Source organism: Microvirga yunnanensis, assembly GCF_025460875.1.
Genome location: NZ_JAMXFI010000046.1, coordinates 1 through 55,423 on the forward strand (window position 1 = coordinate 1; position 55,423 = coordinate 55,423).

52 protein-coding genes, 3 tRNA genes and 1 pseudogene (1 of these 56 cut by a window edge) are annotated in these 55,423 nt (G+C 64.4%); 33 read left to right on the plus strand and 23 right to left on the minus strand.

Features of this window, described 5'->3' with window-relative positions:
• The coding region (locus tag NF876_RS21595; protein ID WP_262270694.1) for an outer membrane protein at positions 1 to 244 on the plus strand (244 nt) is incomplete at its 5' end.
• A 191-nt stretch (positions 245 to 435) separates the two neighbouring features.
• Here the strand turns inward: NF876_RS21595 and NF876_RS21600 are convergent.
• Positions 436 to 771 carry a LysE family translocator gene (locus tag NF876_RS21600; RefSeq protein WP_315975062.1) on the minus strand — a complete coding sequence of 112 codons (336 nt, stop codon included), beginning with the start codon at positions 769 to 771 and terminating at the stop codon, positions 436 to 438.
• 5 nt (positions 772 to 776) lie between these two features.
• On the opposite strand from NF876_RS21600, the pseudogene NF876_RS21605 reads away from it, so the two are divergent.
• Positions 777 to 896 (plus strand): annotated as a pseudogene (locus tag NF876_RS21605) (WYL domain-containing protein); the annotation flags it as partial.
• A 372-nt stretch (positions 897 to 1,268) separates the two neighbouring features.
• Here NF876_RS21605 and glnA read toward each other — a convergent pair.
• Both glnA and NF876_RS21615 read right to left on the minus strand, forming a co-directional pair.
• Positions 1,269 to 2,678, minus strand: a complete 1,410-nt coding sequence (gene glnA, locus NF876_RS21610; protein WP_262270695.1) for a type I glutamate--ammonia ligase — start codon at positions 2,676 to 2,678, stop codon at positions 1,269 to 1,271.
• 69 nt (positions 2,679 to 2,747) lie between these two features.
• Positions 2,748 to 3,086, minus strand: coding sequence for a P-II family nitrogen regulator (locus NF876_RS21615; protein ID WP_036360409.1), 339 nt, complete (start codon positions 3,084 to 3,086; stop codon positions 2,748 to 2,750).
• Between the two features lie 179 nt (positions 3,087 to 3,265).
• Between NF876_RS21615 and NF876_RS21620 the strand changes: the two genes are divergently transcribed.
• Positions 3,266 to 4,753 carry an NAD(P)H-hydrate dehydratase gene (locus tag NF876_RS21620; protein ID WP_262270696.1) on the plus strand — a complete coding sequence of 496 codons (1,488 nt, stop codon included), beginning with the start codon at positions 3,266 to 3,268 and terminating at the stop codon, positions 4,751 to 4,753.
• Here the strand turns inward: NF876_RS21620 and NF876_RS21625 are convergent.
• Positions 4,746 to 6,086 (minus strand): multicopper oxidase family protein, encoded by a 1,341-nt coding sequence (locus NF876_RS21625; RefSeq protein ID WP_262270697.1) that lies wholly within the window; start codon positions 6,084 to 6,086, stop codon positions 4,746 to 4,748. The two genes, NF876_RS21620 and NF876_RS21625, sit on opposite strands and share 8 nt — an antisense overlap.
• Before the next feature lie 173 nt (positions 6,087 to 6,259).
• Here NF876_RS21625 and NF876_RS21630 point away from each other — a divergent pair.
• From NF876_RS21630 to NF876_RS21660, 7 genes are all read left to right on the plus strand, one after another.
• A tRNA-Leu gene (locus tag NF876_RS21630) sits at positions 6,260 to 6,344 on the plus strand.
• A 112-nt stretch (positions 6,345 to 6,456) separates the two neighbouring features.
• Positions 6,457 to 7,824 (plus strand): trigger factor, encoded by a 1,368-nt coding sequence (tig, locus tag NF876_RS21635; protein ID WP_262270698.1) that lies wholly within the window; start codon positions 6,457 to 6,459, stop codon positions 7,822 to 7,824.
• Between the two features lie 77 nt (positions 7,825 to 7,901).
• Positions 7,902 to 8,534, plus strand: a complete 633-nt coding sequence (locus tag NF876_RS21640; RefSeq protein ID WP_183450534.1) for an ATP-dependent Clp protease proteolytic subunit — start codon at positions 7,902 to 7,904, stop codon at positions 8,532 to 8,534.
• Between the two features lie 223 nt (positions 8,535 to 8,757).
• Positions 8,758 to 10,026 carry an ATP-dependent Clp protease ATP-binding subunit ClpX gene (gene clpX / locus NF876_RS21645; protein ID WP_262270699.1) on the plus strand — a complete coding sequence of 423 codons (1,269 nt, stop codon included), beginning with the start codon at positions 8,758 to 8,760 and terminating at the stop codon, positions 10,024 to 10,026.
• Positions 10,027 to 10,256: 230 nt separating this feature from the next.
• The gene (lon, locus tag NF876_RS21650) at positions 10,257 to 12,683 is read left to right on the plus strand and encodes an endopeptidase La (protein WP_262270700.1); all 2,427 of its coding nucleotides are present in this window, start codon (positions 10,257 to 10,259) and stop codon (positions 12,681 to 12,683) included.
• Positions 12,684 to 12,877: 194 nt separating this feature from the next.
• On the plus strand, positions 12,878 to 13,156 hold the full coding sequence (locus NF876_RS21655) for an HU family DNA-binding protein (protein WP_262270701.1): 279 nt from the start codon (positions 12,878 to 12,880) through the stop codon (positions 13,154 to 13,156).
• Between the two features lie 83 nt (positions 13,157 to 13,239).
• Positions 13,240 to 13,315 (plus strand) — tRNA-Val (locus NF876_RS21660).
• Positions 13,316 to 13,354: 39 nt separating this feature from the next.
• On the opposite strand, the gene NF876_RS21665 is transcribed toward NF876_RS21660, so the two are convergent.
• From NF876_RS21665 to NF876_RS21700, 8 genes are all read right to left on the minus strand, one after another.
• A complete protein-coding gene (locus tag NF876_RS21665) occupies positions 13,355 to 13,873 on the minus strand; it encodes a DUF1003 domain-containing protein (protein ID WP_262270741.1) in 519 nt (172 codons plus the stop codon).
• A gap of 316 nt (positions 13,874 to 14,189) precedes the next feature.
• Complete coding sequence (locus NF876_RS21670; protein WP_262270702.1) at positions 14,190 to 14,807, minus strand: DUF4142 domain-containing protein; 618 nt, start codon at positions 14,805 to 14,807, stop codon at positions 14,190 to 14,192.
• 336 nt (positions 14,808 to 15,143) lie between these two features.
• Positions 15,144 to 16,568: a phenylacetate--CoA ligase family protein gene (locus NF876_RS21675; RefSeq protein ID WP_262270703.1), complete on the minus strand. Its 1,425-nt coding sequence runs from the start codon at positions 16,566 to 16,568 to the stop codon at positions 15,144 to 15,146.
• Between the two features lie 1,871 nt (positions 16,569 to 18,439).
• A tRNA-Pro gene (locus tag NF876_RS21680) sits at positions 18,440 to 18,517 on the minus strand.
• A 143-nt stretch (positions 18,518 to 18,660) separates the two neighbouring features.
• On the minus strand, positions 18,661 to 18,873 hold the full coding sequence (locus NF876_RS21685) for a hypothetical protein (protein ID WP_262270704.1): 213 nt from the start codon (positions 18,871 to 18,873) through the stop codon (positions 18,661 to 18,663).
• Positions 18,874 to 19,277: 404 nt separating this feature from the next.
• Complete coding sequence (locus NF876_RS21690; protein WP_262270705.1) at positions 19,278 to 19,634, minus strand: lysozyme inhibitor LprI family protein; 357 nt, start codon at positions 19,632 to 19,634, stop codon at positions 19,278 to 19,280.
• A 114-nt stretch (positions 19,635 to 19,748) separates the two neighbouring features.
• Complete coding sequence (locus NF876_RS21695) at positions 19,749 to 20,405, minus strand: LysE family translocator (protein ID WP_262270706.1); 657 nt, start codon at positions 20,403 to 20,405, stop codon at positions 19,749 to 19,751.
• 255 nt (positions 20,406 to 20,660) lie between these two features.
• Positions 20,661 to 21,626, minus strand: coding sequence for a threonine ammonia-lyase (locus tag NF876_RS21700; protein ID WP_262270707.1), 966 nt, complete (start codon positions 21,624 to 21,626; stop codon positions 20,661 to 20,663).
• A gap of 186 nt (positions 21,627 to 21,812) precedes the next feature.
• On the opposite strand from NF876_RS21700, the gene argE reads away from it, so the two are divergent.
• The 9 genes from argE (at position 21,813) to NF876_RS21745 (ending at position 31,428) form a co-directional block, all read left to right on the plus strand.
• Positions 21,813 to 22,967, plus strand: a complete 1,155-nt coding sequence (argE, locus tag NF876_RS21705; protein ID WP_262270708.1) for an acetylornithine deacetylase — start codon at positions 21,813 to 21,815, stop codon at positions 22,965 to 22,967.
• Between the two features lie 153 nt (positions 22,968 to 23,120).
• Positions 23,121 to 24,719 (plus strand): ABC transporter substrate-binding protein, encoded by a 1,599-nt coding sequence (locus tag NF876_RS21710; protein WP_262270709.1) that lies wholly within the window; start codon positions 23,121 to 23,123, stop codon positions 24,717 to 24,719.
• A gap of 106 nt (positions 24,720 to 24,825) precedes the next feature.
• On the plus strand, positions 24,826 to 25,806 hold the full coding sequence (locus tag NF876_RS21715; protein ID WP_262270710.1) for an ABC transporter permease: 981 nt from the start codon (positions 24,826 to 24,828) through the stop codon (positions 25,804 to 25,806).
• A 10-nt stretch (positions 25,807 to 25,816) separates the two neighbouring features.
• The gene (locus NF876_RS21720) at positions 25,817 to 26,773 is read left to right on the plus strand and encodes an ABC transporter permease (protein WP_262270711.1); all 957 of its coding nucleotides are present in this window, start codon (positions 25,817 to 25,819) and stop codon (positions 26,771 to 26,773) included.
• A gap of 14 nt (positions 26,774 to 26,787) precedes the next feature.
• Complete coding sequence (locus NF876_RS21725) at positions 26,788 to 27,780, plus strand: ABC transporter ATP-binding protein (RefSeq protein WP_262270712.1); 993 nt, start codon at positions 26,788 to 26,790, stop codon at positions 27,778 to 27,780.
• Positions 27,777 to 28,781, plus strand: a complete 1,005-nt coding sequence (locus tag NF876_RS21730; RefSeq protein WP_262270713.1) for an ABC transporter ATP-binding protein — start codon at positions 27,777 to 27,779, stop codon at positions 28,779 to 28,781. The genes NF876_RS21725 and NF876_RS21730 overlap by 4 nt, the downstream gene beginning before the upstream one ends.
• Positions 28,782 to 28,859: 78 nt before the next feature.
• The gene (locus NF876_RS21735; RefSeq protein WP_262270714.1) at positions 28,860 to 29,798 is read left to right on the plus strand and encodes a bifunctional helix-turn-helix transcriptional regulator/GNAT family N-acetyltransferase; all 939 of its coding nucleotides are present in this window, start codon (positions 28,860 to 28,862) and stop codon (positions 29,796 to 29,798) included.
• On the plus strand, positions 29,795 to 30,688 hold the full coding sequence (locus NF876_RS21740) for a DMT family transporter (protein WP_262270715.1): 894 nt from the start codon (positions 29,795 to 29,797) through the stop codon (positions 30,686 to 30,688). The genes NF876_RS21735 and NF876_RS21740 overlap by 4 nt, the downstream gene beginning before the upstream one ends.
• Positions 30,689 to 30,987: 299 nt before the next feature.
• Positions 30,988 to 31,428 carry a hypothetical protein gene (locus tag NF876_RS21745; RefSeq protein WP_262270716.1) on the plus strand — a complete coding sequence of 147 codons (441 nt, stop codon included), beginning with the start codon at positions 30,988 to 30,990 and terminating at the stop codon, positions 31,426 to 31,428.
• 122 nt (positions 31,429 to 31,550) lie between these two features.
• On the opposite strand, the gene NF876_RS21750 is transcribed toward NF876_RS21745, so the two are convergent.
• On the minus strand, positions 31,551 to 33,827 hold the full coding sequence (locus NF876_RS21750) for a CDC48 family AAA ATPase (RefSeq protein ID WP_262270717.1): 2,277 nt from the start codon (positions 33,825 to 33,827) through the stop codon (positions 31,551 to 31,553).
• Between the two features lie 298 nt (positions 33,828 to 34,125).
• Entirely contained in the window at positions 34,126 to 34,635 is a 510-nt protein-coding gene (locus tag NF876_RS21755) for a hypothetical protein (protein ID WP_262270718.1), read from the minus strand.
• 262 nt (positions 34,636 to 34,897) lie between these two features.
• On the opposite strand from NF876_RS21755, the gene NF876_RS21760 reads away from it, so the two are divergent.
• A complete protein-coding gene (locus NF876_RS21760; protein ID WP_262270719.1) occupies positions 34,898 to 35,539 on the plus strand; it encodes an extensin-like domain-containing protein in 642 nt (213 codons plus the stop codon).
• A 64-nt stretch (positions 35,540 to 35,603) separates the two neighbouring features.
• Complete coding sequence (locus NF876_RS21765) at positions 35,604 to 36,590, plus strand: L,D-transpeptidase family protein (RefSeq protein WP_262270720.1); 987 nt, start codon at positions 35,604 to 35,606, stop codon at positions 36,588 to 36,590.
• Positions 36,591 to 36,889: 299 nt separating this feature from the next.
• Here NF876_RS21765 and NF876_RS21770 read toward each other — a convergent pair whose 3' ends face one another.
• Together NF876_RS21770 and NF876_RS21775 are read right to left on the minus strand one after the other, a co-directional pair.
• Positions 36,890 to 37,165: a hypothetical protein gene (locus NF876_RS21770; RefSeq protein WP_262270721.1), complete on the minus strand. Its 276-nt coding sequence runs from the start codon at positions 37,163 to 37,165 to the stop codon at positions 36,890 to 36,892.
• A 462-nt stretch (positions 37,166 to 37,627) separates the two neighbouring features.
• Positions 37,628 to 38,041, minus strand: a complete 414-nt coding sequence (locus NF876_RS21775) for a BA14K family protein (protein WP_262270722.1) — start codon at positions 38,039 to 38,041, stop codon at positions 37,628 to 37,630.
• 465 nt (positions 38,042 to 38,506) lie between these two features.
• Between NF876_RS21775 and NF876_RS21780 the strand changes: the two genes are divergently transcribed.
• From NF876_RS21780 to NF876_RS21800, 5 genes are all read left to right on the plus strand, one after another.
• Positions 38,507 to 38,803, plus strand: coding sequence for a hypothetical protein (locus tag NF876_RS21780; protein ID WP_262270723.1), 297 nt, complete (start codon positions 38,507 to 38,509; stop codon positions 38,801 to 38,803).
• Entirely contained in the window at positions 38,800 to 40,944 is a 2,145-nt protein-coding gene (locus tag NF876_RS21785; RefSeq protein ID WP_262270724.1) for a sensor histidine kinase, read from the plus strand. The genes NF876_RS21780 and NF876_RS21785 overlap by 4 nt, the downstream gene beginning before the upstream one ends.
• A 13-nt stretch (positions 40,945 to 40,957) precedes the next feature.
• Positions 40,958 to 42,001: a response regulator gene (locus NF876_RS21790; protein ID WP_262270725.1), complete on the plus strand. Its 1,044-nt coding sequence runs from the start codon at positions 40,958 to 40,960 to the stop codon at positions 41,999 to 42,001.
• Between the two features lie 182 nt (positions 42,002 to 42,183).
• The gene (locus NF876_RS21795) at positions 42,184 to 42,546 is read left to right on the plus strand and encodes a hypothetical protein (protein WP_262270726.1); all 363 of its coding nucleotides are present in this window, start codon (positions 42,184 to 42,186) and stop codon (positions 42,544 to 42,546) included.
• A 104-nt stretch (positions 42,547 to 42,650) separates the two neighbouring features.
• Positions 42,651 to 42,845 carry a hypothetical protein gene (locus NF876_RS21800; RefSeq protein WP_262270727.1) on the plus strand — a complete coding sequence of 65 codons (195 nt, stop codon included), beginning with the start codon at positions 42,651 to 42,653 and terminating at the stop codon, positions 42,843 to 42,845.
• Positions 42,846 to 42,890: 45 nt separating this feature from the next.
• Here NF876_RS21800 and NF876_RS21805 read toward each other — a convergent pair whose 3' ends face one another.
• The gene (locus NF876_RS21805) at positions 42,891 to 43,100 is read right to left on the minus strand and encodes a DUF2842 domain-containing protein (protein ID WP_262270728.1); all 210 of its coding nucleotides are present in this window, start codon (positions 43,098 to 43,100) and stop codon (positions 42,891 to 42,893) included.
• 130 nt (positions 43,101 to 43,230) lie between these two features.
• Between NF876_RS21805 and NF876_RS21810 the strand changes: the two genes are divergently transcribed.
• Complete coding sequence (locus tag NF876_RS21810) at positions 43,231 to 44,301, plus strand: COX15/CtaA family protein (RefSeq protein ID WP_373696701.1); 1,071 nt, start codon at positions 43,231 to 43,233, stop codon at positions 44,299 to 44,301.
• A 53-nt stretch (positions 44,302 to 44,354) separates the two neighbouring features.
• Here NF876_RS21810 and NF876_RS21815 read toward each other — a convergent pair whose 3' ends face one another.
• Positions 44,355 to 44,762, minus strand: coding sequence for a DUF1236 domain-containing protein (locus NF876_RS21815; protein ID WP_173946517.1), 408 nt, complete (start codon positions 44,760 to 44,762; stop codon positions 44,355 to 44,357).
• 454 nt (positions 44,763 to 45,216) lie between these two features.
• Between NF876_RS21815 and NF876_RS21820 the strand changes: the two genes are divergently transcribed.
• Entirely contained in the window at positions 45,217 to 45,891 is a 675-nt protein-coding gene (locus tag NF876_RS21820; RefSeq protein WP_262270729.1) for an AAA family ATPase, read from the plus strand.
• Between the two features lie 405 nt (positions 45,892 to 46,296).
• Here the strand turns inward: NF876_RS21820 and NF876_RS21825 are convergent, their stop codons facing one another.
• Both NF876_RS21825 and NF876_RS21830 read right to left on the minus strand, forming a co-directional pair.
• Positions 46,297 to 47,580: an O-acetylhomoserine aminocarboxypropyltransferase gene (locus tag NF876_RS21825; protein ID WP_262270730.1), complete on the minus strand. Its 1,284-nt coding sequence runs from the start codon at positions 47,578 to 47,580 to the stop codon at positions 46,297 to 46,299.
• 546 nt (positions 47,581 to 48,126) lie between these two features.
• A complete protein-coding gene (locus NF876_RS21830) occupies positions 48,127 to 48,651 on the minus strand; it encodes a CoA-binding protein (protein ID WP_262270731.1) in 525 nt (174 codons plus the stop codon).
• A 49-nt stretch (positions 48,652 to 48,700) separates the two neighbouring features.
• Between NF876_RS21830 and NF876_RS21835 the strand changes: the two genes are divergently transcribed.
• Positions 48,701 to 49,138 (plus strand): PaaI family thioesterase, encoded by a 438-nt coding sequence (locus NF876_RS21835; protein ID WP_262270732.1) that lies wholly within the window; start codon positions 48,701 to 48,703, stop codon positions 49,136 to 49,138.
• A gap of 10 nt (positions 49,139 to 49,148) precedes the next feature.
• Here the strand turns inward: NF876_RS21835 and NF876_RS21840 are convergent, their stop codons facing one another.
• On the minus strand, positions 49,149 to 49,769 hold the full coding sequence (locus tag NF876_RS21840) for a glutathione S-transferase family protein (RefSeq protein ID WP_262270733.1): 621 nt from the start codon (positions 49,767 to 49,769) through the stop codon (positions 49,149 to 49,151).
• Between the two features lie 286 nt (positions 49,770 to 50,055).
• Between NF876_RS21840 and rplM the strand changes: the two genes are divergently transcribed.
• The gene (gene rplM / locus NF876_RS21845) at positions 50,056 to 50,520 is read left to right on the plus strand and encodes a 50S ribosomal protein L13 (RefSeq protein ID WP_009492703.1); all 465 of its coding nucleotides are present in this window, start codon (positions 50,056 to 50,058) and stop codon (positions 50,518 to 50,520) included.
• 4 nt (positions 50,521 to 50,524) lie between these two features.
• Positions 50,525 to 51,001 carry a 30S ribosomal protein S9 gene (rpsI, locus tag NF876_RS21850; RefSeq protein ID WP_114946827.1) on the plus strand — a complete coding sequence of 159 codons (477 nt, stop codon included), beginning with the start codon at positions 50,525 to 50,527 and terminating at the stop codon, positions 50,999 to 51,001.
• Positions 51,002 to 51,109: 108 nt separating this feature from the next.
• Here the strand turns inward: rpsI and NF876_RS21855 are convergent, their stop codons facing one another.
• Complete coding sequence (locus NF876_RS21855) at positions 51,110 to 51,616, minus strand: hypothetical protein (RefSeq protein ID WP_262270734.1); 507 nt, start codon at positions 51,614 to 51,616, stop codon at positions 51,110 to 51,112.
• Positions 51,617 to 51,903: 287 nt separating this feature from the next.
• Between NF876_RS21855 and argC the strand changes: the two genes are divergently transcribed.
• Complete coding sequence (gene argC / locus NF876_RS21860; protein ID WP_262270735.1) at positions 51,904 to 52,872, plus strand: N-acetyl-gamma-glutamyl-phosphate reductase; 969 nt, start codon at positions 51,904 to 51,906, stop codon at positions 52,870 to 52,872.
• Between the two features lie 248 nt (positions 52,873 to 53,120).
• Here the strand turns inward: argC and NF876_RS21865 are convergent, their stop codons facing one another.
• A complete protein-coding gene (locus NF876_RS21865; RefSeq protein WP_262270736.1) occupies positions 53,121 to 54,005 on the minus strand; it encodes a fumarylacetoacetate hydrolase family protein in 885 nt (294 codons plus the stop codon).
• Positions 54,006 to 54,388: 383 nt separating this feature from the next.
• On the opposite strand from NF876_RS21865, the gene NF876_RS21870 reads away from it, so the two are divergent.
• Positions 54,389 to 55,423, plus strand: partial view of an OmpP1/FadL family transporter gene (locus tag NF876_RS21870; RefSeq protein WP_262270737.1) — the 5' portion only. Its footprint extends 297 nt past the window's final position; only the first 1,035 of its 1,332 coding nucleotides appear in the window; the start codon lies at positions 54,389 to 54,391; its stop codon lies off the right edge, out of view.

The window sequence follows — 55,423 nt, forward strand, 5'->3', positions numbered from 1 at the left end:
CGCCGGTGTGGCCTTCGACCGCGCCCTGATCTACGCCACCGGTGGTTTCGCCTTCGCGGACGACGCCACGGGCTGGACCGTCGGTGGTGGTCTCGAGTACGCCTTCACCAACAACCTGTCGGCCAAGATCGAAGGCCTGTACGTCAACCTCGACCAGGACGACAACAGCATCTTCGGCATCGACAACGACGCCGAGTTCGGTGTGGTCCGCGCCGGCCTGAACTTCCGCTTCGGCACCTACTAAGATCCGTCTCCACGGAGACAGACAAGGCCCGGGTCACCCCGGGCCTTGTTGTTTCGGAGTTCCATCAGGCCCGGGTCACCCCGGGCCTTCTTGTTTTGAAAATTCCATGAGGCCCGGGTCACACCCGGGCCTTGTTGCGTTGGGGATCCATGAGGAGGCCCGACCCGGGCTGCCCTCGCAACCTGGCGCTCTCACCTCACCATCGTCGCGGCGGCAAGGACGATGAACAGCGCTCCTGCGCCCCGACCGATCAGGCCGATGGCGCGCGGGTGGGCCACGAGAAGGTCGCGAGCCCGGCCCGCCGCGACAGCAAGTCCGTCGTAGACCATGAACTGCATCAGCACGATCATCGCTCCCATGATCAGAGCCTGGAGGGAGATCGGTCCGTAGGCCGGAAGCAGGAACTGGGGATAGGCGGCGAGGATGAACATGTAGGCCTTGGGATTGAGAAGGCAGGTCACGGCCCCCTGCCGGAACGCGACCCAGAGCGATGCGGCGCTCGCTCCGGTGACCGTCGCGATGGTGATGGAGCCGCCGGACGGAGCGAACCCTCTGCCCGATCGCGCTCATCGACTACGCGGAGACCGCCAATATCGTCGCCTGGTGCGAGCTGCGTCAGGTTTTGCGCCACTTCCGGGCGGATCGCGTGGAGAGCGCTTCTTAAGCATCGGACCCAAAAGTGGACTTGCACTTTTGGGATCCATCCGATGCTTTCTTCTTGAATGAGAGCATCGGTCAGAACGGACCCAGCGGGCCGCGCCAGCGAAAACCGGATCCACTATTCACGGGCGTGGCCCTTCGGGTCGCTGACGCGGCCCTCTGGGTCCGTCCGATGCTCTAAGACCGGTTCGTCCTTCAAGGGCAAAGGTGACGCGTGGAGGCGCCGATGGGTGTCCGGCTGGAGCGTCGACCAGGGTCTCTGACATCGACCGGGCCGAGACGACCGGCAAAAAAAAGCCGGAGCCCGCAGGCTCCGGCGAAGGAAGGCTGCCGTCAGAGCAGCCGGGAGGATCGTCTTGGTCCGTTAGACGGAGTAGTACATCTGGAACTCGACCGGGTGCGGGGTCATCTCGAAGCGAGCGACCTCCGTCATCTTCAGCTCGATATAGCTGTCGATGAAGTCGTCGTTGAAGACGCCGCCGGCCTTGAGGAACGCGCGGTCCTTGTCGAGGCTGGCGAGGGCTTCGCGGAGCGAGCCGCAGACGGTCGGGATCTTCTTCAGCTCGCGCGGCGGCAGGTCGTACAGGTCCTTGTCCATCGCCTGGCCCGGATCGATCTTGTTCAGGATGCCGTCGAGGCCGGCCATCAGCATCGCCGCGAAGGCGAGGTACGGGTTGGCGGTCGGATCGGGGAAGCGGACCTCCACGCGCTTGGCCTTGGGCGAGGTCGTCCACGGAATGCGGCAGGAGGCCGAGCGGTTACGGGCCGAGTAGGCCAGCAGCACCGGAGCCTCGTAGCCCGGGACGAGGCGCTTGTAGGAGTTCGTCGACGGATTGGTGAAGGCGTTCAAGGCCTTGGCGTGCTTGATGATGCCGCCGATGTACCAGAGGCATTCCTGGCTGAGGTCGGCATATTTGTTGCCCGCGAACAGGGGCTTGCCGCCCTTCCAGAGTGACTGGTGCACGTGCATGCCCGAGCCGTTGTCGCCATAGACCGGCTTCGGCATGAAGGTGGCCGTCTTGCCGTAGGACTGGGCGACGTTATGGATGCAGTACTTGTAGATCTGCATCTCGTCGGCGGTGCGGACGAGCGTGTTGAACTTCGTGCCGAGCTCGTGCTGGGCGGACGCCACCTCGTGGTGGTGCTTCTCGACCGTCACGCCCATGGCCTTCATGGCGGCCAGCATCTCGCCGCGCATGTCCTGAGCGGAATCCAGCGGGGGAACCGGGAAGTAGCCGCCCTTGGTCTGGATGCGGTGGCCGAGATTGCCGCCCTCGTAGGGGGTGTCGCCGTTGATCGGCAGCTCGGAGGAATCGAGCTTGAAGCCGGTGTTGTAGGGGTCGGCCATGAACTTCACGTCGTCGAACACGAAGAACTCGGCCTCGGGGCCGACATAGACCGTGTCGGCGATTCCGGTGGACTGCAGATAGGCCTCGGCCTTCTTGGCGATGCCGCGCGGATCGCGGTTATAGGGTTCGCCCGTCGCCGGCTCGAGAATGTCGCAGTTGATCGTCATGGTGGACGCCGAGAAGAACGGGTCCATCTGGGCGGTCGTCGGATCGGGCATGAGGGTCATGTCGGATTCGTTGATCGCCTTCCAGCCGGCGATGGACGAGCCGTCGAACATGATGCCGTCCGCGAACATGTCTTCGTCGACCATCGAGACGTCGAAGGTCACGTGCTGCCACTTGCCGCGCGGGTCCGTGAAACGGAAGTCGACGTATTGGACGTCGTTATCTTTGATCGCCTTGAGCACATCCTTGGCGGTCTGCATGATCGTCTGGTCCTCTTCTGCCCTTAGAGATTGTCCTCGGCCCAAAGGCCTCGGCTTGGGAAAGCGAGCTTAGATCGCGTCGGATCCGGTCTCGCCCGTGCGGATGCGAACGGCCTCTTCGACCGTCGAAACGAAAATCTTGCCGTCGCCGATGCGCCCGGTCTGGGCAGCCTTGCGGATGGCCTCGATGGCGCTTTCGGCCATCTCGTCGTTCAGGACGATTTCGAGCTTCACCTTCGGCAGGAAGTCCACGACGTATTCCGCGCCGCGATAAAGCTCCGTGTGGCCCTTCTGCCGGCCGAAACCTTTTGCCTCGATCACGGTAATGCCCTGGAGGCCTACTTCCTGGAGAGCTTCTTTGACTTCATCGAGCTTGAAGGGCTTGATGATGGCTTCGATCTTCTTCATCCCGGTCAACCGTTCTCGTTCGAGGTTGTGCCGCTTTTAGCACCAGCCAGAGGTGCCTTCCATGCGATCGTCGATTCAAAGTGGGCCATTTTGCCGAGTTGATGGGCATATTATGATCAAAGTTTGTGCAGTTGCGGAAAACCTCGCCAAAACCGCCAAAACGGGTCCTTTTTGCCGCCATGACAGCCCCTGAACTCATCCTGACCCCCTCCGAAATGAAGCAGGCCGACCTGGAAGCCATTGCAAGCGGCATTCCGGGCGTCGAGCTCATGCGGCGGGCCGGCCGGGCCGTGGCCGATTCTGCCGAAAAATTAGTCTCCCGCGAAGGCACGATCCTCGTCGCGGCCGGACCCGGCCAGAACGGGGGCGATGGTTTCGTGGCGGCAACCCTTCTGGCCGAGCGAGGGTACCGGGTGAGCCTCACCCTGCTGGGAGAACCGGGGCGCCTGACAGGGGATTCTGCCATCGTCGCGCGCGACTGGACGGGGGAGGTCCGGCCGATCGAGGATGCGGCGTTCCACGGGGCGGATCTGATCATCGATGCCCTGTTCGGCACCGGCCTCTCGCGTGACCTCGACGGTCCGGCCCGTCACGCCGTGGACCGGATGAACGGTTCAGGCAGGCCGATCCTGGCGGTCGATCTCCCGTCCGGAATCGACGGCGATACCGGCGAGGTCCGGGGGCTCGCTGTCAAGGCGGCCCGGACCGTCACCTTCGCGGCCCGCAAGCCGTGCCATCTCCTGATGCCCGGACGAGCGTTCGGCGGGCCTGTCGAGGTGGCCGATATCGGCATCGGGCGCGCGATCCTGGCGGCCAAGGGCGGCCGTCTGTTCGGCAACGATCCGGCGCTCTGGCGGCCGGTGCTGCCGAAACCGGGACTGGCCTCGCACAAATACGAGCGCGGGCACACGCTGGTGGCTTCCGGTGGGGCGACCCGCACGGGCGCCGCGCGGCTGGCGGCCCGGGCGGCTCTCAGGATCGGATCCGGCCTCGTCACGGTGGCGTCGCCCCCGGAGGCGATCGGGGTCAACGCCGCCCATCTGACCGCCATCATGCTGAAGGGCTGCGACGGTCCCGAGGGGCTGCATGCGATTCTTCAGGATCCGCGCTTCAACGCGCTCGTCCTCGGGCCCGCCCTCGGAGTGCACGCCAATACGCGCGCCATGGTGGCGGTCGCCGTCCACGCCAGGCGAAGCCTGGTGTTGGACGCCGATGCGCTCACGTCCTTCGAAGGCTTGGCGTCGGAGCTCCATGGCGCCTTCCGGCACGCCCCGACGGTCCTGACGCCGCACGACGGCGAGTTCAGCCGCATGTTCAAGGATCACCCGGATATCCTTGATCCTGCATCGAAAATCGAGCGGGCCCGGCGTGCCGCGGCTTACACCGGAGCGGTGGTGCTGCTGAAGGGCCCCGATACGGTCGTGGCGTCCCCCGACGGCCGGGCGGCGATCAACGAGAACGGCACGCCCTACCTGGCGACCGCCGGATCGGGCGATACCCTCTGCGGTCTCATCGCCGGGCTGATGGCGCAGACCATGCCGGCCTTCGAGGCCGCCTGCGCGGGAGCCTGGATCCATGCCGAGGCGGGAGCGCGCTTCGGTCCCGGGCTGATCTCGGAAGACCTGGCGGACCTGGTGCCCGGCGTGCTGCGCGACCTCCTCAGGTAACTTCGATCCAGGCCCACAGGCCTGCATCGAACCGTTCCAGGACCGTGGAGGCGAGGAGCCATTTGCCCGGATTGTCCGCCACGAAGGCGATCCGGACGGTCCTGTTCTCCGGCACCTGCGCGGTGTCGAGCCAATAGGGCTCCCAGCCGTCGTCGAGAGGATGCAGGAGCCGGAAGACATGTCCGTGCAGGTGCATGGGCTGGGCGTAGGCCGTCTGGTTGGTCAGGGCCAGAACCACCGGGGTGCCGCGCTTGACCTTGACCAGGGGCGGGCCGGACGCGCGTCCTTCCGACCCGTTGATCGTCCAGGGCGCGCCGGGAATCTTCGGGTCGCCCTTGATTACCACGTCCTTGCGGGTGGCGCTCTGAAGCCTGATCGCATCCGGGAGCTTCGGATTGGCGGGAAGCGGAGCGATCGCGGGAAGATCGGGCCGCCTGTCACCGCCGGTCACGATCTCGACGAGGGGCATGCCGTCACCGATCAGCGCCGTGACGGCTCCGGTCGCGCCGGCGTCCTGCGCAAGGTCGACCAGCAGGTCGTAGCGGGTGCCGGGAGCGAATGGCAGAGAGGCGTGCAGGGGCTCGAACGTGCTGGTCGGTTGCCCGTCGACGGCGATCACGTAGGCCTTCATCCCGTCGAAGCGCAGGCGCATGGCCCGGGCATTGCACGCATTGGCGAGCCGCAGGCGCAGACGGCCTCCGGAAGGCGCCTCGAGACGTCGCGGCGTCGCCGCGCCATTGACGCTGAGCCAACTGCCGAGCCGGCCGGCCGGGGCGGCCGACCCCGGCTTCTCGAAGGCCGCCAGCGAGCCGTCATCGTCGAGGCGCCAGTCGTCCACGAGAAGGGCGATATCCTGATCCACCTGGGGCGGACTGCGCTCCTCCACGACCAGCAGACCCGAGAGCCCGCGCTCCGTGGGCTCGGCGCTGCCGCCGAGAACGCAGGGGCGGATCAGGAAGGTGCCGGCGTCGGGCGGCACGAAGCGGTACTCATGGTTGCCGCCGGCCGCGACGGGGTCCTGGGTCAGACCGCCGACCCCGTCTGACGCGTTCGGCCCCCGGACACCGTGGAAATGGAGCGACAAGGGCAGGGACGTCCCGTTCTCGAGCCTCAGGCGGAGTTCCTCGCCCTGCTTGATCCGGACCACGGGGCTCAAGCTCCCGTTGAACGTGCAAAGGTCGGCCGTCGCTGCCGTGTCGGGACGTAGCCTCATGGGCGTCGATCGGGCCGCCAGAACCTGCTGGGGGTCGTCCGACCCCTGAGCCCGGCCCTGCCGCGAGACGGCGATCAGGGTCGTGGCGAGACCGGCGGTAACGGCGCGGCGTGTGATCATGAGGCTGTCTCATCGGGGCGAGGAGGGGCGGGAAACATCGGTACCGTTTTGAACGTGAACGGCCAAGTTTGGTTGCCAATAGGCCGCACACGAACTTTTTTGATGCACACTTCGTCAACCATGCTATAGAGCCGCGTCCCGGAAGAGGGGTGCGCCTCGCGCGCTGCTCCCGCGCGGGCGTGGCGGAATTGGTAGACGCACTGGATTTAGGTTCCAGCGACGAAAGTTGTGGGGGTTCGAGTCCCTCCGCCCGCACCAGTCCCGTCAGGATTGGGTTCCGGAGGCAGCGAGTGGCCTGGTTGACGGCATGACGCCGCATCGGCCGGAACCTGGATTTCAGATTTTCGAGTGGATGAAGGCGAATAGTACCATGCAGGTGACGGAAACACTGTCCCAAGGCTTGAAGCGAGAGTTCAAGGTCGTGCTCCCGGCCACCGAGTTGGAAGAGCGCCTGAACAGCGAATTGACGACCCTCAAGGATCGCGTGCGGATCAACGGATTCCGCCCCGGCAAGGTGCCGGTGGGACATCTGCGTCGGGTCTATGGCCGCTCCGTCATGGCGGACGTGCTTCAGAATGCCGTCAACGAGGCCAACCGCAAGATCGTCGAGGACAACGGCCTGAAGCTCGCCAACGAGCCGCAGATCCAGTTCCCCGACAGCCAGGAAGAGGTCGAGAAGGCCATGGAGGCCAAGGGTGACCTGGCCTTCACCGTCGCCCTCGAGGTCCTGCCCGTGTTCGAGCTGGCCGATCTCTCCGACGTGACGGTCAAGAAGCCGGTGGCCGAGGTCACCGACGCCGAGATCACCGAATCGCTCGAGCGCATGGCCAAGCAGAACCGCACCTTCGAGCCGAAGGACGGCGCGGCGGTCGACGGCGACCGGGTCGTGGTGGATTTCGTGGGCCGCATCGACGGCACCGAGTTCGAAGGCGGCAAGGGTGAGGACATCCGGGTCGAGCTCGGCTCGAACACCTTCATTCCCGGCTTCGAGGATCAGCTCCTCGGCCTGAAGGCAGGCGACACGAAGCTCGTGAAGGTCACCTTCCCGGTGAACTACATGGCGGCCCATCTGGCCGGCAAGGACGCCGAGTTCGACGTGACCGTGAAGGAAGTCGAGGCTCCGGGCGAGCTGACGATCGACGACGAGATGGCCAAGGGCTTCGGCATGGATTCCCTTGACAAGCTCAAGGACGCGATCCGCGACGCCATCAAGCGCGACTTCGACGTTCAGTCCCGCCGCAAGGTGAAGAAGGACCTGCTCGACTCGCTCGACGCCAAGTACAGCTTCGAGCTGCCCCCGACCCTGGTCGAGCAGGAATTCGCCGCCGTGTGGTCCCAGGTCGTCGGCGACATGAAGTCGAACAACCGCACCTTCGAGGACGAGGGCACCACCGAGGACGAGGCCAAGGCGGAGTACCGCAAGATCGCCGAGCGTCGTGTTCGTCTCGGCTTGGTCCTTGCACAGATCGGTGAGAAGTCCGATATCAAGATCTCCGACGACGAGGTGACCCAGGCCCTCATCGAGCGGGTCCGCCAGTACCCCGGCCAGGAGCGGCAGGTTTGGGAGTTCTACCAGAAGAACCCGCAGGCCCTCGCAGAAATCCGGGCTCCTCTGTTCGAGGAGAAGGTCGTCGACCAGATCCTGTCCCAGGTGAAGGTCGACGAAGAGACCGTCTCCAAGGACGTGCTGTTCAGCGACGAGGATGAGGACGGAGAGAAAGCCGGCAAGGGCGAGTAACGCTCCGTTAAGCGTCTCGTTGCTTGCATGAATTGCACGGCCGCGCATCCGCGCGGCCGAATTGGAGCAGTGAGACAATGAGAGATCCGGTAGCGCTCTTTAACAATACGCTCGTCCCGATGGTGGTTGAGCAGTCGAACCGCGGCGAGCGCGCGTTCGACATCTATTCGCGCCTCCTGCGCGAACGGATTATCTTCCTCACGGGTCCCGTCGAAGACTACTCGGCCTCGCTGATCGTGGCGCAGCTTCTGTTCCTCGAGGCCGAGAACCCCAAGAAGGAAATCTCCTTCTACATCAACTCCCCCGGCGGCGTCGTGACGTCGGGCCTGTCGATCTACGACACGATGCAGTTCATCCGCTGCCCGGTTTCGACCCTGTGCGTCGGCCAGGCGGCCTCCATGGGCTCCCTCCTGCTGACCGCCGGCGAGAAGGGCATGCGTTTCGCCCTCCCGAACGCCCGCATCATGGTCCACCAGCCGTCCGGCGGCTATCAGGGCCAGGTCACGGACATCATGATCCACGCCCGCGAGAGCGAGGCCCTGAAGCGCCGCCTGAACGAGATCTATGTGGGCCATACCGGCCGCAACTACGAAGAGATCGAGCGGGCTCTCGAGCGCGACAACTTCATGACCGCCGAGGCGGCCCGGGAGTTCGGCCTCATCGACCAGGTGATCGAGAAGCGTCCGGAGCCGGCCGCCACCCCGGCGTAACCCTTAAAACCTGGGGACAAAATTCCCCTGGGTGCGTCTTTTTGCCGAGTAATCCCGTTTCTATTGATCACGGGCTCTCCCCGTGATTGCATGTGGATTCGGGAAGGCTGGGCGATTTGAGCGTTCAATTCTTAGCGACGGAACATTTTGTTAGCTCCGTCGCTCATAAATTAAAGGTGCTGGGCCGGCAGGGGCTGTCCCGGTACGGATTGGAGATGTGATAATGACCAAGGCTGGCGGCAACGACTCCAAGAGTACGCTGTACTGCTCCTTCTGCGGCAAGAGCCAGCATGAGGTTCGCAAGCTGATCGCTGGCCCGACGGTTTTCATCTGCGATGAATGCGTCGAGCTGTGCATGGACATCATCCGCGAGGAGTCGAAATCGTCTCTCGTGAAGTCCCGCGACGGGGTCCCGACCCCGAAGGAGATCAGCCGCGTTCTGGATGACTACGTGATCGGCCAGGAGCACGCCAAGAAGGTGCTCTCGGTGGCGGTCCACAACCATTACAAGCGCCTCGCCCACGCGACCAAGCACAACGACGTCGAACTGGCCAAGTCGAACATCCTGCTGATCGGACCGACCGGCTCGGGCAAGACCCTGCTTGCCCAGACCCTGGCCCGAATCCTGGACGTGCCCTTCACGATGGCCGATGCGACGACCCTGACCGAGGCCGGCTATGTCGGCGAGGACGTGGAGAACATCATCCTCAAGCTGCTCCAGGCCTCCGACTACAATGTCGAGCGGGCGCAGCGGGGCATCGTCTATATCGACGAGATCGACAAGATTTCCCGCAAGTCCGACAACCCCTCCATCACCCGCGACGTGTCCGGCGAGGGCGTGCAGCAGGCCCTCCTCAAGATCATGGAAGGCACCGTCGCGTCCGTGCCTCCGCAGGGCGGCCGCAAGCACCCGCAGCAGGAATTCCTGCAGGTGGACACCACGAACATCCTGTTCATCTGCGGCGGCGCCTTCGCCGGCCTGGAACGGATCATCTCCGGCCGCGGCAAGGGCACGTCGATCGGCTTCGGCGCCTCGGTCAGCTCTCCGGACGACCGTCGCACGGGCGAGATCTTCCGTGAGGTCGAGCCCGAGGACCTGCTGAAGTTCGGCCTCATCCCCGAATTCGTCGGCCGCCTGCCGGTTCTGGCGACCCTCGAGGATCTCGACATCGACGCCCTGAAGACCATCCTCCAGGAGCCGAAGAACGCCCTGGTGAAGCAGTACCAGCGCCTCTTCGAGATGGAGAACGTGCAGCTTACCTTCCAGGACGAGGCCCTGACCCTGATCGCCAAGAAGGCGATCGAGCGGAAGACGGGCGCCCGCGGCCTGCGCTCCATCATGGAGGGCATTCTGCTGGAGACCATGTATGACCTGCCGGGCCTCGATTCCGTCGAGCAGGTGGTGATCGGTCCCGAGGTCGTGGAGGGCAAGGCCAAGCCGCTGTTCATTCATGGCGAGCGGAACGAGCAGGCCGCAAGCGCCAGCGCTTGAGGGCCACCGGGGGCCTTTCCCATGCACAGATGCATTGCGGGCAATCTTCTTGAAACAGGAGGCCCGCAACGCCACATTATCTCTTGCGCCGGTGCTGTCCGCTCATGTTGCGAGGGGGAGCCCGGCGTACCGGATGCAGCCCATAACAAAAGCCTGAGCATTCCGGTTATCCGTCCGACATCCAGCTCATCCGAGGGGATTCCCGGACGCAGTCAAAAGGATACCGTCTCATGACACAATCGAAGCCACGTCAGCCTGTCGTTCCAGGCTCGACCGGAACCTATGCGGTTCTGCCTCTGCGCGACATTGTTGTCTTTCCACACATGATCGTGCCGCTCTTCGTCGGCCGTGAAAAGTCGATCCGCGCGCTTGAGGAAGTGGTCAAGGGGGACCGTCACATTCTTCTGGCCACCCAGATCGATGCGACGGATGACGATCCGTCAACGGACGCGATCTACAAGGTCGGGACCCTGGCCAACGTCCTGCAACTGCTGAAGCTGCCCGACGGCACCGTGAAGGTGCTGGTCGAAGGCGCGAGCCGAGCCCAGGTGAAGGCCTATACCCGTACGGACGAGTTCTACGAGGCCGAAGCCGAGGCGCTTCCGGACTCCCTCGGCGACCAGGTCGAGGCCGAGGCGCTCGCCCGGTCGGTCGTGTCCGAGTTCGAGAACTACGTGAAGCTCAACAAGAAGGTGTCGCCGGAGGTCGTGACCGCCGTGACCCAGATCGACGAGCCCGCCAAGCTCGCCGACACGATCGCGTCTCACCTGGCCATCAAGATTGCCGACAAGCAGGCGATCCTCGAGACCGCCACCGTCGCTCAGCGCCTGGAGAAGGTGCTCGGCATGATGGAGAGCGAGATCTCCGTTCTCCAGGTCGAGAAGCGGATCCGGACCCGCGTGAAGCGTCAGATGGAGAAGACGCAGCGCGAGTACTACCTCAACGAGCAGATGAAGGCGATCCAGAAGGAGCTCGGCGACGACGAAGGTCGCGACGAGCTGGCCGAGCTCGAGGAGAAGATCGAGAAGACCAAGTTCACGAAGGAGGCCCGCGAGAAGGCGCTGGGCGAGCTGAAGAAGCTGCGCCAGATGTCGCCCATGTCGGCGGAAGCCACCGTGGTGCGCAACTATCTCGACTGGCTGCTCGGGATCCCGTGGAACCGCCGCTCGAAGATGAAGAAGGACCTCAAGGCGGCCCAGGATCTGCTCGATGCGGATCATTACGGCCTCGACAAGGTCAAGGAGCGCATCGTCGAGTACCTGGCCGTGCAGCAGCGCGCCAACAAGCTCACGGGCCCGATCCTCTGCCTGGTCGGCCCTCCCGGCGTGGGTAAGACCTCCCTCGGCAAGTCGATCGCCAAGGCCACGGGCCGCGAGTTCGTGCGCATGTCGCTCGGTGGCGTCCGCGACGAGTCGGAGATCCGCGGCCACAGGAGGACCTATATCGGCTCGATGCCGGGCAAGATCATCCAGTCGATGCGCAAGGCCAAGACGTCCAACCCGCTCATCCTGCTCGACGAGATCGACAAGATGGGCATGGACTTCCGCGGCGACCCGTCGGCGGCCCTGCTCGAGGTCCTCGATCCTGAGCAGAACTCGACCTTCAACGACCATTACCTGGAAGTCGATTACGACCTGTCCAACGTGATGTTCGTGACGACGGCCAACACGCTGAACATCCCGGCTCCGCTCCTCGACCGTATGGAGGTGATCCGCATCGCGGGTTACACCGAGGAGGAGAAGGCCGAGATCGCCCGCACCCACCTGATCCCTTCGGCCATGCAGAAGCACGGTCTGGCGGAGAAGGAGTGGAAGATCGGCGATGAGGCTCTCCTCATGCTGATCCGCCGCTACACCCGCGAGGCGGGCGTGCGTAACCTCGAGCGTGAGATTGCTAACCTGGTCCGCAAGGCCGTCAAGGAGATCCTGATCTCCAAGGTCAAGGCGGTCGAGGTCACGGTGGACAACCTGCCCGAGTTCCTCGGACCGCCGCGCTATCGCTACGGCGAGGCCGAGACGGAGGACATGGTCGGCGCCGTCACGGGTCTGGCCTGGACCGAGGTGGGCGGCGAGTTGCTCACCATCGAAGGCATCATGATGCCGGGCAAGGGCAAGATGACCGTCACGGGCAACCTCCGCGACGTCATGAAGGAATCGATCTCGGCTGCGGCGTCCTATGTCCGCTCCCGCGCTCTGGATTTCGGCGTCGAGCCGCCCCTGTTCGACCGCCGGGACATCCACGTGCACGTGCCGGAAGGCGCGACGCCGAAGGACGGCCCGTCGGCCGGTATCGCCATGGCGACCGCCATCGTGTCCGTGATCACCGGGATCCCGGTGCGCCGCGACATCGCCATGACCGGCGAAGTCACGCTGCGGGGCAGGGTGCTGCCCATCGGCGGCCTCAAGGAGAAGCTCCTGGCGGCTCTGCGCGGCGGCATCAAGAAGGTGCTGATCCCCGAGGAGAACGCCAAGGATCTCGCCGATATCCCGGCCAGCGTGAAGAACGGCCTGGAAATCGTGCCGGTCTCCATGATGGATCAGGTTCTCCAGCATGCCCTCGTGCGGGTGCCGGAGCGGATCGAATGGGATGAGGCGGCGGAACTCAAGGCTCACAAGCCGGGTGTCGAAGACGACTCGGCCGGGGTCATCGCTCACTAGATTCCGGCGATTGACGTAACGACAAAAGCCTCCGGACCCGGGTCCGGAGGCTTCTTTTTTGCAGGGAACTGCAAAAAATCGGCTGTTTTCAGCCACTTCGGGGCTTGCTTACGGACAAGCTTTGCGCCAAACGGGTGTCCCTGAAACGGTGGACCATTTCTTTTGCGACGCCGTGATCACTGGAGGATATGACTATGAATAAAGGCGAGCTCGTTGCGGCCGTTGCCGACAAGGTAGGCCTTTCGCGCGGCCAGGCTGGCGATGCGATCGACGCCGCCATCGAGGCGATCACCGGCGCTCTGAAGCAGGGCGATGAGGTCAAGATCGTCGGTTTCGGCACGTTCGTTGTGACCAACCGCGCCGCCGGCGAGGCGCGCAACCCGCGCACCGGCGAGAAGGTCAAGGTTCCCGCGTCCAAGACCCCGAAGTTCCGCGCCGGCGCGAGCCTGAAGGATGCCGTCAACGCGAAGTAATCGCTCTTTGAGCGGTGTTCGCTTGCGAAAGAAGGCCGACAATGCTTGCGTTGTCGGCCTTCTCTTTTTATGTCAGGCCGGACGGGCGGTTAGCTCAGTTGGTAGAGCTTCGGTTTTACACACCGCAGGTCGGGGGTTCGAGTCCCTCACCGCCCACCATCTCCCGTCCCATGGCTGCTCTTCCTTGAGCCTACGCCGTCAGGACGAGCGTCCTTCCTCGCCTTCCGTAAGCCTGTCGAGAACCTTCTCGGGAGCGACGTGCCGTTCCAGCTCGCGAAGGGTGGGGTCCCGCGCCTCGTTGATGCCGAGATGTTCGGCGATCGCCCGGGTCAGCGTCAGCAGCCGCGTGATCTCGTGCTCGGAGAGCAGATTCGTCTGGAGATCGAGCTGCGAGCGCCGATCCGCCTCGGCGGCGGCACGATTCTGGCTGATGAGCACGAAGGTGGAGAGGAAGATCGCCTCGACCGACGCGAACGTCGCGAGGATGACGAAGGTCGGATCGAAGGCGGGAACGCCCGGGATCAGGCCGAGATTGGCCGCAACCCAGCCGGCCACCAGAACCAGGTGCACATAGACGAACGCCATGCTGCCGGTAAAGCGGGTGATCGCTTCGGCGATGCGCTCCTGCAGACCAGCCTTGCGCTCCTCCTCGTGCCGCTTCTCACGAAGGGCATCGATGTTGCGTTCGAGGACAGAGGCCAGAACATTGGGCTCCACGGCGGGCGTGCTCGGGCTGTCCTGGCGTCGGGCTGTCCTGTCCTTCGATCTGATGTCCGTCACTTCGCCATCCTTCGTTCCCGCTCCCGTGGCTGGATAGGAACGGCCACCGGTCCGAAGAAGTTCGGGCTTCCTCGGAGCCTATGATCACGGAGCGGTGCGGGTGGGTTGGAACGCCGCACCCCGGCTCCTGCAACATTCGCGCTTGGTCATCGTTTGAAGGCATCCCTCCAAGGAAGGCTCCTGAGACTTGAACCCGCTCCGGCCGATGCTGGAGCGGGCTTTTTCTGGCAGGCACCCCGCCGCACGGTGACGCCTATCGGATCGTCTTCTGCATGTCTTCGAGCAGGGCGATGTGCTCGCGAATCTGCCCGCGGGCCAGCTTGGCGACATTCATGTGCTCGCGATTCTGCGGGTTCGACTGGAGGTAGCGCTCCTGAACCTGAAGCAGGTCGCGATGGCCCTCAAGCTGAGCCTGCAGGTACATCTTGTCGAATTCGGCCCCGGCCTGCTGATTCTGCATCTTCTGCATCATGTCACGGGCCGATGGGTCCATCTGCATGGGCGGCATGGCCGCGGTGGATGGGCCGCCTGCCGATCCCGTCGCCGCAGTGGCGGCCGGTTCCATCATCGAGCGCAGCACCTCCGAGAGCGTGGTCTGCTCCTGGATCTCGAAATTGGCGAAGCGCTTCAGATCTTCGTTGCGGACCTTGTTCATGGCGATTCGGCTCGATTCCAGAGCCACCATGCCGAGCTGCATGGTCTGCTGCATGTGCTGCATGTCGGCTTGGCTCATCTGGCCGCCAGGCTGGCTCATCGGCATGGCTCCGGAGGATCCCGACGGCATGGCCGGGGAGGAGCCGCCGGTCTGGGCCAGGGCTGGGGCGACAACAAGCGCAGCGGCGAGGCCGCCGAGGAGGGTGCGACGATCCATCTTGATCTCCAACTGAAAGTCCCGGCTCGGCCGCGACACGCTGGAGAAGCGCTCGACTCTGGGCCGCCGTTAGAGGCCGAACGCGGCCGATGCCGCTTTGTTTCAGCTGCGCTTTAAGGGAGCATGACCGAAAGCGCCCGCCGTGCTCCAGACAGCAGAAAGCCGGCCTCACGGCCGGCTCGATCGAGCTTAGAGGTTCGAGAAAGGAATGGCCGGAGCGAGCAACGTTCGATCCTCTTTCCGGGACGATGCCCCTTGGCTCGAGGAACGCGGCGTCCGACGCGAGAAACTGGATCCAGAACAGGCTTCATCAGGATCTCGGGTGGTCGCGCCGACTCATCCTTTGTGGCAGTTTTCAAGCGTGTTGCCTGTCTCAACTGGGTCCCCTGAAGCGCCCGACCCCGAATGCGGCAGGTGGGAGATCGTGTAGCGGTATTTTCCAGAAGGCGACGGCGGAATGTCGTCAACAAACGCGAACTCGATCCTGCAGTTTCGCCCCATCACGCGCTGCAAGGAGGTTCGGATCTCATCAAGAGCATGGTCCGGCGGCGGCGCTGTCGTGATCATCTTGATCCGGATCCTGTTGTAGTCCTCCTGGACAACCTGAGTCTTCTGGACCCAGCCGGAATTGTGAACCACGCTCAGAAAGTGCATAAAGAAAGTCGCCGGCACCGTCGATCCATCCTCCCGGATGAGAGCATCCAAGATGCGTCCGGTGACAGTCTGGAGCTGCTCGACCGAGTGGATCGGCGTGGCGGTCGCGGCCCCGACAATCGCCCGGTCGCCCAATCGGTACCGGATGAGCGGCATGGTGTAATTTGTCAGGCTCGTGACCAAGACGTCGCCTTCCTCACCGGGCATGCATGGATTGCCGTTCTCGTCCACGACCTCCACAAAATTGACGTAGGAAAACACCTCAAGCCCGGAGCCGGAAGTCTTCTCAGCCGCGATGTCGCCGACCTCCCGCGATCCGTAACGGTTCAACACAGGGCACTTGAATGCATCCTCCACCTCATGCCGGATGAAGGGATAGAGAGTGCCGGCACTGCTGATCACGCTTCGAACGCCGTTGATCCGCGCGCCCGTCTCGTTGATGTAACGGGCGAGTTCGTAGATGCTCTCGGCATAGGCTTCGATGACCACGGGCTTGACCCGGTGAAGGACCTCCAGAAAACGTTGCAGGTCGGATTTGGACATGTTCCAGGAATTGAGCAGCGTTTTGTTGCGGATGAAGCCGGAGAGCTGGTTGCGCCAGCCTTCTGAGCCCATGAGGATGTCACGCTCGGAGCCCCAGAGTGAGACGAGCGGCTCCCCGGACCCGCGGCCGGCCCATTCGTAATGCAGGTCCTTCACGGCTCTGCCGATATCGTCGTACGAACGGTCTTGTAGAACGACGACAGGCTCACCGGTACTGCCACCAGTGGTCTTCCTGTACCAATTCCGTGTGCCGAGGTCATCGCTCTTCAGATGCTCAAACGCGTCACGCAGGAGATCACGGGTAAGGTCGGGGATCTGCCGGAACCGGGAGAGATCCACCTTGTCGTTCCGCACGACCATGGCGTCATGCAGAACATCCTGATAATAGGGCACATGACGGGCTGCATGGCGCAGCAGTTCGGTGAGACGCCGGAGTTGGATTTGCCGGCGCTGCTCGATGGGCAAGCGGTGGAACGCGTCCAAACTCTCGATGTATCCTGGAATAGGATTCTTCGTCACGTGTGCGTCATAGAAGGCCAGAACGGGTTGGCGCCAGTTGTACATGGCTGATCCTCTAACGTAGCCATTCCGTCATTCGCTTGTTCGTGGAGCGTCGGGGCGATTACGTCAGCGCTGCATGAACCGAGGCGGTAGGGCCTTTGTAGGACGCCCTATCCGCTGATTTATTCCACGTAGTCATCGTCACTCAGAGATTTTTTCTGGCGAAATGAAATCAGCTCGGCATCAAAAATTCGGAGTCTCGAAGCAGAGAGGTGCTTCCGCTGCGTGGGAGTATCTCTCCCTCACGCATAGGGCTTCGAAAGGACGAGTCCATGTCGCTCACTCTCCGTCGCGGAGTGCGCGTTCCGATGATTTTTCGCGGCAATCGAACCCTCCTTTGGTGGTGCTATACCTTTGGAGGATGCTTGCAGTCTGAAGGCGGATTGCACACTTCACAAATCGCGAGATTGCCGTCCCATCACTGGAATGATGTCGCGTGTGTTGCGCTCTGATCCCAATGCACGGCAGAGCAAGCTCAGCGCCCAAGCCAAGGGATCATAGCTTCCTTTGATTATTCGTACCGCAGGAACATCGCCCTCCGCAGTCGGAGGCGACAGGCCCTTGCCGAAATCGAAGGCAGTACCCGGCTCGCCTTCGCGGTCTTGCAGAGCGCGTTGCCGCCACTGGGGCCGCATCGGTATCAAGGGGCAAGAGAAAGCCGAGGGAGGTGCTGGAGGTCGTTGCAAGAGAGAAGCGGCAGGGCCCAAGATCCCATGAAAGCAGGCCTCAGAGCCGGGGGTTAGGGGCCGCAAGCTCGGCCGACTGTCCCACCAGAACACCATTTGGCAATGCAACCGTATCCGTTTTGATTGGACGGCCTCGGATACGGTCACGAACCACCCGAAGAGGCGCCTCGACGGTAAGGTCTGACAACCATGCTAGGACAAAGGAAAATGCGATGACCGCTGCCACAGTCCGGTACGAGGCAGGGAGAAACGCATAAGCGAGAACAAGAACAACATATTGCTGCAGATAGCCTCAATGCGGTCGATCTGCTCCACCCTGCGGTCGAAGCTCGCCCAGTGCATGACATGGGGCTTATCCATTGGATCGCCAGTGCCGCCCACTGTTCCGGGATGGTGCCGACACTTCAGTGCCTGACGAACTCCGCTCCCTTAACAGGCCCTATCTCGCGCTGTACCGGATCGACCCGGAGGAGATCGGGCGTTTCGGCTCGCTCATGATCGAGAGACTTGCTTCGGCATCGTGCGGCCAGCGCATCGGAAGAGACGGACCCGGCGAGCCACGCCAACGGCCCTCTGGGTCCGTCCGATGCGCTAGTATTTCTGAGCTAAGCCTTTAGGAATATCCGCTCGACCCGTTTGCTTCGTTGTGGAGCAGCCAAAACAGTTTAGCTTCCGAGATGTGGCGAAGCCCCCTTCCAGCCACGAACGCCCTGGCCAGAGGTATAGGACACCCTCTGGCTGGGGCGTTTTCTTGTCGCGAACGCGACCCGAAGTCCCGATAACATTCGGTATGAAACCCAGTCTGTGAGCGTGGCTGCCGTATGAGATCGTAGAGAGGTTCCAGCCACGCGAAGACGGCATCGAGGGCAGCTTCAGCATCCTTGATAGAGCCGAGGGGCTGCTTGGAACCGCTCAGCCCACCGATTTGCAGCCACCCCCGATATTTATATCGTCTCTTTAGGCGCGATAACATCGGCTCGGTGGTCAAAAAGTTGCCCCCAGAAATGCTGCTGATCCGAATCAAAGCCGACGACGGGTTAAGACTCGACCCCCTTCGAGCATGGCAGCTCATGTCGAGACATAGACGATTCTTGTGATCGAAAGGAGAAAATGCCGCTTCGTGCTTCCGATGTGCTTCCAGATTTTGGACGCTCCGGAAGCAAAACATCGCTAAGGCTTTGAAAGTAATGGTCGGAGCGAGAGGATTTGAACCTCCGACCCCTAGTCCCCCAGACTAGTGCGCTAACCGGGCTGCGCTACGCTCCGACTGCCGAAAGGCTTGGTTCCTCTAACTTTTAACGCCGGCTCGCGCAACCCCTGAAATGGAGCGCGGCGCGGAAAGACGATCTTGCCGAGCGCCCGGCTGCGTTTCGGGGCCGGGCCGGGCAGGGGCCGAGGAGACCATCGGCTCAAGCCCCGGGATGGGTCCACGCTTCGACGGCCTGCCGCAAACCGTCGGGCAGATCGGTCACGCTTTCGCCGTCCGGCGCCCCGGAGGAGGCGAGCTCGGACAGGAGCGCCCGATATTTCTCGGTCTTTTCCTGGGCCGCGTCGAACCCGTCGGCGGGCGCATCGTCCGGCAGACCCGAGAAGAGGCAAAGAAGTGCGAGGATGGCGCGCATGGTTCGACTCCGTTCGGGTGTCGTAAGGGAAGCACGGCCAAGGTGGCATTTTCACGATGAAAGAGGTGTGCGCGAAAACACGTCTGCCGCGAACCCCGCTTTCGGACGAGACGAAAGGTTAACCATCCGCGGGAAGAAGAGTAGGTAGATGTCGCGAGCCGGGATACACATTCCCGTGAGAGCGTCCCACGGTGCCCCCAGTGCCACGGCGCTCTCGGCGGCCAGCTTCATCGCGGCTGCCCCACTCCGTGTCTGTGCACACCCCCGCCCTCGCGCGGGGTTTTTTATCGACGGTTCTAGAGCATCGTGCGGCCCTTCGGGTCCGCTCTCAACGATGCTCTCATCCAAAGTGAATGCATCGGATCCGATCCCGAAAGTGCAGTCCACTTATCACGTCCGATGCTTTAGAAGGGGCCCCGTTTCGCCAGCGCCTCGAAGCCGTTTCTCAGTTGCAGCACCCTTTCCTCATAGGCTTTGCTCAGGCAGGATCGGTCCTCGCCGCAGCCTTCTCGCCGCTTGAGCCAGGCCGCCTGCGCGTCTTCCAAGTCGCCGCGAGCCCCCATGCCGAGAAGAGGCTTGAGCTGCCTGTAGAGCACGGCCATCTCGACATCCTGGTCGTTCAGCGCGCGATCCGCGCAGACGGCTTTCTCGTCGGCTGTCTGGGCCCTGGCGCAATCAAAGCTCGCGGCCCGGGACGGCTGCGGAACGTTGGCCAGAAGGAGGCTGGCGGCTGCGGCGATGCAGTAGGCTTTCCCGTTCATGGAACCCGTCCTTGGAGACCTCGAGCTTCGGGAGGAACGGTTGTCGCTCGATGAGGCTCCATGACGAGGCCGGACTTTTCGACCATGGCTAATGAACGGCTAACGGGTGTCGGCTCAGCGGCGGATCGCCGAGGCGTCTCCCGAGAGGGCGAGGCGCAGGCCCAGACCGACTATGACGAGGCCGGCACACCGCTCCTGCCAGGCGATCAGGCCCGGCCGCCGCGACAGCCACTCGCCGATCGTTCCCGTTCCGAGCGCAACCGCTCCCAGGACAAAGAACCCTGAGACTTTCTGCACGCCCCCCAGGAACAGCAGCTGCGCCGTGACAGGCCAGTCGCGGCCGGGGTCGACGAACTGGGGGAGGAAGGCCAGCATGAACACCATGGCCTTCGGGTTGGTCAGGTTGTTGATCATGCCCTGGCGCAAGGCTGCGAGATCCGACACGGGCTTCGGAGCCGTGCGGACGAGGCGATGCGGGCCGAACGAGCCGATCAGAAGCTTGGCGCCCAGCCACACCAGATAGGCGGCGCCGGCCCATCGAAGAAGCTCGAAGGCGAGAGGGGAGGCCTGGATCAGGGAGGTCACTCCCAGGGCCAGGAGCGGCAGCTGAACGAGGCCGGCCAGCAGGGTCATGCCGATGGCGGTCAGGACGGCAATGCGCCGACCCTGTCCGACTCCGCGGCTCAGCAGAAGGACCATGTCGGGGCCCGGAGCCAGCTGCAAGGCCAGAACAGCGGCATAGAAGGTGAGAAAAGTCGGCAGATCCGGCATGTCCTGGTCTCTTCAGGGCGCTCGAGAGGCCATCCTAGAGCCTCGGACCCAAAGGTGGGCACCACTTTTGGGTCCGAGGCTCCCTCCCTTGACCGGCCCTCTGGGTCCGGCCGATACGCTAGAGCATCGGACGGAAAAGTGGATCCGGTTTTCGCTGGCGCGGCCCTCTGGGTCCGTTCTGACCGATGCTCTCATCCAAGAAGAAAGCATCGGATGGATCCCAAAAGTGCATGTCCACTTTTCACGTCCGATGCTTTAGAGGGACGGCCGGCGCCATGCATCCAGATCGTCCAGGGACAGGTTGGAGCCGCAGAGCACGAGGCCGATGACGCTGTCGTCCGGCAGAGACGGAACGACCATCTCGGCGGCCGTGAGGACGCAGGCCGCGGCCGGCTCGCAGAGCAGTTTCTCCGTCTGGAGCAGCCAGCTCACATCGGCCACGACCGGCGGGTCCTCGACAAGCAGGATCTCCTTCAGGAGGAGCCTGGCGGCCGCCATGGTCCGGTGGGTGGCGAAGGGCGCGGCGAGGGTCCGGGACAGGGAGGTCGGGCGAATGGTCACCGGCTGATCCGCCCTGAGGGCCTCGGTCATGGTCGGCGCGCCGGTCGGCTCGACACCGTAAACGGTCAGCGACGGCCGCCTGGCCTTCAGGGCGGCCGCCACGCCGGACATGAAGCCGCCGCCCCCGATCGAGACGAACACATGGGTGAGGTCGGGGATGTCGTCGAGAAACTCGAGGCCCAGCGTGCCGTGGCCCGCGATGATGGCGGGATCGTCGTAAGGATGCACGAAGAGGCGGCCCTGGCGCTGGTAATCCTCGGCCTTGGCGAAGGCTTGGGCGGCATCGTCGCAGAGCTCCACGCGGGCGCCGAACTTGGTGGTGAGGTCGATGTTGAAACGGGCGGCCGTCTTCGGCATCAGGACGAGCGCGTCGAGCCCGAGCGTTCCGGCGACCCGCGCCACCGCGATGGCGTGGTTGCCGCCCGAGACGGTCACGAGTCCGCGCCGGCGCTCGTCGTCGCTTAAGGTCAGCACCTTGTTGAAGACCCCTCGGACCTTGAAGGAGCCGGCAAGCTGCAGCGCTTCCATCTTCACCGCGCTGCGCCGCCCGAGCCGCGCCGAGATGTCGCCACTCTCGTACGCAGGAGTGCGCCTGACGCGTCCGGCGATGCGGTCGCGGGCAGCTTCGATGTCGGAGAGCGTCACGTCAAAGGCGGTCATGTGGGTGTCCGTCGGGCGGCATGTGAGATGAGACGGCCAATGGCGCCGTCGCGGGCGACGCGATCATGCGAGCGACGTCTTTGCTTCGTCAACGGGCGGCGATCGAATTTCCTGCTGATAAAAAAGCGACTTGACCGGCGGCTCGATAGGATTGGATGCTCACGCTCAACCACGGAGTCGAGCACGATGTCCATGTCACCCCGCGAGATGCTCGCGCGTCTGATAGCCTTCCCGAGCGTATCCACCAGCAGCAATCTCGACATCATCCACTTCTGCCGCGACTGGCTGAACGGCCACGGCGTCGAGAGCCATCTCGTCATGAGTCCCGAGGGCGACAAGGCCAATCTCTACGCCACGATCGGCCCCCGGGTGGAGGGCGGGATCGTCTTGTCGGGCCACACGGATGTCGTGCCGGTCGAGGGACAGAACTGGTCCACGGATCCCTGGACGCTCACGGAGAAGGACGGTAGCCTCTACGGTCGTGGCGCAACCGACATGAAAGGCTTCGACGCGCTCGTTCTGGCGCTCGTGCCCGAGATGGTGCACGCGCCTCTCAAGCGCCCCATCCACATCGCGCTGTCCTACGACGAGGAGATTGCCTGCCGTGGAGCACCGTCGATGGTGCACGCGATGGCTGGATCCATCCCGGCGCCGTCCGCCGTGATCGTCGGCGAGCCGACACGCCATGCGGTGGTGACGGGGCATAAGGCGTCCGTGCAGCTGCGGACCCAGGTGACGGGATATGCGGTCCACTCCAGCCGGATCGACCAGGGAGTGAGTGCGGTCATGAACGCCGCTCGCCTGATCGCATGGCACGAGGACGTGATGGAGGAGAACCGGCGCAGAGCCGATCCGGACAATCCGTTCGAACCGCCCTACACCACGCTTCATTGCGGCATGATGGTCGGCGGCAATGCCGCCAACGTGGTGTCGTCCTCGGCCTGGTTCTTCAGCGACATCCGGGCGGTCCCGACGGAGAGCCCCATGGACTATCTGGCCCGCTACGAGGCCTATATCCGCGAACGGATCGAGCCTCGCATGAAGGCCATCGCTCCCGAGGCGGGGGTGGATGTCGAGCTCGTCGCCGAGGTGCCGGGACTCCGGCCGGAGACCGATGGTGCGGCGGAGCGGCTGATGCGTCGGCTGACAGGCGACAACGGCACTCATGTGGTGTCCTACGGAACGGAGGCGGGGCTGTTCCAGCGGGCCGGCTGGTCGACGGTGGTCTGTGGCCCCGGCGACATCGCGCAGGCCCACCAGCCGGACGAATATATCGAGGTCGGCGAATTCCAGGCCGGCGAGGCAATCCTGCGCCGCCTGATCGGGGACCTCTGTGCCTAAATGCTGAGCAGGACGGTCCACGTCGGGGCTAGACCACCGGCCACTTTCCTGCCTAAGTTCATTCCTCAGCGGAAGGAACGACGACAACAGTCGCGCTTCCGACAAGAGGAACACCGCGCAAAGACGCGGGCCTCCAGAGGAGAAGGACAGACAATGACGATCCGTTCGAAGTTTCTCGTCGCGGCCGCGACGACCCTGATGGCCGGCGTAGCTTTTCCGGCCATGGCCGTGACCCTGCGCTATGCCAACCAGGGCGACCTGAAGTCGCTCGACCCCTATACCCTGAACGAGACCACCACGATCGCGCACCACGGCCACGTCTATGAGGGCCTGACGAAGCGCGGCAAGGACCTTGCGATCGAGCCGGGCCTGGCTGAGCGCTGGGAGATCAGCGAGGACGGCCTGACCTGGCGGCTCTTCCTGCGCAAGAACGTGAAGTTCCACAACGGCAATCCCTTCAACGCCGACGACGTGATCTTCTCCGCCAACCGCGTCCGCGCCCAGGGTTCGAACTTCCAGACCCGCGTTCCCAGCGGCTCGGAATGGGTGAAGGTGGACGACTACACGGTCGACGTGAAGCTCAAGTCCCCGAACCCGATCATGAACGCCCAGTGGGACACCTGGTACATCATGGACAAGGAGTGGTCGGAGGCGAACAACAGCGTCGCGCCCACGCCGGCAGCCGCGACGACGCCGAGCTTCGCGTCCCTGAATGCCAATGGCACCGGACCGTTCAAGATCGAAAGCCATCAGCCCGGCGTGAAGACCGTCTTCAAGGTGAACAAGGACTGGTGGGGCAAGGTCGAGCATAACCTCGACGAGATCGTCTTCACCCCGATCGCATCCGACGCCACGCGCGTTGCCGCCCTGCTCTCGGGCGAAGTGGACGTGATCGAGCCGGTTCCGTTGCAGGACGTTCAGCGCGTCAACGGCACGGCGAACGCCAAGGTGCTGGCCGGTCCCGAGCTCCGGACCATCTTCCTGGGCTTCGATCAGACCCGCGACGAGCTCCTGTTCTCGAACGTGAAGGGCAAGAACCCGTTCAAGGACAAGCGCGTGCGCGAGGCCTTCTACAAGGCGATCGACATCGAGACGATCAAGTCCCGGGTCATGCGCGGCATGTCCACCCCGTCGGCGCTGATGATCGCCCCGCAGCTGTTCACCTATTCGGCCGACTTCGTGCGTCCGAAATACGATCTCGAAGGCGCCAAGAAGCTGCTGGCCGACGCCGGCTACCCGAACGGCTTCGAGGTCGGACTGGATTGCCCGAACGATCGCTACGTGAATGACGAAGCGATCTGCCAGGCCGTGGTCAGCATGCTGGCCCGTGCCGGCGTCAAGGTGAACCTGATGGCTCAGCCGAAGGCGCAGTACTTCGGCAAGGTGCTGAAGTCGGGCAATTACAACACCTCGTTCTACCTGCTGGGCTGGACCCCGGGCACCTTCGACAGCCACAACGTGCTGTTCGACATCGAAGGCTGCCGGAACGATCCGCAATCCTCGCGGGGCGAGTCGAACCTCGGCAATTTCTGCAACAAGCAGCATGACGAGCTGACCGACAAGATCCTCGTCGAGAGCAACAAGGAGAAGCGCGACCAGCTGATCAAGCAGGCCTTCCAGATCACCTTCGACGAGTACGGCTATATCCCGCTGCACCAGCAGGCGCTCGCCTGGGGCGTGTCGAACAAGGTGACGCTGCCTCAGCGGGCCGACAACCAGGTGCTGCTCTACTGGGCGCAGAAGAAAGAGTAGTCCGCATCTGATCGCTTATCCCGGACGGCCTCCGCGCCGTCCGGGACAGTTTTTCGAAGGTTCGGGCCGTTGGGTCGCCCGGGCCGCAGCGATCAAGAGATTGTGCATGTTCGCATTCATCATCCGGCGCGCCCTTCAGGCCATCGGCGTTCTTCTGGCCGTCGGGATCATTTCATTCGCGATGTTCCGCTTTGCCGGCGATCCGGTGAACCAGATCGTCTCCCTCGATACGCCCGCCGCCGAACGGGAGCAGGTCCGGCGCTCTCTCGGGCTCGACGATCCGGTGCCCGTGCAGTTCCTGCGTTACCTCACCAGCGCGGCGCAGGGCAATTTCGGCGTCTCCTACCAGTTCCGCCAGCCCGTCTCGGATCTCCTGGCCGAGCGCATGCCGGCCACGCTCGAGCTCGCATTCTGTGCGACCGTCTTCGCCACAGGTTTCGGCGTGCTCATGGGGGTCTATTCGGGATTGAAGCGGGACAGCTTCCTGGCAAAGGTGTTCCAGACCGTGTCGCTGATCGGAATCTCGCTTCCGACGTTCCTGATCGGCATTCTGCTGATCTATCTCTTCTCCGTCACCCTCGGCTGGCTGCCATCCTACGGCCGCGGCGACACGGTTCGTCTCGGCTGGTGGACGACGGGGCTTCTTACCCTGTCGGGCCTGAAGGCCCTGATCATGCCCTCCATCACGCTCGGTCTCTTCCAGATGACGCTGATCATGCGCATCGTCCGTGCCGAGATGCTGGAGGTGCTGCGCACCGACTACATCAAGTTCGCGCGGGCGAGGGGGCTCACGACCAGGGCCATCCATTTCGGGCATGCGCTCAAGAACACCCTCGTGCCGGTCATCACCATCGTGGGCCTTCAGTTCGGCTCCGTGATCGCGTTCGCGATCATCACCGAGACCGTGTTCCAATGGCCAGGCATGGGCCTGCTGTTCGTCCAAGCCGTGCAGAATGTCGATATCCCGATCATGGCGGCCTACCTCATGCTCGTGGCGCTCATCTTCGTGGCGATCAACCTCGCCGTGGACATCCTCTACACCATCGTCGATCCTCGCCTGAGGACGACGATCCGGCAGCCGGCCTGAGGAGGCAGAGATGGCAGACGCAATCCAGGCAGCGCCCGCGCCTCACTCCCAACCCACAACCTGGGCCGGCCGCTTTTTCGACAGCGACGTCTGGGCGAGCTTCAAGCGCTCGAAGCTGACCATGGCCGCAGCCTTCCTGACGCTCCTTTTCGTCGCGGCAGCCCTGCTCGCCGGGCTGGTCGCACCGCAGGATCCCTTCGATCCTGCGCAGCTCGACCTGCTGAACAGCCGCTTGCCGCCGCTCTGGGACGCGGAAGGGCAGGCGCCCTTCCTCCTCGGCACGGACGAGCAGGGCCGCGACATCCTCTCGGCCATCCTGTACGGCCTGCGGATCTCGCTTGCCGTCGGCTTTCTCGGCGTCGCCTTCTCGGCCACGCTCGGGATCGGCCTCGGTCTCGTCGCAGGCTATATGGGCGGCACGACCGATGCGGTCATCATGCGCATCGCCGACGTGCAGCTGACCTTCCCGGCGATCCTGATCGCGCTCCTCGTGGACGGGGTGGTGAAGTCGGTCCTCGGAGGCCAGCTCGACGGCGTCACGACGCTGTCCGTGCTGGTCTTCTCCATCGGACTGAGCTTCTGGGTGCAGTACGCCCGCACGGTGCGCGGCTCCGTGATGGTCGAGAAGAACAAGGACTACATCGCGGCCGCCCGGCTCATCGGCCTGCCGGCGCCGGTGATCATGCTCCGCCACGTCCTGCCGAACGTCCTTGGCCCGGTGCTCGTCATCGCGACCATCAATCTGGCGCTCGCCATCATCACGGAGGCGACCCTGTCCTTCCTGGGCACCGGCATGCCGGAAACCATGCCCTCGCTCGGCACGCTGATCCGTATCGGCAACAACTACCTGTTCTCCGGCGAGTGGTGGATCATCGCATTCCCCGGCGTCGCACTCGCGCTTCTCGTCCTTGCCATCAACCTCCTGGGCGACTGGCTGCGCGACGCGCTCAATCCGAAGCTGCGATGAGAGAGGGAACTCCCATGCCGCAACCCGTCCTCTCCGTCCGTGACCTGCGCGTCGAGTTCGTCACCCGGCGCGGGATTCTGAAGGCCATCGACGGCATCTCCTTCGACATCGCCAAGGGCGAGGTGCTCGGCGTCGTCGGCGAATCCGGGGCCGGCAAGTCGGTGACGGGATCCGCCGTCATCGGCCTCATCGATCCGCCGGGCCGGATCGCCGGCGGCGAGATCCTCCTGTCCGGCAAGCGCATCGACAATCTGCCGCCGGAGGAGATGCGCCGGGTGCGCGGCAAGCGCATCGGCATGATCTTCCAGGATCCGCTCACCAGCCTCAACCCGCTCTACCGGGTCAGCGAGCAGCTGATCGAGACCATCCGCACGCACACCAACCTGTCCGCCTCGGCGGCCAGGAAGCGGGCCATCGACCTCCTGGCCGAAGTCGGCATTCCGGCGCCCGAGCGGCGGATCGACAGCTATCCGCACGAGTTCTCGGGCGGCATGCGCCAGCGCGTGGTGATCGCCCTCGCGCTGTGCGCCGAGCCAGAGCTGATCATCGCGGACGAGCCGACCACCGCGCTCGACGTGTCGGTTCAGGCGCAGATCATCGCGCTGTTGAAGCGCCTCGGACGCGAGCATGGCACGGCCATCATGCTGGTCACGCACGACATGGGCGTGATCGCAGAAACGGCCGACCGGGTCGCCGTCATGTATGCGGGCCGCATCGCGGAAATCGGGCCGGTGCGCGAGGTGGTGCAGAACCCGCTGCACCCCTATGCCAAGGGCCTGATGGGCGCGATCCCGTCCCTGGAGACGGACGCGGAGCGCCTTGTCCAGATCCCGGGCTCCATGCCGCGGCTCTCGGCCATCCCCCCGGGATGCGCCTTCAATCCGCGCTGTCCATTCGTGTTCGACCGCTGCCGGGTCGAACGGCCGGAGCCGATCCAGCACAGCGAGCATCGTGTGGCCTGCCATCTCTACGATCAATCTTCCGTCCGGTCGGAGGCCGTCGCGTGACCGAGCACTCTTATGTCGAAGTCAATGACCTGCGCCGCCTGTTCGACGTGTCCAAGCCGTGGCTCAACCGGGTGCTGGAGGGGGGCGAGAGGCAATACCTCAAGGCGGTCGACGGCGTTTCCTTCGACATCGCCAGGGGCGAGACCTTTGCCCTGGTCGGGGAATCGGGCTCAGGCAAGTCGACGGTGGCCCGGATGGTCGTGGGTCTTCTCCCGCCGACGAGCGGCACCGTGGCGATCGACGGCGTCTCGATGACGTCGGCGGCTGCGTCCGCGGAGCGCCAGCGCCTGCGGCGGCGGATCCAGATGATCTTCCAGGATCCCTATGCCAGCCTCAATCCGCGCTGGCAGGTCGACCGCATCGTGGCCGAACCGATCAGGGCTTTCCGGTTGATCGAGACCGAACGGGACATCGCCAGCCGGGTTGGCGAGCTTCTCTCCCTGGTCGGCCTCCATCCGGCGGACGGCGGGAAGTACCCGCACGAGTTCTCCGGCGGACAGCGCCAGCGCATCGCGATTGCCCGTGCGCTCGCATCCAATGCGGAGTTCATCGTCTGCGACGAGCCGACCTCCGCCCTCGACGTCTCGGTGCAGGCGCAGATCCTGAACCTCATGCGCGATCTGCAGGACCGGCTGGGGCTGACCTATCTGTTCATCAGCCACAACCTCGCCGTGGTGCGCCACATGGCCAGCCGAATCGGCGTGATGTATCTCGGCCGCATCGTCGAGATCTCCAACGGGCGCGAACTCTTCGCCCATCCGAAGCATCCCTACACGCGCATGCTCCTCGATGCGGTGCCCGACGTGGGCATGACCGGCCGGCAACGCATTCCCGTGCGCGGCGAGATCCCGAACCCGATCAACCCACCCTCGGGCTGCACCTTCAATCCGCGTTGCCCCTTCGCCAACGATCGCTGCAGGATGGAGATTCCGCCGCTGCTGGGGGGCGTGGCCTGCCATGCCATTCACGAGGGACGTCTGGCCGTCGACGCGGCTGCCTGACGCGGCATTGCCGCTTCCTCCGCAAAATAGTTGACTCAGTCAACAATATGCCTGAGTCTGTGCGCCAGGGAGCCATCCATGTCGCACATGCCGAAATTACCGACGGACGAGCAGATCGAGCGGGTCCGGAGCTTCAACCGGTTCTACACGCGCCATATCGGCCTTCTGAACGAAGGATTGCTCGAGAGTGCATTTTCGCTGACCGAAGCCCGGGTGCTCTACGAGCTTGCCCATCGGGGCCCGGTGACGGCGGCGGATTTGGGCCGGGAGCTGGGTCTCGACGCCGGCTATCTCAGCCGCCTCCTGAAGAGGTTCGGCGCTCACGGCCTGACCCGGCGCACCCCGTCGAAGGATGACGGACGGCAGTTCCTCCTGTCGCTCACCGACAAGGGCCTTGCCGCCTTCGAGCCCCTGAACCAAGCCTCTGCCGCTCAGGTCGCCACGATGCTGTCGCGCCTGTCGGCGGGCGAGCGGGAGCGGCTCACGCAGGCCATGACGACCGTCGAGCATCTGATCGGCGACGGCCCGCGTCCGGATCGGCCGTACATCCTGCGCCCCCACCGGCTTGGCGACATCGGCTGGATCGCCCACCGGCAGGAGATTTTGTACGCGCAGGAATATGGTTGGGACGAGACGTTCGAGGCGCTGGTGGCGGAGATCGCCGCCGCCTTCGTCAGAAACTTCGATCCCGCACGGGAGCGATGCTGGATCGCGGAGCGGGACGGCGAGATCGTCGGGAGCGTCTTCCTCGTGCGGTCGTCGGACGAGGTGGCCAAGCTCCGGCTGCTGTATGTGGAGCCGTCCGCCAGAGGGCTCGGGCTCGGGGGTCGGCTGACGGAGGAATGCATCGCCTTCGCAAGGGACCGGGGCTACAGGACCCTGACGCTCTGGACCAACGACGCGCTCGTGGCCGCCCGCCGCATTTACCAGGCGAAGGGATTCCGGCTGGTGAAGGAAGAGCAGCATCACTCTTTCGGAAAGGACCTGGTCGGGCAGACCTGGGATCTCGTTCTGTGAGGCGTCGGGACGGGCTCGCCCTCGCGGCTGCGGCCGCGACGGGCGTCCAGGTGGGTGCGGCCCTGGTGGCCACGCGCTTCGTCGTGCATGACATCGGTCCGGCATCGCTGGCCTTCCTGCGCTACGCCATCGCGGTCCTTTGCCTCGCGCCGCCCCTCTGGATGAGCGCACGGGTGAGGTTCGCGCCGCGCGATCTCCTGGCCGTGATGGGGCTGGGCGTCGTGCAGTTCGGGGTCCTGATCGTTCTCCTCAATCTCGGACTGCAGTCCATCGCCTCCACCCGTGCGGCGCTCCTCTTCTCGACCTTTCCGCTGATGACGATGTTAATCGCGGCAAGTCTCGGTCGCGAGCGCCTGAGCCGGATGAAGGTGGCGGGCGTCGTGCTGACGATCGGTGGCGTGGCGGCGGCACTGGGCGAGCGGTTGACCACGCAGAGTGCAACGGGCGAGTGGCTGGGAGCCCTTCTCGTGCTGGCTGCCGCACTTTGCGGTGCCGCATGTTCCGTGCTCTACCGACCTTACCTCGCCCGCTACCCGACCCTCCCGGTCGGCGCCTGGGCCATGCTCGCATCGGTCCTGTTCCTGGCGATTCCCGCGGGCTTGGAGGGGCTCTTCACGGACCTGCCGCCCCTCGATCGAGCCGGCTGGCTCGCGGTCCTGTTCATCGGTCTGTCGAGTGGGGTCGGTTATGTCCTCTGGCTCTGGGCGCTCAAGAACGCCACGCCGACGCGGGTCACGGTGTTCCTCTCCCTGAGCCCGATCACGGCGGCTCTGCTTGGCGTGTCGCTGCTCGGGGAGCCCTTCACGTTCGGCGTGCTGGTCGGTCTTGCCGGCGTCGTTGCCGGGCTCTGGCTCGCCACCAGAATGGAGCCGTCGCCCGAGGAGCCATGACACGCGCCGGCGTCAGCCGCGAGCCCGTCATGCCGAGACTGTGATGAACATTCGATTCGAAGTTTGGAACAATCGTAGTCTATGTCCACGGACAGCCGGCTTATCCGAGAGTAGAGCATCCGCGACCTGATGATCTCTGCACATTCCAGGCTGGGCAATTCAAAAGCTTTGCTTTTGATGCCGCGACAATCACAAGTCTGTGTGGTGAAATTACGTTGGGAAACGATCCGTTCCGACCGCGTTTAGCCTCTGTCATATGTGGCGATCGGCCATGTTCAAGGAAAGCACAGGAGGCATTGATGAAGAAGCTCGCGATCTTCGCCGGCGCTGGATTTATGGTACTTGGCGGCATGGGCGCCGCTCTGGCGCAGTCATCGCCGGCGATCTCCGGAACGCCCGGATCCCTGTTCCCGGATGCGGCTCCCCATGAGATCCGCTGGATCAACGGCGTTCCCTGCCGGACCATTCTCGATCCGAACACCCGGGATACGCGTATCCCGATCGCCTGCGCCGGACAGGTCAGCGGGGTCGTGGCGGCCCCGATGCCCGGCGACGTCGTTTCGACCGGAAGCATCGTTCCCGCTCCCGTCGGTCCGATGATGGGCGCCCCGGCTCCCGTCGGCGCAGCCGATCCCTATGCCGCTCCGCACGAGATCCGCTACATCAACGGCGTGCCGTGCCGCACGGTGCTCGATCCGAACACCCGGGACACCCGTATCCCGATCGCCTGCGGTCAGTAAGCGAGTCTCACGGGAAATAGCGCGGGTCGTCCGACCCGCGCTATTTGATGAGAGCATGACACAGGAAAGCCCCACACCACGGAGCGTGGTGTGGGGCTTTGGCCGTGCCGTGAGGTTGCGTCCTACTCGGCGGCCTGCCGGAGAGGGAGGAAGCCGATGGATTGCCTCTGCGGTCCCTCCTGTTTCAGGGTCCGGACCATGTCCTCGTATTCCCGCTCCATCTCGGGCGTGACGGAGGGACGGGTTTCGCGCAGAGCCTGCTCGAACTGCGCCATGGTCACGTGCTCGGCCTGAAGCGATTCCCTGAGGGCGAGGAGACCGGCCCGGCGGGTGAGATCCTCGAGATCGGCGCCGGTGAACCGGGCGGTCCGCTCCGCGATCATGTCGAGGTCCACATCGGGGCCGAGGGGCATGTCCTTGGTGTGGATCCCGAGGATGTGCCGGCGGCCTTGAGCGTCGGGAACCGGCACGTAGATCAGCTCGTCGAAGCGTCCCGGCCGCAGCAGGGCAGGGTCGATCAGGTTCGGCCTGTTCGTGGCCGCCATGACGACGACGCCCTGCAGTTCCTCCAGGCCGTCCATCTCGGCCAGGATCGTGTTCACCACCCGCTCCGTGACCGCAGGTTCGCCGAGGCCGCCGCCGCGCACGGGGGCAAGGGAATCGATCTCGTCGATGAAGATCACCGTCGGGGCGACCTGCCGGGCGCGGGCGAACAAGCGGGAGACCTGCTGCTCGGATTCGCCGTACCATTTCGACAGGAGGTCGGAGGATTTCGTCGCCACGAAATTCGCCTGGGCCTCGCGGGCGACCGCTTTCGCCAGGAGCGTCTTGCCGGTGCCGGGAGGCCCGAACAGCAGGAATCCCTTGGCCGGGCGGATGCCCAGGCGCCGGAAGGATTCCGGGCTCTTGAGCGGCAGTTCCACGCCCTCCCGCAGACGGGTACGGGCCTCCTCGACACCGCCGATGTCGTCCCAGGTCACGTTGGGCACCTGGATCATGATCTCGCGCAGGGCGGAGGGCTGGACGCGCTTCATGGCGTTCATGAAATCCTGTCGCGTGACCTGCAGGCTCTCCAGCACGTTGGACGGTATGCCGTCCCTGAGATTGACGCCCGGCAGGATGCGCCGAAGGGAATCCATGGCCGCCTCGCGGGAGAGGGCCGCGAGATCGGCGCCGACGAAGCCATAGGTGGTGCGGGCGACCTCGTCGAGATTCACGTCCTCGGCCAGGGGCATGCCGCGCGTGTGGATGCCGAGGATCTCCCGGCGCCCCGGTTCGTCCGGAACGCCGATGACGATCTCCCGGTCGAACCGTCCGGGACGGCGGAGGGCTTCGTCGATGGCCTCACGCCGGTTCGTGGCGCCGATCACCACGATGTTCTGGCGCGGCTCGAGGCCGTCCATCAGGGTGAGCAGCTGGGCCACGATGCGCCGCTCGACCTCACCCGTCACCTCCTCGCGCTTGGGAGCGATGCTGTCGATCTCGTCGATGAAGATGATCGCCGGCGCGTTCTGCTGGGCTTCCTGGAAAACCTGGCGCAGCCGCTGTTCGGACTCGCCGTAGTGGCGCCCCATGATCTCTGGTCCGGCAATATGGAAGAACTGCGCCTCCGTCTCGTTGGCAACCGCTCGGGCCAGCCGGGTCTTGCCGGTGCCGGGAGGGCCGTAGAGCAGGACGCCTTTCGGCGGATCGATGCCGAGGCGCTGGAAGAGTTCGGGATGGCGGAGGGGGAGTTCCACCATCTCGCGGACCTGATCGACCGTGCTGCCGAGACCGCCGATGTCGTCATAGGTCACGTCGGCCCGGCGGGCCTCGCGCGGCTCCTCGAATTGCGGGCGCAGCTCGATCTCGGTCTCGGCCGTCACGTGCACGATGCCGCGCGGCTGGGTCGAGACCACGACGAGGCGGATCTCCTGCAGGCCGTACGCCGGAATGTTGAGAAGCCCGCGCATCTCCTCGGGCATGCGTGGGTCTGCCGAACGCTGCGAATAGACCGACGTGGAGATCACGTCCCCGGCGGTCAGCGGACGCTGGTAGAAAGTGCGCTTCAAGGCATCGCCCGAGCCCTGCAGGCGGAGCCCCTTCTGGGCCGGAGCGAGCACGACGCGCGCTGCAGGACGGACCTCGGCGCGCTTCACTTCCACGTGATCCCCGCTGCCCACACCGGCATTCACCCGCTGCAGACCGTCGAGGCGAACGATGTTGAGGCCCTCGTCCTCCGGATAAGGCGCCACGGCGATGGCCGTCGTATGGCGCTTGCCGATGATTTCGATGGCTTGGCCTTCCTGGATGCCGATCTCGCCCAGGGCCTGTCGGCTCATGCGTGCGATGCCACGGCCCGAATCGTCCGGCCGGGCGTTCGCGACCTGGAGGCGTACACTCTGCCCATCCTCTGCCATTGCTGTTCTTCCCATCGTTCGAGCGCTGTTGGTGCGATGGCAGATGAGGGGAAAGCCAAGGCTCGCGCTTCCCGGGTGCCACGCGTTCGAGGCTTCGCAGGCTGCTGCAATCGACAAGCGACGAAACCGCAGGGCCAACGCAACATGCCCGGAAATGTTGCAGAGGGAGCCGGGCGGCCGCGCGCTCGAGCATCGGACGTGAAAAGTGGACCCGCTTTTAGGATCGATTCCGATGCTCCACTCTTGGCTGGCGCATCGTTCGGGTCGCTGACGCGGCCCGCTGGGTCCGCACGATGCGCTAGGACGAGATGCCCCCGGAGGGCGACCAGAGCCGTCTCAGGGATGCCTCCATCTCATCCTCGCTGGAGCGCAGCTCGACGAGATCCGTGCTCGCGGGCATGAAGGGAGCAATGGTTGGAAGCTTCGTGGATCCTTCGGCGCCCTCCACGGGCGGATCGATGAGTTCCCAGCTGTCGAACAGGTCCATCGAGGAATGGCCGGGAAGGTTCGGCCCGAGATAGGGCACGATCTCGATCCAAGGCCTGCCGTTGCCCCGCGGCGTGACTTTGGTGACGCGGCCGAAGAAGCGCGTGAGCGGGCAGCGGACGAAATCGCCCGGCACGGGCATGCGGGTCTTCTCCAATTCGAGCGCCGCCTCGGCCTCCTGCAGCTCCGCTCGAAGCTTGGCGATACGCTCCACCAGCTCGGCGACGCGTTTGGTGCAGGGGCTCTCATGCGACTCCGACATTGCCGAGACCAGGGACAAGCTCCTGTCCAGACTGATCCCCATCACCGGGAATGTGCTCATGCCGGCTCTCCTCTGATGAACGATTTTGGAGCTTCGGCGCGCGAGTGCAAGGCGCCCGGAAGACTGAGATGGAACTGAACCTTGGCGCATGAGGGTTATACAGGCAACGAGCTTGAGAATAGGAGACGGAATGGGTCTTCGAGGCCGCATGCTAGGATGTCGTGCAAGCGTCATCGGACTGACGTTGCTTGCCTCTGCCGCCTCGGCCCAGGATCCGGTGCCGCCGCTACCGCCACCGCGACCGGAGCGTCCGGTGGAGCCGATGCCGCCGCCGAGGCCCGCCGAACCGGCTGCGCCGGAGGCCGAGCAGCGTGCCGAAAAGGAGCCGCGGAATGAGACGCCGCCTCAGAAGGCAGATCTCGACAACGCCTCGGATGGTGCCTGTCTCCAGCGTCTGACGCAGCTCGGCCTGAGGTTCGAAAAGCGTCCGCCGGTCAAGGAGAATACCTGTTCGGTCGACGACCCGGTTCTCGTCTCGGCGCTTCCGGGCGGCGTCGCGGTCGTCCCGGCCTCGCTGATGAATTGTCCGGTGGCCGAGAGCATCTCACGCTGGATGAGCGAGGTGGTCGCGCCCGAAGCCGAGCGGCGGTTTCAGAGCGCGCCGACGAAGCTTCTCATCGGCACCTCCTACCAATGCCGAGACCAGCGCAATGGCCAGAAGCTGAGCGAGCACGCCTTCGGCAACGGCCTCGATGTCATGGGGTTCGAGTTCGCCAAGAGATCCGCCCTGACGATCGGCAATCAGACGGAGGGCTCCTCGGAAGCGACCTTTCAGGAGAATGTCCGGAAGGCCGCCTGCCCGATCTTCAATACGGTGCTTGGACCGGGCTCGGATTCGGACCATGGCGATCACCTCCATCTCGATCTGCGCCAGCGCAAGGGCGACTATCGGATTTGCCAATAGATCGGCGGGAACACGGGCGCAGCCAGGGCTTTGTCTGTCCACGGTAGTGCCAGTGGAGCTTTTCATGAAGATCGTTGCGTATGTGGCTGTTGGGATCCTGGGACTCTCGACTTCGGTTCTGGCCGCCGATCGGAACCTCAATCTCGAATCCGTCAACAAGGCCGAATGGGCGCCGAAGGAGGGCAGGGGCAAGGAGATCGATCCGGTTCTGGTCAAGGCGCAGGTCCTTCTCGATCGGGCCCGCTTCTCGCCGGGCGTGATCGATGGACACGACGGCGACAATCTCCAGAATGCCATCAAGGCTTTCGAGAAGGAGCGCGGCCTCAAGCCGGACGGAAGCCTCGACGAGGATGTCTGGTCCAAACTGAAGGAAGCGTCATCGGACCCGGCCCTGACCGAGTATTCGATCCGCGACGAAGATGTGAAAGGGCCCTTCGTGACGATCCCCGACAAGCTGGAAGACCAGGCCCGTCTCGACCGGCTCGGCTATTCCAGCCCCGAGGAGCTCTTGGCCGAAAAGTTTCACATGGATGTGGATCTGCTCAAGGCCATGAACCCCGGAAAATCCTTCGACAAGGCCGGCACGTCCATCACCGTGGCCAATGTCGAGGCGAAGCCCGGGTCCGAGAAACCCGAGAAGGCCGGAAAGATCGAGATCATCAAGAGCGAGCATGTCCTGCGCGTCCTCGCCAAGGACGGCGCTCTGGTCGCGGTTTACCCGGCCTCGATCGGCAGCGAGGAGAAGCCCGCACCGAGCGGCTCGCACAAGGTGCGTGCCGTGGCCCCCAACCCGAACTACACCTACAATCCCGATTATGCCTTCAAAGGCGTGAAGGCGAAGGAGAAGTTCGAGATCAAGCCCGGTCCGAACAACCCCGTGGGGAGCACCTGGATCGACCTCTCCGTCGAATCCTTCGGGATCCATGGGACGCCCAATCCGGAGAAGGTCGGCAAATCCCACTCTCAGGGCTGCGTGAGGTTGACGAACTGGGACGTCGAGGAACTGTCGAAGATGGTCGAGAAGGGGACCCCGGTCGAGTTCATCGACTAGAGCCTCGGACGTGAAAAGTGGACACCACTTTTGGGATTCATCCGAGGCTCCCTCTCTTGACCGGCGCATCGGAAGAGGCGGACCCAGCGGGCCGCGCAAGCGACCCGAAGGGCCACGCTAGTGACCCGAAGGGCCGCGTCAGCGAATACCGGGTCCACTTTTCGCTGACGCGGCCCGCTGGGTCCGTCCGATGCGCTAGAGCATCGGATCCGATGCTCAATCCCTGAAGCGACGCATCGGTCGGCGCGGCCCTCTGTGTCCGCTCGATGCGCTGGCGCCGTTCTCCGCCGCGGCCCTGGTCAGTCGTCGTTGGCGGAGTTCAGCTGATCCGGCCGGAGGCCCTCGTCGACCTCCTGGTCGTGCGCTCTGACGAGCCATTCCAACTGCTCCTGGACGAAATCGGGATCGCTGTGGAAACGCATGGCGCAGGCCACGAGAAAGATCGCGACCTCGGGCAGATCCTCGTCGCCCAGATCAGGAAGAATCAGCTCGAGGTCCGTCATGTTGCCCGAGGTCAGAATGGCGGCCTCATTGGGCGGAACGACGGTGCCGGCACTGTCAGTGTCTTGAGCCATTGCGGTGATCCTAAGCCTTTCGTCTGGCGGGAATGCAGGGGCGGGAAGAGTCTCGCCGGGTCGGCGGCCCCCCGCCTACGGTCGGTCTCGCCTTGTTCTAGCGCATCGTGCGGAAAAGTGGACCCGGTATTCGCTGGCGCGGCCCTCCGGGTCACTGGCGTGGCCCTTCGGGTCGCTGACGCGGCCCTCCGGGTCCGCCCGAACGATGCGCCGCTCAAGGAGGTGAGCATCGGATCCGCTGCTCTACGGCGCACGTCCGTCGGGCAAAGGTTCGGCGTCCTGTCGAGGACAAGACGCCTACGAAAAAGCCCTGCCGCAAGGCTGCGGCAGGGCCGTGATGCGGCGGAGCCGCCAGATCGCTCAAGCATCGAACGTATCATCGAACTCACGCCCGATGCATTTACCTTTTGTTGTGGAGCATCTTTTCACGCAAAACCGGTTCCCACTTTTGCGCCCGATGCTCTAATAGGTGCAGACGTAGCGCATCCCGTTCGTCGCCAGGAAAGTTCCCGTCCCCGGATCGTACGACCGGTACTTGCGGGCGCAATAGGCGGCGAGCTGCGGATCCACCGTGCCCGGAGGCGGAGGGGCAGCAGGCTGCGCCTGAGCCTGGTTGGCGATGGCGCCGGCGATCAGCGCCCCGGCTGCGAGCCCCGCAACCCCGGCGGCAACGGCTGCGCCGTTGTCGCGCCGATAATAGTACCGGTCACGGTAATAATAAGGACGGTAGCCGCGACGGTAATACTGGGCGTAGCTCTCATTCGGGTACGCCCGGTCGAGCTGGGCGAGGGTCCGGTTCGGAACAGGGCTGGCGCTCGCGGGCAAGGCCGACACCAGCATTGCGGCGCCGACGAGGGCCAGTATGGGTTTGCGCATCGTGTTTCTCCACATGTGCGGGAAAACGCCGGCAGAGGACCTGCTGACAGTCGGGCGCAAATATAGCGCCACCTGCCAAGCTCGCACAATCCCGTTCTGCTGACGTCCATAAGGTGATCGTCTCAGGACTTCGTGTAGTTTTCGACGGGCTGCGAGACGATTCAGAAAGGTCGCCGACGAAGTATAATCTGGCTTCCGGTGGAAACCGCAATGATCGTGTCTCTCCCGACCGCAATATTGCTGGAGTGCGAATATCGTGAAGACATAGATGTAAATTCATATGATTATGCTTGTTCCTTGAGAAAATGCCTCATGGAAAGAGGGCGTGTCTTTCTCAAGCGCGGCACTGGATTTTTTCCAATAAATCGCCAATGATGCGCATGTATTATTGTATCCCTCCGGGGTCGTGGGCTTATGCTGAACCTCATGTTCCTTGTTCCGGTGACGGCTCGTCTGGGGAGCGGAATGCATTTCCCCGATGGAGTGCCGCTCCCTTCTGACAAGGGAGCGGTCGGACGGGGTGATTTGACCAAGACCGGACGGATCGTCTCGACAGGTCGTCCGGCATCGGGCGGAGCCGCGTCGGAGGTGCTCGAGAGAAGGTCCCTCGTGCCGGTTGCGAGCGCCCAGGCCATCGATGGAAGCGCCGAGCGGGCCTTCATGGAGGATCCGTTCGGGGCCCATGGCTGCCCGCCGCGCGACGCCACGCGCACCTTCTGCCGGGAGTGGCGGTTCGAAGGGCCGTCGGTCGTGCCGCCATGACGCTCAAACTGAGAAACTACAAGGCTTCCCTGGTCACTCTCGCGGCGATCGCGGTTCTCGCCATCTCACTCACGTTCACCGTCTGGCGATTGCTGCACGTGGAGCAGGATTCGCCGCACGGTGATCGCTACAGCAACCTGTGGGAGATCTCTCAAACGCAGTTCGAAGCATCGGCCCTGGCCGAGACCCTGGCCCGAGCCGCCAAGGGTGAAACATTCTCCGCTCCCGAACAGACTCCAGCCTTCCGAACGGCCATCCTGATCAGGCGGCTGTCCTTTCTCCTGGAGGGCGATCAGAGCAAGGTGATTGCCCGGGTCGGTGGCCTCGAGACCCTCAGGGAAGCCCATCGGCAACTGACCGAGGCCGAACCGCTCCTCGAGAACGCCGTCGACCCGCAGGCCGCCGCGGGCCTGGGGATGCTGGCCCACGATCTGGCCTCGGAGCTGCGGGGAATCGCCAACAAGGTCATGCTGCTCAATCATGAGGAAAGGGCCGAGCGGCACTCGCTGTATCTCCGCTATGTTTTGGAGAGCTTCGCCTACATCATCGGGATCGCCATCAGCACGGCCTTTCTGATCGCTCGCCTGTTCAGGGGCGTGCAGGAGACCACCCAGGCCCGGCAGCTGCTCAAGCAGGAGCAGGAGCTCTCCGACCTGGTCATCAACAACATCAGCGATCAAGGCATCGTCATGTTCGATGCCCAGCTTCGATGCCTGCTCTGGAATCCCGGCATGGAAGACCTGCTGAACATCAAGCCCGATCAGGCGGTCGGACAGCACATGCGGGAGCTTGACCCGATCTTTGCCCAGGAAGACGTGATCGGCTCGCTCCTGCGGGCCACGGAAGGAATGAGCTCGGTCTTCGAGCACGAGGCGGTCTCTCCCGACGGACACGACCGATGCCTGGAGATCAACTGCTTTCCTGTGTCCATGGCCGAACGCAAGCTCGGCATCGCGTTCATGCGGGACGTGACGGAGCAATGGCTGGCCCGCAAGCAGGCGGAGCGCCAGAACTTCGACCTCGAGATCAAAGTGCTTCAGCGCACGGCCGCCCTGCGTCAGGCCGAACGCCGCCTGATCGCGGCCATCAAGTCCGCGTCGGAGGGCTTCGCGGCCTTCGACTGGACGGGAAAGCTCCTTTTCGCCAACGAACAGATCTGGGCTGCCGCTCCCGTGTCCCTGTGGTGCCAGGACGAGATGACCCTCTCGGACTTCCTGCAGGGCTTCGCCATGTGCGAGGGCGCGGACGCGCGCCTTGTGAACGCGCAGCCCCCCTTCGAGGAGATCGAGCTGGATCTTCTGGTGAGCAAGGACACCTGGGCTCGCCTCTCGCTGACAAAGGCCGATGGAGCAACGATCTTCGTGCGGCTGACGGACATCTCCGGATACAAGCAGGTTGCGAAGGCTCTTGAATCGGCCCTCGACCGAGAGCGTGAGACGACGAGCGCGTACCGGAACTTCGTGTCCATGGTGTCTCACCAGTTTCGGACGCCGCTCGCCATCCTGGATTCCAGCGCCCAGCGCATTCTGCGGCGTGGAACGGATCTGACGCAGGACGAGCTCGTCACCCGGGTCCAGAAGATCCGCAATGCCGGCACCCGGTTGACGCGCCTTGTCGAGAGCGTCCTGAATGCGGCCAAGCTCGACGCCGGAACGATCGAGGTCAATCCGGCCTCCTACAATCTGGTCGACCTCGTCATGGACATCTGCGAACGGCAGCGCGAGGTCAGTGCGCGGGCCGAGATCCGCTTCGATGTTCCGGATGTCCCGGTCAGGGTCTTTTGCGACGGCATGCTCATCGAGCAGGTCGTCGTCAATCTCCTGTCCAATGCGATCAAGTATTCGGGCGAGAAGCCGTTCGTCGAGATCAAGATCTGGATGGAGGGGTCGCGCGCGTTCTGCTCGGTTCGCGACTGGGGCATCGGAATTCCGGCCGACGAACTGCCGAAGATCTTCGATCGATTCTACCGGGCCCGAACGGCGTCCGGGATCGCCGGCACCGGGATCGGATTGAATTTCGCCCAGAGGATCATGCACTTGCATGGGGGCGAGATCCAGGTTGAGAGCGATGAGGCGGCCGGATCCTTGTTTACCTTCGACCTTCCCATAGCGAGTGCCGATCAAACGCAACAGGCTGCATGAGTGACAGACTCCAATGAACCATCAAAAAACAATACTTTGCGTTGAAGATGAAGACGACCTGAGAGGCGATATCGCCGAGGAGCTGGAGGCAGCCAATTACCGCGTGCTCCAGGCCGCCAACGGAAGCGAGGCGCTCAGCCTGCTCGAACGGCATCGTCCCGATCTCGTCCTCTGCGACATCACCATGCCGGGCCTCGGCGGCTATGATGTGCTCAAAGCGTTGCGCGACCAGGGCACGATGGCCGATATCCCGTTCATCTTCCTGACCGCCTTGGCGGAACGGAACGATGTTCTCAGCGGCAAGCAGGCGGGAGCGGACGACTATCTCGTCAAGCCGATCGACTACGAGATCCTGCTCGCGACCATTGCGGCCCGTCTGGACCAGGTCGTCCGGGTTCAGACGAGCGCCGTTCATCGGGCCGAAGAATCCTGGCAGGAGATTCTGAAATCCGCCAAGGGGCGCACGGTCGATGCGCTCTACAAGGCCACCTTCGCGTTCGACCGCTTCCTTGTCGGCGTCGTGATCGTCGACGAAGCGGGCGCCGTCCGCGTGATGAACAAGGAGGCGCAGCGAATCCTGGCCGAGGGCGACGGCCTGAGCGTCTCTCAAGGGATCCTGAAGGGATCGGTGGCGAAGCAGAACAGCAAGCTCCATTCGTCCATCGAAAAGGCCTTCGAGGAGGAGTCGCTCGATGAGATCGTGTCGTTCCCGCGCATATCGGGCGGCCGGCCTTATCTCGTCCTGATTCCGGGGCAACGGTTCTCCGCCGAGGAGAGGCCGGAGGCCGTCGTCCTGCTGGTGATCGACACCGAGCAGCGGGCCAAGGTCTCGGGTGACACGCTCGTGAGGCTCTATGGCCTCACCCCGTCGGAGACGCGGGTCGCTCTCATGCTGATCGACGGCAAGCGCCTCGATCAGATCGCCGAGGAACTGGAGGTTGCTCAGACAACGGTGGTCTTCCATCTCAAGAACCTGTTCCGGAAGACAGACACCAACCGCCAGGCGGATCTCGTGCGGGTCCTGCTGTCGGTTCCGCTGCGCAGCACCAGCGCTTGAGGCGCCCGCTCGGATCCTGAGCGGCGGATGTGTCCGTTAAGACCTTGATCACCATTCCGACAAGTTTGGCCCACGCCCAAGCTTTGCCACATTCTGTTCAGCTTTCGGAGAGGTTTTGAACAGTATATCTCATGGCATGAAGAGGAAGGCATGCGGCCTTTCTCCCCTCATAGGTGATGATCATGAAGGTCTTCCGTCTTGTTTCCGGGACTGCCGCGGCTCTGGCGCTCGTCACCGGCTTGGCTGCCGCCCAACCGGCCGCAGCGCGTGATCGCCTGTCTCCCGGGGCCGCCGTGGCGATTGGGGCACTGGGAGGTCTCGCCGTCGGTGCTGCCGTCGGATCGGCCATCGCCCAGCCTCAGCCGCCGGTCGTCTATGCGGCACCTCCGCCGCCTCCGCCGCCGGTTTATGTCGAAGAGGCCGCACCGGTTTATTACGAGCGACCGGTCCGCGAGGTTTATGTGGAGCGCTGCTTCACGGAGCGTTACCGGGAATGGGTTCCCGGCTGGGGCTGGGAGCATCGCAACCGCCGGGTCTGCCGCTGAAATGGTCGAGATGGCCCGCTTCCGGCGGGCCTTTTCTTTTTCCGGGACAGAAACCCGGATTCGGCTGCCGCGTTGATCGCATGACATCTCATGCGAGCTTAGCCATGACCAGCACACCGAAAGATCAGGCCGGTTCCGATCAGACGAAGCTCAATCCCGGTGATCAGGCCGAGCCGGGAACGCCGGGCGCAGGGGAGAACGTCTGCCCCGAATGCAAGGGCAGCGGCCGCATCGGCGCCACGCCCTGTCCGATCTGCGGCGGCACGGGCACGATCATCGAGGGGATCGGCGGAGCTTAGGATCGAGCCCGGACCGGCAGCCGTTCGTCCCGGCCGCGGGATAGACTAGGACTTGTCGGGCTTCGCCATCCAGCGGACCAGCGGCATGAGCGGGACGATCCAGATCAGGCCGAGCACGATGTAGGCCAGGGTCTGAAGAAGTTTCGGGGCCTGCGTGATCCGGCCCTCGGCGATCGCCATCGCGAACAGCGCGTAGAAGATGATGAAGGCCAGCATCACGACTGTGCCGATCAGCTTGCGCAGGCGAATGCCCATGGCGAAATCCTCACATCGTCACCATCGGGTCCGGATGGTGCGTCACCGGCATGAATTGCCTCGTCGAGGCACAGCCTCTATGTGACGTCCATATCCCGGGTTCAAGCCCTAAACGACGATGAGAGTGAGCATGGCTGTCGCAGCCTCCCCCGAGGGCATGCCGTTGGCGCGCGTGCCTCGAAGCCGGTCCCTGTCCGCCGTTCGCGCCTGGATCTACTGCCTTGCGGCGCTGGTCGTCCTGATGGTCGCGGTCGGCGGCGCCACGCGTCTGACCGGCTCGGGTCTTTCGATCACGGAATGGAAGCCCGTCACCGGCGCCATTCCGCCGCTCACCGAGCAGGCCTGGATGGCCGAGTTCGAGAAGTACCGGCAGATTTCGCAGTACGAGCTCGTCAACAAGGGCATGAGCCTGTCGGAATTCAAGTTCATCTATGCCTGGGAATGGGGACACCGGCAGCTCGGCCGCCTGATCGGCCTCGTCTTCTTCCTGCCTCTGGTCTGGTTCTGGGCCAGGGGAGCTATCAAGGGCCGGCTGGCCCTGACGCTCCTGGGGATCGGAGCCCTGGGCGGACTTCAGGGCGCCATCGGGTGGATCATGGTGGCATCGGGCCTGGAGCCCGGGATGACCGCCGTCGCGCCGATCAAGCTCGCCCTGCACCTGACTGTCGCCAGCGTCATCCTGGCCTGCCTCGTCTGGATCGCCTCCGGGTTGAAGGACCGTTCCGGGGCGATGGGCCTGGAAGTCCCGACCGGGCCTGCGCCCCGCATCCTCGTCGGGCTGATCCTGTTCCAGATCGCCCTCGGGGGGCTCGTCGCAGGCTCCAAGGCGGGGCTGACCTACAACACCTGGCCGCTCATGGACGGGTCTCTCGTCCCGCCGGTCTCGGGCCTGTTCGTGGTCAAGCCCTGGATCGAGAACTTCGTCGACAACGTCCTGCTGGTCCAGTTCAACCACCGTCTCGTGGCCTATGCCATCGTGGCTTTCGCGGCTTGGCACGCCTGGTCGGTTCGCCGGCAGGACCCCGGCTCGAAGACCGCCGGACGCGCAACCGGCATGGCCGGGCTCGCGCTGGGCCAGATGGCTCTCGGCATCGTCACCCTGCTGCTGGCCGTGCCGCTCTGGGCCGGGCTGGCCCATCAGGTGTTCGCCATGGCGGTTCTCGCCATGGCGGTCGTTCATGCCCGCGTGAGCAAGGCCTGATACAAAAGCGAAGGGCGGCCTCAGAGGCCGCCCGAACGCCATGTCCGCGAAGCTTAGCGGACGATCTGAACGATGCGGCGGGTGCCGGGCTCGACCAGAACCGGGGTGTCGTTCACCACCGTGTAGCGATAGTTCTTGACGCCGTACTCCGCCGGAACCTCGTAGTACTGCACGCCGGAGGCCGGGAGGGTCGCGCCGACGCGAACCTCTTCCTGGTAGCGGTAGGACGGGACGCCCTGGGTCACCACGTACTGGCGGAACTGCGGCTGCTGCTGGTCGGCCAGGCCGCCGACGATCGCGCCCGTCACGCCGCCGACCACGGCGCCCACGGGGCCGCCCACGATGGCGCCGCCCACGGCGCCGGTGGTCGCACCGGCGGCCGCGCCGCCGGACTGAGCGAAGGCGCCAACCGGCGCGAGAGCCACGAGCAGGGCACCTGCAAACAAGATCTTCTTGGACATTTGTCAGCTCCTAAGACTTGTGAAGTCTGGAGCTTAACGGCCAAGCGGAGCGGTGGTTCCGCGCCCGAAAGCGCGCGGCGGACGAAGAAAGCAAGCCGTAAAGCGGGGACGTCGGCGAGCCGCGACGCTCGGCCGGAATCCCGCGCAGGACCCAGGGCGGAAGGCAGGACGGGTTCGTTCCGGCGTGCGTCACGGGCGCCGCGAGGGACGGAGGCCGCGAAGGGTCGCGTGCTCGCCGCGCGAGGATTTTCGAGGCTTTCGTGCGCGGGAGGATCCCGCCCGCTGTGGCTCAGCCGCTCGGCCGACGGCCGGCAGGGCCGTCGATCCGCAAAATCGCAGTGGGAATACGGCGAGAAATAGGAAATCAGTACTTGCTCTGCTACAGGTGAACAATATTAAGATAGGGTTAACCCCTAACGCAGGGCTGTCGGAAAAGGCTTATGAGGAGTCAGGCATGAATGTGCTGGTCTTTGCTTCGCGGAAAGGCGGCTCGGGGAAGAGCACGCTCGCTGCTCACCTCGCGAGTTATATCGCCAATCCTTCACGCCCCACGTTGCTGATCGACAACGATCCTCAGGGCTCCCTGTCGCTCTGGCACAAGATCCGCAATCAGGAGTACCTGGGCCTGAAGCACAACGTGCGCAACATCGCCGAGGCCATCCGGGACGCCAAGCGGGAGGGCTACGAGTGGGTTCTCGTCGACACGCCGCCGAACAAGTCGGCGATCGTGGCCGAGGCGATCAAGCAGGCCACCCTGGTGATCGTTCCGACCCGCGCGAGCCTGTTCGACATCGCGGCCCTGCAGGACACGGTGGCCATCGCCCGTGAGCACCGGAAGCCCTACGCGGCGGTCATCAACGCGGCTCCGGCCAAGCACGGGGAGGCCGAGGCCCACGTGGTCGCCGATGCCCGCGGCGCGCTCAACGCCCTCCAGGTTCCGGTCTGGGCCGGCCAGATCACCCACCGGCCCGAGCTGACGCTGTCGCTCGCGACAGGCGAGGGTGCGCGGGAATACGATGCGAATTCGCAAGGGGCCGAGGAAATCGGCCGCCTCTGGACGGCGCTGGAGCGCTCCCTCAACGCGATCCACAACACCTACAAGAAGGCCGGCGCGTCGCGGGCCGCGTAGGTCACGGTCTCATCTCGGCGGAAAGGGCGGCCTAAAGCATCGGATGGATCCCAAAAGTGGACTTGCACTTTTGGGATCCATCCGATGCTTGCTTCTTGAATGAGAGCATCGGTCAGAACGGACCCAGCGGGCCGCGCCAGCGAAAACCGGATCCACTTTTCCGTCCGATGCTCTAAGGGCCGCCCTTTCTGTTTGATCGCTCTCGTTAAAGCATCGGACCCAAAAGTGGACTTGCACTTTTGGGATCCATCCGATGCTTTCTTCTTGAATGAGAGCATCGGTCGGAACGGACCCAGCGGGTCGCTGACGCGGCCCTCTGGGTCCGTCCGATGCTCTAGCCCACGCAATCGTCACCGGCACGGGTCCGGCCACGATGGGCCGGGGACCGGAAACGGAAGCGCTCGCTTACGCTGCGTCGAGCGCCTGGTTCAGGTCGTCGATCAGATCCTGCGTGTCCTCGAGGCCGATGGAGAGGCGCACCACCTCCGGGCCCGCTCCGGCCTGGGTCTTCTGCTCGTCGGTGAGCTGGCGGTGCGTGGTCGATGCCGGGTGGATGACCAGGGAGCGGGTGTCGCCGATATTGGCCAGGTGGGAGAACAGCTTGAGGTTCGAGACCAGCTTCACGCCGGCCTCGTAGCCGCCCTTGAGGCCGAACGTGAAGACCGCGCCGGCGCCCTTGGGGCAGTACTGTTTGGCGAGGTTGTGGTAGCGGTCCGAGCGCAGGCCCGGATAGCTGACCCAGGAGACCTTGTCGTGACCCGCGAGATGCTCAGCGACCGCCAGGGTGTTGTCGGAGTGGCGCTGCATGCGCAGCGGCAGGGTCTCGATGCCGTTGAGGATCAGGAAGGCGTTGAAGGGCGAGAGCGCCGGGCCGAGGTCGCGCAGGCCGAGCACCCGGCACGCGATGGCGAAGCCGAAATTGCCGAAGGTCTCGCCCAGCACCATGCCGGCATATTCCGGACGCGGCTTCGACAGCATGGGATAGCGGTCGTCGCCGGCGAAGTTGAACGAGCCGCCGTCCACGATGAGGCCGCCCACCGAGTTGCCGTGGCCGCCGAGGAACTTGGTGGCCGAGTGCACGATGATGTCCGCGCCGTGCTCGAAGGGCCGGATCAGATAGGGGGTCGCCATCGTGTTGTCGACGATGAACGGGATCCGATGCTTCTTGGCGATCGCGGCGATCGCCTGAAGGTCGACGATCACGCCGCCCGGATTGGCGATGGATTCGACGAAGATCGCCTTGGTCTTCGGGGTGATGGCCGCCTCGAAGGAGGACGGATCGTCCGAATCGGCCCAGACCACGTTCCAGCCGAAGTTCTTGTAGGCATGGTTGAACTGGTTGATCGAGCCGCCATAGAGCTTGCGGGCCGCGACGAACTCGTCGCCGGGCTGGAGCAGGGTGTGGAAGGTCAGGAACTCGGCCGCGTGGCCCGAGGCAACCGCCAGGGCGGCCGTGCCGCCTTCGAGGGCCGCCACGCGCTCCTCGAGCACGGAGCAGGTCGGGTTGCCGATTCGCGAATAGATATTGCCGAACGCCTGCAGGCCGAAGAGGGAGGCCGCATGGTCCACGTCGTCGAACACGAAGGAGGTCGTCTGGTAGATCGGTGTCGCGCGGGCGCCCGTGGCAGCATCGGGGGCCGCTCCCGCATGGATGGCGAGCGTGTTGAAGCCTGGCAGGCGGTCGGTCATGGGTGGACGTTCCTCAAGGATAAGAATGCGTTCTATTTAAAGAACGGCTTGTTCGTCCGTCAAGGAGGGTGTGACGCGAGCCGGGTCCTGCGCGGGCGAGCGGCCGGAACGGGAAGCGCCGCTTCAGGCCATCGCCGGGCTTGTGCCGGTTCCCTCCCTGGGAACCCCGCGCCTTTCCGGCCGGTGTGGCCGCGACAGGCCTGGCCATGGTGTCGGAAAGGTCGCGCCACTCCGACGGTCACCCTCTCACGTCATCACCGGGCTTGTCCCGGTGATCTCGCTTCCGTACGGCGCGGTGCTTGTCCGGATGGGATCACAGCAGCTCCCCCCGCGGCTCGGACCCTTCTCGTCGTCATCACCGGCCCTGTGCCGGTGATCCCGATGCGGTGAGACGCCGCGCTCTTCCCATCGGGATGGCCGGGACAGGCCCGGCCATGACGTGGAGGGTTGCACGAGCGGACGACCAGGCACCACGTCATCACCGGCACAAGGCCGGTGATGACCTGCGGAGCGTCACCGGACGGGGCGCCGCCGGCCGTGAAGCCTTCAAGGCCGGTTGAGGCTGAGCTTCTGGAAGCCCTTGCCGGACAGGACCGGTTTCTTGGCGCTCAGCATGCGCGAGTTCACGCCCTGCCAGGAGATCTCGCCGGACAGGCGGCCGAACTCGATCTTCGGGCAGCGGTCCATGACGACCTTCAGGCCCCTGGCTTCCGCCCTGGCCGCGGCCTCGTCGTTGCGCACGGAGAGCTGCATCCAGAGCACCTTGGGCAGGGGATCGAGCGCGAGTGCCTCGTCGGTGATCGGACCGGCGGCTTCCGAGTTGCGGAAGATCTCGACCATGTCGATGGGGACCGGCACCTCCTTGAGGGAGGCATAGACCGTCTTTCCCAGAAGCTCGCCGCCGGCGAGCCCCGGGTTGATCGGGATCACGTCGTAGCCGCGCTCCAGCAGGTACTTGGTGACGATCCAGCTCGGACGGGCGGGATTCGACGAGGCGCCGACCAGCGCGATGGTCTTCACGCTGTTGAGGATGCCGCGGATGTAATCGTTCGGGTAATTGCTGTGATCCATGGCGGGAACGTATGGGATAGGGCAGGGCAGTTCAATGAGCATTTGACGCATGGCTTCGCATCACCCGATCATGACCAAGGACGACCTGACGGCGTTTCTCGACCGGGAGTTCCCGCAGATGCACGCGGGAGGCCGGACCTATTTCGTCGACGAGATCGGCCCGCTCTCGGCCCGCATGCGCATGACCTGCCACGAACGCCATCTGCGGCCCGGCGGCACCATCTCGGGTCCGTCCATGATGGGGCTGGCGGACCTCGCCCTCTATGCGGCGATTCTCGCCCATATCGGTCCCGTGGCGCTCGCCGTCACCACGAGCCTCACCTTCAACTTCCTGCGCAAGCCCGAGCCGCGCGACCTCATCGCCGAATGCCGCCTGCTCAAGCTCGGCAAGCGTCTCGCCGTGGGGGAAGTGTCGATCCGTTCGGAGGGCAGCCCGGACGTGGTCTGCCACGCGACCGGGACCTATTCGATCCCGGACCGCCGGTAGCCAATTCGCCTCATGCCTTCTGAGGCGCGAGCGCGTCATCGATCTCGCGCGCCCGGATGGCGGCGGGGCGCGAGCCGATCCGCTGCCAATAGGCCTCGAAGGCAGGGCGCTTCTCGAGAGTGCCGAACATCATGCCCCAGCCGATCTGGGAGCCCACATACACGTCGGCGGCGGTGAACCGGTCGCCCGCGATGTATTCCGACTGAGTGACCGCATAGTCCAGGGCGTCGACCACGTGCTCGATGCTGCCGTAGCCGATGGCCCGCTGGCGGTCCTCCGGAACCTCGAATCCGAAGGCCTTGTTGCTCAGGGCCGCCTCCACGGGGCCGGCCGCGAAGAACATCCAGCGGTAATAGGCGGCGCGGTCCTGGAGCGGCGGGGCGAGGCCGGCCTCGGGAAAGGCGTCGGCCAGATAGGCGCAGACGGCCGCCGCCTCGGTGACGATCCGGCCCTTGTGCAGGATCGCCGGCACCTTGCCCATGGGATTGACCGCCAGATAGCCGGGCGACTTCATGTCCGGGCCGAAGGCGAGCACCTCCGTCCGGTAGGCGCAGCCCGTTTCCTCCAGCATCCAGCGGGCGATGCGGCCGCGGGACATGGGATTGGTGAAGAATATCAGATCGTCGGTCATCGGGAGCCCCTCCGGAGCGGCACGGATCCTGTGCGGCCGGGCAAGCATAACCATAGTCCGGCCGGATCCCAAACGTGCTGTGGTGCCCTAATACCGTTCATGTGGTAAAAAAATACCACTCTCTGCTAAGGCTTGTTTTATAAGGGTTTTGTGTGCTCCTGGGGCTCGAAAACGCTGTTGACTTGCCCGGCCGATGTGACTAAACAGCCGTCACTCGCCGCCGCATCTCGCGGCGGTTTGTCGTTTTCAGAACATGAGCCATCTGGCTCCAACGGGATACAGCGCAATGAAGACTACGACTTCGCTGAAGCCCGCCGAGGTCGAGAAGAAGTGGGTTGTGATCGACGCGAAGGGCCTCGTGGTGGGCCGTCTCGCTTCGGTCGTCGCCATGCGCTTGCGCGGCAAGCACAAGGCGAACTACACGCCCCACGTCGACTGCGGCGACAACGTCATCGTCATCAACGCCGACAAGGTGGTGTTCACCGGCCGCAAGCGCGAGCAGAAGGTGTACTACCACCACACCGGTTATCCGGGCGGCATCAAGGAGCGCACCGCGAAGTTCATCCTCGACGGCCGCTTCCCCGAGCGCGTGGTCGAGAAGGCTGTGGAGCGCATGCTCCCCCGCGGCCCGCTTTTCCGTCAGATCATGGGCAACCTGCGCGTCTATGGCGGCGCTGAGCATCCGCATACCGCTCAGCAGCCGGAAGTCCTGGACGTTGCCGCCCTCAATGCCAAGAACGTGAGGGCTTAAACCCATGGCGACCCTTCAGTCTCTCGCCGATCTGGGCCAGAACGCCCAGGCTGCCGCTCCGGAAGCTCCGAAGCACGTCCAGAAGCTCGACTCCCTCGGCCGCGCCTATGCCACCGGCAAGCGCAAGGACGCGGTTGCCCGTGTGTGGATCAAGCCCGGCTCCGGCAAGATCGTGATCAACGGCCGCTCGGCCGAGGTCTACTTCGCCCGTCCCGTGCTGCGCATGATCCTCGCCCAGCCGCTTCAGATCGCCCAGCGCGAAGGCCAGTACGACATCACCGTCAACGTTGACGGCGGTGGTCTCTCCGGCCAGGCCGGCGCGGTCCGCCACGGCCTCGCCAAGGCGCTGACCTACTACGAGCCGGAGCTTCGCGGCCCGCTCAAGAAGGAAGGCTTCCTGACCCGCGACCCGCGCGTCGTCGAGCGCAAGAAGTACGGCAAGAAGAAGGCCCGCCGCAGCTTCCAGTTCTCGAAGCGCTAAAGCATCGGACCCAAAAGTGGACTTGCACTTTTGGGATCCATCCGATGCTCTAAGGCTTATCGGCCATATGGTTTGGAATGGGCGGCTCTCGGGCCGCCCTTTCTGCGTTCAGGCGAGGGCGCGCTCCAGCTCCGCCTTGCTCATGCGCGAGCGGCCCGGGATGCCGCGCTTGCGCGCCCTCTCCATGAGCTGCGCCTTGGTCGTCGCGGCTTTGCCGGTGCTCGTGCGCGCGGCCGCGGCCTTCCGGGCCACGTCGCGCGGCTGCTTCGAGAACTGCTTGCCCTTGCGGGTATCGGCGCGCTTCTTGTCGCTGGAACGCTGGTATTCGCTGTCGCTCAGCGCCTTGCGGCTCTTGGCCGGAAGGTAGCGTTCGCCGGTCTCGCCGCTCGTCTTGCCCGACTTCGTGCCCCAATCCTCGTCCTGCCATTGCCGAAGGTGATTGTCGGCGGGCTTGCGGCCCTCATAGCCGCCGCCTTCCTTCTTGTACTCGGCCACCGCCATCTGGGCTTTGCGGGCCGACCATTGGCCCGCCTTTCCGCCCTTGGCGCCCCTGGTAACCTTCGCCTTCACCGTCTCCCAGAGCCTGGGATTGGTCTTCTTCGCCGTGCCTGCCATGAGAACCGCCCGTCGTGATCCGGATTCCCAGGGGAACCGCGGGATCGCGGGAGGGTTCCGCTGTTCGTTTCTTGACAAGCATGGCCGTCGGGCGCCATAGAACCGGCATGACGATTTTTTCGGACATCCGACGTTGCTTCTCCGCCGCGCCTGCGCGCCTGCGATGAGGGCTCTTCGTCCGCTCGTCTGCCAGCCGCGCCCTCTGCGCGGCTTTTGTTTTTCCGACATCTTGCGGGGCTGAAGCGTCCCGCCCTATCTCCCAGCATCGACGACAGATTGGATCGACCATGACCGCGACGCTCGACAGATCATCAGGCCTCGATCAGCAGACCCGGACCGTGTTCATCGACGGAGAGGCCGGCACCACCGGGCTCGGCATCCGCGAGCGGCTGAAGGACGTTGCCGGCGTGGCCATCCGGAGCATCGATCCGGAGCGGCGCAAGGACCCGGCGGCCAAGCGCGAGATCCTGGCCGAGGTCGATCTCGTGGTGCTCTGCCTCCACGACGCCGCCGCCCGGGACACGGTCGCGCTCGTCGACGGCCTCAGCGGCCGCAAGCCCCGGATCCTCGACGCCAGCACGGCGCACCGGGTCGCGCCCGGCTGGGCCTACGGCTTCGCCGAGCTCGATGCCGGGCAGCGCGACGCGATCGCCAGGGCGGACCGGGTGGCCAATCCAGGCTGCTACCCGACCGGCGCGATCGCACTCATCCGGCCGCTGGTCGATGCGGGCCTGATCCCGGCCGATTACCCGATCAGCGTGAACGCGGTGAGCGGCTACAGCGGGGGCGGGCGCTCGATGATCGAGGCCTACGAGGCCGGCACGGCCCCGGCCTTCGAGCTCTACGGTCTCGGCTTCGAGCACAAGCACGTCCCCGAGCTGCAGACGTACACCGGCCTGGCCCGGAGGCCGATCTTCATCCCGTCGGTGGGCAATTTCCGGCAGGGCATGCTGGTGAGCGTGCCGCTGCATCTCGACCTCCTGCCCGGCAAGCCGAAGGCGGCGGATCTCGAGGCGGCGCTCCTGAACCACTACCGGGACGGCGGCCTCGTCAGCGTCGTGCCGACCATCCGGGACGGTAAGAAGATCGAGCGGATCGAGCCGGAGGCCCTCAACGACACCGACCGGCTGGAACTCTTCGTCTTCCAGCACGAGGGCTACAACCACGCCGTCCTGGTGGCCCGGCTCGACAATCTCGGCAAGGGCGCCTCGGGCGCCGCCGTGCAGAACATCCAGCTCATGCTGGGACTGGTCTGAAATCGTCCTCTCACGTCATCACCGGCCTCGTGCCGGTGATCCCGGTCATGTGGAGCGCCGCGCTTCACCTTATCGGGATGGCCGGCACAAGGCCGGCCATGACGCGGGGAGGGTGGAGCGCGAACCGAACGATCACCCTCCCACTGTCATCACCGGGCTTGTCCCGGTGATCCCGATCGTTTGGAACGCCGAGCCCTTCCGATCGAGATGGCCGGCACAAGGCCGGCCATGACGACAGGGTGGGGCGACTAGTGCCCCCTCCAGCTCTTGCTCGTGTCCACCGCATTGCCCTCGAAGGCGACGAAGCGCTGGCGCTGCTCGCCGAGGCCCTCGATGCCGAGGCTCACCACGTCGCCCGCCTTCAGGAAACGCTGCGGCTTCATGCCCATGCCGACCCCGGGCGGGGTCCCGGTGGTGATCACGTCGCCGGGCTCCAGGATCATGAAGTGCGATACGTAGGAGACGATCTGCGCCACGTTGAAGATCATCGTCTTGGTCGAGCCGTTCTGCACGCGCTCGCCGTTCACCTCGAGCCACATGGAGAGGTTCTGCACGTCGGCGATCTCGTCCTTCGTGACGAGCCAGGGGCCCAGGGGGCCGAAGGTCGGGCAGCCCTTGCCCTTGGTCCAGGTGCCGCCGCGCTCGATTTGGTACTCGCGCTCGGACACGTCGTTGCAGACGCAGTAGCCGGCGACGAAATTCAGGGCCTCGTTCGCCCCGATATAGGAGGCGCGCGCGCCGATCACGATGGCGAGCTCCACCTCCCAGTCGGTCTTCTGGGATCCGCGCGGGATGACCACGTCGTCATTCGGGCCGACGATGCAGGACGGGGCCTTGTTGAAGACGATCGGCTCCGCGGGAATCGGTGCTCCCGTCTCGGCCGCGTGATCGGCGTAGTTGAGCCCGATGGCGATGAAGTTGCGCACCTGGCCGACACAGGGCCCCAGGCGCTGGCCCGACGGGGCGACCGGCAGGGTGCTGGGGTCGGTGTTGCGGATGCGGTCCAGGGTGTCGGACGACAGGGTCGCCCCGGTAATATCGGGCACGAGTCCCGAGAGGTCTCGGATCTGTCCGCTCGAATCGACCAGCCCCGGCTTCTCCCGTCCAGCGTCCCCAAATCTCACCAGCTTCATCAAGCGCTCCTCTTGTTACGGCATGGGCATCATCGGCCCGAATGCGCCACGGTACAATGCACGTTCTGGGCGCAAATATGTTGCTGTTATGCCACGACGGCCCACAAAGTACCGGATGTCCACTCATCCGTCCGAGGTATCCTGGCTCAAGATGTCAGCCGACTATACATCGGTTTACATGTGAACCATTCGTGCATACTTTCCTTGTATTTGTGATTAACAAATCAAAAGGAAGATCATTTAAGTAAGCGCCAACAGTTTTTAGGAAAATTTAAGGCCTGGGCGGAAGCTCAGGAAAAGATTGCGGCCAAATTTAAGCATTGGCACATTGCCCACACGACGGGATTCTCCCGTATCAAGAATACCAAGGGCAGGAAAACTCCATGGGTCGTCTCTCTCGTTCGTTGTCACTGGCTGCGGTGTCCCTCGCAGCCCTCATCGCCGCTCAGGGCGGTGCTCAGGCCGGAGCCTTCGCGCTCCGCGAGCAGAGCGCCACCGCGCAGGGATATTCCTTCGCCGGCGCGGCCTCGGGTTCGGGCTACCTGTCCTCCATGTTCTGGAACCCGGCCGTCATCACCATGGCGCCGGGCTGGCAGAGCGAATGGCACGCTTCGGTGATCATTCCCCGGGTCGACATCAACCCGCTGCCGTCCGTGCCGACCTTCGTGTTCGGCGGTTCAGGCGACATCGGCGAGGACGCGGTCGTTCCGGCGGGATACAGCTCCTACCAGATCAACGACACGCTCTGGCTCGGCGTCTCCAGCACGACGCCGTACGGCCTCGTCACCGACCCGCGCCAGAACTGGTCCGGCCAACTCTATTCGCGCTCGTCGCGGATCTTCTCCGTGAACGTCAACCCGGTGCTCGGCGTGAAGGTGAACGACTGGCTGTCGGTCGCCGTGGGTCCGTCCCTGCAGTATTTCGACATCCGCCTCAAGCGGGCGGTGCCCTTCCCGGGCGGTCCGGCCACCTCGGCGGTGCTGCCCGGCGCGCCGAGCGCGATCCTCGACGGCGACGACGTGGGCTTCGGCTTCACGGCCGGCGTGACGATCACTCCGTTCGCCGGAACCACGATCGGCGTCGGCTACCGGTCGCAGGTCGAGCATGAGCTCGAGGGCGACCTGTCGGCGCCGTTCGGCTCCATCGGGCCCTTCGCGCAAATTCCGATCACCGCGAAGCTCAAGACGCCGGATCAGCTCACCATCGGCCTCTCGCAGGTGATCACGCCGAACATCACGGTTCATGCCGGCTTCGAGTGGACCAACTGGAGCGTCCTCAAGACGCCTCTCGTGATCGGCCCCGGCGGCGTCGCCGTCACCGATATCCCGCTCAACTACGAGGACGGGTTCTTCTACTCCCTCGGCGCGGATTACCGGCTGAACGAGCAGTGGACCCTGCGCGCCGGTCTCGCCTACGAG

What these genes read in the sequence shown, in the direction of transcription:
- NF876_RS21815 (WP_173946517.1), bottom strand. Translation starts at nt 44,762, where the DNA reads ATGTCCAAGAAGATCTTGTTTGCAGGTGCCCTGCTCGTGGCTCTCGCG.
- NF876_RS21760 (WP_262270719.1), top strand. Translation starts at nt 34,898, where the DNA reads ATGCCGCCGCCGAGGCCCGCCGAACCGGCTGCGCCGGAGGCCGAGCAG.
- clpX (WP_262270699.1), top strand. Translation starts at nt 8,758, where the DNA reads ATGACCAAGGCTGGCGGCAACGACTCCAAGAGTACGCTGTACTGCTCC.
- NF876_RS21750 (WP_262270717.1), bottom strand. Translation starts at nt 33,827, where the DNA reads ATGGCAGAGGATGGGCAGAGTGTACGCCTCCAGGTCGCGAACGCCCGG.
- NF876_RS21765 (WP_262270720.1), top strand. Translation starts at nt 35,604, where the DNA reads ATGAAGATCGTTGCGTATGTGGCTGTTGGGATCCTGGGACTCTCGACT.
- NF876_RS21675 (WP_262270703.1), bottom strand. Translation starts at nt 16,568, where the DNA reads ATGTACAACTGGCGCCAACCCGTTCTGGCCTTCTATGACGCACACGTG.
- NF876_RS21795 (WP_262270726.1), top strand. Translation starts at nt 42,184, where the DNA reads ATGAAGGTCTTCCGTCTTGTTTCCGGGACTGCCGCGGCTCTGGCGCTC.
- NF876_RS21865 (WP_262270736.1), bottom strand. Translation starts at nt 54,005, where the DNA reads ATGAAGCTGGTGAGATTTGGGGACGCTGGACGGGAGAAGCCGGGGCTG.
- NF876_RS21710 (WP_262270709.1), top strand. Translation starts at nt 23,121, where the DNA reads ATGACGATCCGTTCGAAGTTTCTCGTCGCGGCCGCGACGACCCTGATG.
- rplM (WP_009492703.1), top strand. Translation starts at nt 50,056, where the DNA reads ATGAAGACTACGACTTCGCTGAAGCCCGCCGAGGTCGAGAAGAAGTGG.
- NF876_RS21805 (WP_262270728.1), bottom strand. Translation starts at nt 43,100, where the DNA reads ATGGGCATTCGCCTGCGCAAGCTGATCGGCACAGTCGTGATGCTGGCC.
- rpsI (WP_114946827.1), top strand. Translation starts at nt 50,525, where the DNA reads ATGGCGACCCTTCAGTCTCTCGCCGATCTGGGCCAGAACGCCCAGGCT.
- NF876_RS21685 (WP_262270704.1), bottom strand. Translation starts at nt 18,873, where the DNA reads ATGCGCGCCATCCTCGCACTTCTTTGCCTCTTCTCGGGTCTGCCGGAC.
- NF876_RS21830 (WP_262270731.1), bottom strand. Translation starts at nt 48,651, where the DNA reads ATGGATCACAGCAATTACCCGAACGATTACATCCGCGGCATCCTCAAC.
- NF876_RS21825 (WP_262270730.1), bottom strand. Translation starts at nt 47,580, where the DNA reads ATGACCGACCGCCTGCCAGGCTTCAACACGCTCGCCATCCATGCGGGA.
- NF876_RS21770 (WP_262270721.1), bottom strand. Translation starts at nt 37,165, where the DNA reads ATGGCTCAAGACACTGACAGTGCCGGCACCGTCGTTCCGCCCAATGAG.
- argC (WP_262270735.1), top strand. Translation starts at nt 51,904, where the DNA reads ATGACCGCGACGCTCGACAGATCATCAGGCCTCGATCAGCAGACCCGG.
- NF876_RS21620 (WP_262270696.1), top strand. Translation starts at nt 3,266, where the DNA reads ATGACAGCCCCTGAACTCATCCTGACCCCCTCCGAAATGAAGCAGGCC.
- NF876_RS21700 (WP_262270707.1), bottom strand. Translation starts at nt 21,626, where the DNA reads ATGACCGCCTTTGACGTGACGCTCTCCGACATCGAAGCTGCCCGCGAC.
- NF876_RS21735 (WP_262270714.1), top strand. Translation starts at nt 28,860, where the DNA reads ATGTCGCACATGCCGAAATTACCGACGGACGAGCAGATCGAGCGGGTC.
- NF876_RS21655 (WP_262270701.1), top strand. Translation starts at nt 12,878, where the DNA reads ATGAATAAAGGCGAGCTCGTTGCGGCCGTTGCCGACAAGGTAGGCCTT.
- NF876_RS21690 (WP_262270705.1), bottom strand. Translation starts at nt 19,634, where the DNA reads ATGAACGGGAAAGCCTACTGCATCGCCGCAGCCGCCAGCCTCCTTCTG.
- NF876_RS21670 (WP_262270702.1), bottom strand. Translation starts at nt 14,807, where the DNA reads ATGGATCGTCGCACCCTCCTCGGCGGCCTCGCCGCTGCGCTTGTTGTC.
- tig (WP_262270698.1), top strand. Translation starts at nt 6,457, where the DNA reads ATGCAGGTGACGGAAACACTGTCCCAAGGCTTGAAGCGAGAGTTCAAG.
- NF876_RS21820 (WP_262270729.1), top strand. Translation starts at nt 45,217, where the DNA reads ATGAATGTGCTGGTCTTTGCTTCGCGGAAAGGCGGCTCGGGGAAGAGC.
- NF876_RS21790 (WP_262270725.1), top strand. Translation starts at nt 40,958, where the DNA reads ATGAACCATCAAAAAACAATACTTTGCGTTGAAGATGAAGACGACCTG.
- NF876_RS21840 (WP_262270733.1), bottom strand. Translation starts at nt 49,769, where the DNA reads ATGACCGACGATCTGATATTCTTCACCAATCCCATGTCCCGCGGCCGC.
- NF876_RS21785 (WP_262270724.1), top strand. Translation starts at nt 38,800, where the DNA reads ATGACGCTCAAACTGAGAAACTACAAGGCTTCCCTGGTCACTCTCGCG.
- NF876_RS21715 (WP_262270710.1), top strand. Translation starts at nt 24,826, where the DNA reads ATGTTCGCATTCATCATCCGGCGCGCCCTTCAGGCCATCGGCGTTCTT.
- NF876_RS21640 (WP_183450534.1), top strand. Translation starts at nt 7,902, where the DNA reads ATGAGAGATCCGGTAGCGCTCTTTAACAATACGCTCGTCCCGATGGTG.
- NF876_RS21835 (WP_262270732.1), top strand. Translation starts at nt 48,701, where the DNA reads ATGGCTTCGCATCACCCGATCATGACCAAGGACGACCTGACGGCGTTT.
- glnA (WP_262270695.1), bottom strand. Translation starts at nt 2,678, where the DNA reads ATGCAGACCGCCAAGGATGTGCTCAAGGCGATCAAAGATAACGACGTC.
- NF876_RS21720 (WP_262270711.1), top strand. Translation starts at nt 25,817, where the DNA reads ATGGCAGACGCAATCCAGGCAGCGCCCGCGCCTCACTCCCAACCCACA.
- NF876_RS21780 (WP_262270723.1), top strand. Translation starts at nt 38,507, where the DNA reads ATGCATTTCCCCGATGGAGTGCCGCTCCCTTCTGACAAGGGAGCGGTC.
- NF876_RS21745 (WP_262270716.1), top strand. Translation starts at nt 30,988, where the DNA reads ATGAAGAAGCTCGCGATCTTCGCCGGCGCTGGATTTATGGTACTTGGC.
- NF876_RS21755 (WP_262270718.1), bottom strand. Translation starts at nt 34,635, where the DNA reads ATGAGCACATTCCCGGTGATGGGGATCAGTCTGGACAGGAGCTTGTCC.
- NF876_RS21855 (WP_262270734.1), bottom strand. Translation starts at nt 51,616, where the DNA reads ATGGCAGGCACGGCGAAGAAGACCAATCCCAGGCTCTGGGAGACGGTG.
- NF876_RS21625 (WP_262270697.1), bottom strand. Translation starts at nt 6,086, where the DNA reads ATGATCACACGCCGCGCCGTTACCGCCGGTCTCGCCACGACCCTGATC.
- NF876_RS21810 (WP_373696701.1), top strand. Translation starts at nt 43,231, where the DNA reads ATGGCTGTCGCAGCCTCCCCCGAGGGCATGCCGTTGGCGCGCGTGCCT.
- lon (WP_262270700.1), top strand. Translation starts at nt 10,257, where the DNA reads ATGACACAATCGAAGCCACGTCAGCCTGTCGTTCCAGGCTCGACCGGA.
- NF876_RS21725 (WP_262270712.1), top strand. Translation starts at nt 26,788, where the DNA reads ATGCCGCAACCCGTCCTCTCCGTCCGTGACCTGCGCGTCGAGTTCGTC.
- NF876_RS21615 (WP_036360409.1), bottom strand. Translation starts at nt 3,086, where the DNA reads ATGAAGAAGATCGAAGCCATCATCAAGCCCTTCAAGCTCGATGAAGTC.
- argE (WP_262270708.1), top strand. Translation starts at nt 21,813, where the DNA reads ATGTCCATGTCACCCCGCGAGATGCTCGCGCGTCTGATAGCCTTCCCG.
- NF876_RS21695 (WP_262270706.1), bottom strand. Translation starts at nt 20,405, where the DNA reads ATGCCGGATCTGCCGACTTTTCTCACCTTCTATGCCGCTGTTCTGGCC.
- NF876_RS21800 (WP_262270727.1), top strand. Translation starts at nt 42,651, where the DNA reads ATGACCAGCACACCGAAAGATCAGGCCGGTTCCGATCAGACGAAGCTC.
- NF876_RS21775 (WP_262270722.1), bottom strand. Translation starts at nt 38,041, where the DNA reads ATGCGCAAACCCATACTGGCCCTCGTCGGCGCCGCAATGCTGGTGTCG.